The following is a 57,671-nucleotide window of genomic DNA, read 5'->3' as shown; positions in this document are numbered from 1 at the left end:
TGCGGATTGCTGAAAATCTCTTTCAGACTGACTTGACCGATAACCGCGACGGGTATCCAGGGTTCATCAATCAAGTTAAAGCGGTTTTCCATCGTTTATTCCTTATTGGAAATGGCCCGCAAGCCAAGGTCTTCTCGGTATTCAAGAATATATTTATCACCAGCCGGGTGCCCGTCCAGCGTCAGTAATTCCCCAACATGGCTGACGATAGCAACACGCAGTAGTGCTTCGTCGTCTTCTGGTCGGCCAAGATAAAACACCTCGTTAAGATGCAGTTTTTCCAGTTCATGTTTAGCGGTTTTAGGCGGACAATAGGCTGGGTTGACTCGCACCAGTTGCTGGTTAAGCGCGACAGCCAGCTTGCGCCACTCCGCTTTGGTCAGGCGATGGCGGCTATGAGGTAGGGTTAATTCAGTGCCATCCAGTAAACGGATAATGGTCGTGCCATCCTGTGAGCGCAGGCTGCGCAGCAGCAGCAGATCGTGAGTGTCTTGATCTCTATAGCGGGTTTCCGCTTTGTGCTCAGGCAAGGTTTTGCCACCTTTAGACAACGTCAGTTTGGCTAGTGCTTGTTGGGCTTGCTCGCCGGTACGGAATCGGCTGCCATTCTTCAGCTCGTGCAACAGACCGGCCCACTGCCCGGTTTCACTCCGTTCGGCATAGGTTTGGTCGATTAAAGGACGAATACCTGATGGTAGCCGAATTGCGTTTATGTCTTTCCAGACTTCAAGGCTGCGGCACAACACATAGGGCGAGTACACCATGGCACTTTTGCCAAAGGCAGAGTGGGGGAGTGTCAGAGCGTGCTCAAGTGCTGGGGCCAATAACCAGCATTCCGGTCTGGCGCTCGCATGGCGTGGCGTGTCTGTATGTCGCCAGAGGCGACCAAGACGCTGTAGCAACATATCTGTGGGGGCAAAGCGGGTGACAAGAAAATCAGCGTCAATGTCGAGCGACTGTTCCAAAACCTGCGTACCCACCAGAATGCGCCCACAGTTTGCACGTTGCTGCCACCCAGCCCGACCATAGAGCGTTACCCAACGATCTTCGTTGATAGTTCGGTGTTGGGGGGTAAAACGCGAATGTAGCAGGCCGGTTTTACATCCGGCTTCTGTCGCACGGCTGGCGATATCAAGATACCGTTGTTGGGCTTCAGCAACGGTATTCTCTATCCATAAGACCTGCTGGCCCTGAGCTGCCCGTCTAAGGGCTTCTTCTAATGCTGGTTCACTCTCATGGCATAATTGAAGTGTCACAGGAGCACTATCTACAGTCGGTACACCCACTTCAAGCGGCGTATTTTTTTCCATGGCGGAGGGTACGGCGGTGATCAGTGGGTAGGCTGTACTGGTTGCTGTTTGCTGTAATAGTGCTGCACGCCGGGACTGACTCAGCGTCGCGCTGAGAATAATCACGGTACAGTCTATCTGACGCAGAAACGCCACGAGTTCGTTAAGAATTGTGCCGGTGTAGAGATCGTAGCTGTGTACCTCATCCAGAATAACGACCTTGCCTGCCAGACCAAAAGCCCGAACAAAACCGTGTTTGACGTTCATGACAGCCATTAACGCCTGATCAATAGTACCAACGGCAAACGGAGCCAATAATCCGCGCTTATTCTGGTTGAACCATGAACCCCCTGGGCTGCCTTCCTCGCCGAGTTCGGTATTCTGAAGCAACCAGGCATTGGAATGGAGCAACAAACCGCGTTTAGGTGTTTGGTCGCTAACGATTTGCTCTAGAAAGGCATTGAAACGCTCGTATATCTTGTTGGAGGTTAACTGCGTCGGCAGAGCAAAATAAATGCCTGTCGCTTTTTCCTGTACCAGCAACTGATAAGCCGCATATAACGCTGCCTCGGTTTTCCCCATCCCCATCTGGGCTTCGAGAATATAGACTCCTGGCCCCGATACCTGTTCAATAAACAAAGACTGAGGTTCACGCAGTTGCATCGAGCGATTGAAGGGATCAAATACCTCAGTAAAAGATAACCCCTTGCGTATGACGGGTGTAATAAAACCCGCATTATTCAAGGCAGCGATGATGTTGGGCTGCCAGTCTTCGTTGGGGTTTTCAAAAAACTCGCCTGAACCAATCCAGTCGGCGACGGATGTTAAGCCTGCAACGATGCGGGCCTGGGCTGCTGAATCAAATGTCGGCCAGTCAGTTTGCAAACATTCTTTCAGCGCAGCTACCAACTTTTTACGTTCGTCAAACCAGTGAGGTCCGCCAAAGATGTCTGCATTGCCGCGTTTATCATCAACCATCGGGTTAAAACCATGGTGTTGACCAAGGATTTCGGCGACATATTTCGGAACACCAATCTCTTCTGCGGTGGCTTGGCTGACACCAGCATGGCCGCCCCACTGTTTCTCAAGCTCAGGATTGACTTCGGCCAACTCTGGTATTGTCTTGTAGTCGATACCACAGGCAGACAAGATTTTCGCCACGAATGTCGGGCTGACCTTACCAATATCATGGCTGCCTGCTGTCATTTCACTCCCAGGCGGGAACAAATGATTTCGCATTGATTCAGGGAAGCGAGATATCAGATAGCGAGCTATTTCCCCGACTATCTGGCAGTGGTTTAGTACGGAACGGCCTTGAACTACAGTTCCATCATTCTGTTTCCACGATTTAGCCGGACAATTCTCGAAGTGAATAGCTGGGGCTGTATTATCAGTTTGCGGAGGTCTTTTTGTCAGGCGTATCACTATAATTATCCTTGTTCAAAGCCGTTTACCCACTGACGTTAAATAGATTCCATAGGGCACAGCCAGATAAAACCTATCTCTGGAGGGAGAGGTTGCGACTAATAAAAATGCCTCACAATACTGTATGAATTTTCAGGTTAACTGGGATTACCCACTCAGTATTTACGCGCCCATCAACTGTTAAAAAGCCATTGTTTTATGTCATCTCTGTTTACCAGCACCAGTTGTTGTGCCTCTGGCTTTCCGTCGAGATATTTGGTGTTGACTTGCATTTCCTTCAGTAGGTAATCAGCAAGCGCTGCACGGGTTTTAATGCGGAGCTGGTTATTTTCCATCTGGTAATCATTAGCCAGAACGTCTTGCTGGGCTGGGCTTAACCGTGGATCGGGCGATAAAACTAACGTGACATAGGTCTGCCAGGCTTCATCCTGAACAATGGAGTGGGGCGATACGCCTTCGATTTCTGCATTATCTCGGAATCGACTCAGAACAAAGTCTCGGAACCCTTGCGATTTCTCACAATACCCACGGACATGGAAGCGACTCCCCGCTTTGACGATGCTGTGTGGACTAAAGATTCGCCCTTCATTTTCCGGGTTAGACAGCGAGACATAGTTCACTTCTACCCGCAATTGTTGACGAATAGCTTTTACTAATGTGGCGATTACCTGGCGAGATATTCTACGCTCAGGTAATTCCAGTCGGGTTGCACAGGCATTGGGTAAGAGATGAGCCAGTACAAAATAGCCGGTTTCCAGCCAGGAAAGAAAATCATCTAACCCACCATGGAAATATTGTGGCTGTTTTCCATCAGCAAAAACGTAACATGCCTTATCCAACTTGATGAGATAATTAGGGTGCAAATCTTGATACTGAACGAAGTCTTTATACGCCTGTTGCCGGGTTATGTTGAACTGGTTTTCAAGGTCTTTATTACGGACTTCCCCCATCCAAAAAGCCAGCATTTCCAGAAATGCCAATCGTTCATGAGGTGGTTTTGGGGTACTACTCATTCGCCCTCCATGGAGTATTGGTGCTTTATACGGAACCATCTGCAACAGAATTGATTATCACTCTAAATATATATTAATAATATTGATGTGAGAATCGTCATGGGTAGCGAATGCTATGTATTTGGAAATGGCAAGCCTGCCTCATTTAATCCAACTCATAACATATTCGGCTACGGGCAATAGTGTGGTTATAGGTAATCATGCCATCGAATAACGGGCTGAATCACTTGACCAAACTTGACTACCTTACGGTTATAAGTCGTTTGACTATCAATGGATTATCTCGATATTCCTCCAGTAGCTTGAGCCTGGAAGGAATGTTGTTAAGTGCACAGGTGCGGCCAGCGTCAGACGTCAGAAAAGTGGCCTGTTAAATAATGACCTGCGGGATTGGTATTTTTTGCCTGTTTTTTAAGTGTACTGCTGGGTGTTCATTATAACGTGCATTAAGATGTTCACTATAACAGGCATTTTCAGGTGTTCTATGGAACGTATCCTCGCAGAGAAATCTATCGACATTATCGAGTTAAGGAAGAACCCAGCGAAGTATTGTATTGATGAACCTGTCGCTGTGCTGTCGAATAATCGTCCGGCTGGCTATATGATCAGGGCTAGGGTGCATACCGCTGCGCGTTTTCGCCCAACGGCTGAACGGTTAAGCGAGATTGCACAGAATGGGCAGACACTGCTGCAAAATGCTTCTGACAAGGATCTGTCCGAGTTCTCTGAATAAGCATAAGGATTTTTCCAGTCAGTACGTATTCATAGATCGTGCTGATGGTCGAAGCATTCAGAATGAAATATAAAATAAGCACCGAGTGACTTCACACTATCCAAATAATGGTGATGAGCGAAGAGTGTGTAAAGCAAAGCGCCATTTCTTCCCCATCCCAAAACGCACAGCCTACGCAGGCATAGCACCTCGCCGAACACATCATCCAGCACAACCACAATCATAGCCTCCACCTAATGTTACCGTTGTGTATCATACAACTGACTTGAAAGCCGATTACTTTCATTTTTCGAGGGTGGTGAGTGATGCCTGTTCTCCGTATCCAGCGGGGCTTACCCCACTGACAGGTGGGTGGTGCGTTTTCGGCTATGGCACAGGCCGCCCATCTCAGGCAGGCTGAACCATGATGGTTAGCAACGTAAAAAGGGTTCCGATGCCTTTACGATCACTTCAGGCGCTGTGTTTAGTGAATTTTTTCATGGCCGATGTCAGAGATGGCCTCGGCCCTTTTTTGGGGATTTTTCTCACCGAGCATCACTGGAAAGCCGATGACATCGGCTGGATCATGACCGTCGGTGGTTTGGCGGGCCTGGTTGCCACCATGCCTTGCGGGCTGGCCGCGGATGCGTCGCGCAACAAACGGGCGGTGCTCGTTGCCTGCTGTGTGCTCATCACCGCCGCGACCTTGTTGCTTTGGTTTTTCCCGAATCGGTATGTTGTGGGGTTCTCTCAGGTGATAACCGGGGTGTCCGCCACCTTTATTGCGCCGTTGTTGACCGGGATTACGCTGGGGTTGACGGGCCCGTCTGGCTTTAACCATCAGATGGGAAGGAACGAGGCGTTTAATCATGGCGGGAACATGAGCGCAGCGATGTTAGCGGGCGCGCTGGTGATTTACTGGGGAACCGATGTCGTCTTTATCCTGATGACCGGTATGGCGATATGCGCCACGATAGCGGTTTTGGCTATCCGACATGGTGATATCGATAACCGTGTGGCCCGTGGGTTAAGCGGCGCTGACGATGCTGCCTCCGCCCCCAGGCTTTCTGTCATTATCACGCACCCGGCGGTGGTGACGACCGGGGCAACACTGATGCTCTTTCACCTCGCCAACGCCGCCTTGCTGCCGATGCTCAGTATGCGGGTGGCCGCGATGCCTGATGGCGAAATGAGTGCGGGCGTGTATGCGGCGGCGACCGTCATTATTTCCCAACTGGTGATGATCCCGGTGGCGTTATTTGCCGCCGCCAGAGCCGGTAAATACGGTTACGCGGCGCTGATTACGCTGGCATTAATCGTGTTGCCGCTGCGTGCCGCGCTGGCATCGGTATCCGCCGGGCCATTTTTTATGATACCGGTTCAGGTATTAGATGGTGTGGCGGCGGGGCTTCTGGGGGTGGCGGTTCCCGGTTATATCGTCAGGTTGCTGGAAGGCAGCGGGCATACCAATGCCGGGCTGAGCGTTGTCATGTTACTGCAAGGCATCGGGGCGTCATTCAGCCCCGCGCTTGCAGGGAATATTGCCGCGACCTACTCCTACCGCACGGCGTTTGCGGTACTTGGCGGCATCGCCTTACTGGCACTGCTCCTCTGGTGGCTTCGGCATCTGCTGGCCTGGGACCGACAACGGCAGTACGATTAACGCCGCTGCGCTGGCTACTCATACCTTTCATACCTTGCGGATTCCCAGGCGTGTATCGCGTGTTTTCGGGTTTCTCCCCAGTGGTAGCCGCCGATTTTTCCACTTTGTTGGATGACGCGGTGGCAGGGGATCAAGAAGGCGACCGGATTGGCGCCGACTGCCAGTCCCACCGCTCTTGCCGCGTTGTGATGGCCGATGGCATCGGCCACCTGAGAATAGCTGACGACAGTGGCCGGGGGGATCTGTAACAGCGCTTTCCAGACGCTAATCTGAAAGTTGGTGCCGGTCACATGCAATGAAATCGGGCGATCCGGTGGCGTTTTCATGGCAAACAGTGTGTCTATCACCGTTTGTGTCCGTTGCGGATTTTCATGCATCACGGCATGTGGCCAGGTGTGATGCAATGCTGCCAGTGGTTCTCCGGCATCCTTGCTGTCCAGAAAGGAAAGGCTGCAAATGCCTCGGGGTGTCACGGCAATAAAGGCGTTACCGAACGGCGTAGGGTGAACGGCGTGTTCGATGATAAGGCCCGCACCTTGTTGTTTGTATTCCCCCGGCGTTACCGCTTCGAGATGAACGAAATGGTCGTACAACCGCGAGCTACTGCTTAACCCCACGGCGTCGGCCACATCAAGTAGCGGTCTTGACTCGCGCAGTAGCGCTTTGGCCCGTTCGAGGGTCAGCACCTGTAAGAAGCGCTTCGGCGTAACGCCAGCCCACCGGCTAAACAGCCGCTGAAAGTGGAAAGGGCTCAGGTGAACGTGCGCGGCAATCTCATCGAGAGTGGGCTGGCTGTTCACACTGTTGGCGATGAACGTGATGGCATCAGCGATGCGCGCATAGTCTGAATGTTCATCGTTTGAATGTGCCGCGTCTGAGTGTGTGTAGTCTGGCATCGTCATCTTCCATCCCTTTCGTGGTCGTTATTCAGGTACGGCAGATGGAGGCGCCGCCGTCAGCCAGAAGAGCAATGCCGGTGGTGAAACTGGCGGCATCAGACGCAAGATAAAGGGCTGATGCGGCAATCTCTTCCGGCTGCGCCAGACGTTTTAGGGCATGAAGGCCCTGAACAAACGCCAGTGACTCCGGGTCACGGGTGAAGGCCTGTCCCATCGGTGTGTCCGTCCCGCCCGGTAGCAGTGCGTTTACCCGAATCCCCTGAGCGCCAAACTCCGCTGCAAGCACCCGTGTCAGGCCGATTAACCCAGACTTGCTCGCGGCATAAGCCGCCATCCCCGGCAAACCGAGGGTATAGCCTACGAAGGTTGACGTAAAAATGACCGACCCGCCACCCCGGCGGAGCATGGCCGGAATTTGGTGTTTAGCGCCAACAAAGGCGCTCGTCAAATTCGTGTGCAAGGTGTTTTCCCACTCGGCAAGACTCATGCCCAGTAGGCTGCCGGTTTCTCCAGTGGTTCCGGCATTGTTAACGGCGATATCCAGCCCGCCATAGCAATCCATCGCCAGCTCAACCAGCGCTTTTGCAAAAGCCTCGCTTTTGACATCACCGGCTAAGGCTACCGCGTGACCGCCAGCACAAGTTATCTCCTCAACCAGCGTGTTGAGCGCTTGCTGACGTCGGGCGCCCACGATAACGCGAGCGCCTTCCTGAGCAAACCGTTTGGCTGTTGCATACCCGATGCCAGAACTGGCACCGGTGATAATGGCTATTTTGTCAGACAAGTCAGGCATGATGAAAACCTCCGGTGTGTCATGTTCACGTTGATGATGTGTGGCGGGTGTAGGCGAAGTATGGGGAGTGCAGCGCTTCCCGGCGACCCGGATCTTGCTGTCTTTACATCAGACCGAATTTGGGGATGTCTTAACGTCGACATGGTCGGATTTCGTGCGTTTGTTGATGCAGGATAATTCTGTCAGAGAAGGTGTGCACTTATCATAGGCGCGCAAATTCATCGGCGTGGTGAGGCGGCAGGTACTGCAATGAATGTGCGGTGACGTCAGTTCCCGAATGCTGTTGTCGATGCTTTTTTTGCGAAAATGAAAGAGTCGGGATTATAAGGTTTTGGTGGTTATTTTCTGAGATGGTGGGTATGACGCGTTTATTTTGCTTGAAGTTCCTTTTTTATCATGATGTTAGCTAATATTTTTCTGCGGTTTGACAACGATTCGGTTTATTCAACAATGCCCTTCAGGCCCTGATACTACCGTGCTGAATCAAAACAAGGTCGTGCAAGTGCGAATGATAATGGTGCCTCTTCCTTCGCGTTTTAGCGTTCATTTCTGTGTGATATCAGTCTTGCCCGCTCAACCGTCTACACACTGTACATACCGTTACACAGCAACACTCATCATCGAAGATTAGCCTGGTATATAGTGTCGTAAAAAAACAGTAATCGACGTCGTGTGAAGATAAAAAATTAACAAATTTCAAACAAATTGAAGTCATATAGTTTTACTTTTATGAAGAAACTTAAAAATACTATCTGCCTACATCTCCTGATGGCGACGCTCGCCATTCTGGTTCTTAGCGTTCCCCCGTTGGTGACGAGCTTCGATCCGCCGCTTAATTTCCAGCCATTGATTACAAGCCTGGACGGTACGCCTAAAGAACTCAAAGAGAAAATGGCGACTATTTCTCATGCATTACAAGGGAATGCGATTTTCTTTATCGGCGCGTCGGAAGTCTCTACATCCGACGATGAGCATTACGCCGTCTATAATTATTTCAATAATCAGTTGCGCCGACCGGTAGTCGCCTATGGCGATGCGTATATCGATAATGTTGCGCACTTTTTACTGCTCTCGCGTTTTAAAAATGACCTGAATGCGAACAGTAAGGTCGTGTTGCAATTAGCACCCGATAGTTTTTACGGTGATGGGGTTCCGGGGGCTGTGTTTGCCGATAATTTCCCGCCCTCGATGTTTAATCCTCTGATGGACGATCCTGAACCGCGCCGCTTTTTGGTGAGTTATTTACAGAATCTCAACATCGACGAGGTCAGCCATTTAACCTTCGAGCAAATGCGTATTTATGGCTGGCACCCGCAAATTATTTGGCAGGAGGTGAGCTATCAGTTTGCCATTTTCTGCGAAATGATAAAAAAAGACTGGCTGGCAAGACTGGGTATTGAGCCTCAACCGGTACGACCGTGGCCTGTTAAGCCCTCGCCTGACATTGTACCCAACTGGGATAATGAATTGGCTAACGCCCATGAACTGAATAAATCTCGCCAGCAAAGTGCGGCGACATTCTGGATGGATAAATCTGTCTATGATGACGATCCGACACAGGATGTATGGGACGACGCGCCGCTATTTCCCGCACAAATGGATGCGTTCCAGGCAACCATTAAGCTGCTCAAAGAGCGCCACGTTCAGGTGGTGGTGATTGTGGATGCGATTAATCCGTGGGCGATTAAAAATTCCGAGAAATTCCAGTCCATTGATAAACAAATCAGGTCGATGCTGGATGAGAATCAGGTTCCGTATCTGGATATGTACGCCATGCCTTATCAGAACGGCTGGAACTGGGACCGCCTGCATCCAACAGAGCCAGCATGGGTGGTGATGGACCGTTTTATTGCTGAGAGTTTTAAATGATGAAATACGCGATTCGCCTTTTTTTTATTTATCTCTTGCTGGCGGTGACCGTCATTGCGTGGACCTCTGTTGATGACAGCATGAGTTTACAAGTGCATTTTGAATATCAAAAGTTCTGAAGGATGAATGATGTATAGCTCCGGAACATTTTTTTTCTGCCTGTTTGGATTAGCACTGTTGTTTGTGCTGATTAATCGGCTATGGCATTACCGGCTGACCTATTTATCCGCCATTTCCGCGCTGGTGTTGTTAGGCTGGGGATATATTTTCCAGGGTGATTATATTGTCCCTGTGGCAGTTTTCCTGAGCTTTTATATTATTGTCACGTTGAAAGAAAAAGGCTGGTTAAAAACCTGGCAGGCGGTAACGTTGACGCTGCTGCCGTTGTTTTTGGTGAAATTACACCTGAACAACCACTGGGGGATGATCGGCTTGTCGTTTATGACATTTCGCGCCGTTGACGTATTACTGTATCGCACTAAAAAAGACGGCCAGAATTTCCTGCATTATTTCGGCTATCTCTTTATGCCGCTGGTTATTTCTGCCGGGCCGATGTATCGCTGGCGCACCTGGGTAACGGATATAAATAAGCCGTCCTTCGTTATCACTCGCGAACAGTTTTTACCTGCCATGGAGCAGATTTTCATCGGTATTATCCAGAAATTCCTGTTCGCTACGCTGATTGATAGCCTGGTCATTCAGTCGTGGAGTCATCGCCCGTTTACCTTAAGCGTCGGTGTTGTGATGTCGGTGGCTTACAGCGCGTACCTTTACTTTGATTTTGCCGGTTACAGCAATATGGCGATTGGGGCGGGGCGCTTATTTGGCCTTAACATCCCGGCGAACTTCAATATGCCGATCCTGGCTAAAAATCCGCAAGATTTCTGGCGCCGCTTCCACATTAGTTTGTCCGAATGGCTAAGGGATGTGGTTTTTATGCCGATTTATATGAATCTGATGAAGATCGATTTTTTCCGACAGAATAAAACGCTGGCACAAAATATTGGTATTTTTTGCACCCTGTTTTGTATGGGGGCATGGAACGGGCTTGAACGACACTATATTATCAGCGGCGCGCTGTTTGGCGCCATTTCTGTTGCACACAACATGTTGCAGTGGTCAGCCAAACGTAGTCCAACGCTCAGCAACTGGTTACAACGTCCAGTCATTGCGTTCCTGGGGCGAATTCTGACGCTGGCAAGCGCCGCTGTCTCTCTTTACATCTTTAGCGGAATGTCACCTCTATGAACTATCACTCCGAGCTTAAGGAACTGCAAGATTTCTTGCATGCGGTACTACTCAAGCCCGCGAACCCACACCAGTTGGCGATTAGCGGTAGCGATGAGGCAATGACCTGGCAACAGCTCTCGGTCGCCGTTAGCGATTGGCAGCAGCGTTATCAGGATTGCCAGCAGCCTGCTGGTACACCGGTCGTGTTATACGGGCACCAACAGGCAGAATTTGCCGTGGCAATTTATAGTTGCCTGCTGCATAACATTCCCTACGTGCCGGTGGATTGCATCTACCCGCAGGAACGTCTGCGTGAAATCTGTCAGCAGGCGAAAGCCCCTTACTATTACGATGTAGCCACGAAGCAGTTCATCGCCACCGGCGAGGAAGGGCAGGTGCTGGCCGAGCCGGACCTCGCCTACATCATGTTCACGTCAGGCAGCACCGGCAAACCGAAAGGTGTGCAGATTGGGCGTGAGAGCCTGTGGCACTTCATGCAATGGGTGCGTCAGGACTTTTCCCTGCCTGATGTGCCGGTATTGATGAACCATGCGGTATTCAGCTTTGATCTCTCGTTGATTCCGTTGCTGGCGAACCTGGTGACCGGCGGGCACATCGTCTTGAATGCGAAAGAGGATATCGCGGCGGAAAACTGGCTGGAGCGACTGAAAAACAACGGGGTGTCCGTGTGGGTTTCCACGCCGTCTTTTGCCTATCAACGCTTGCTCTCCCCACAGTTCAACGGCGACTATTTGCCTGAACTGAGCGTCTTTGTGTTTATTGGCGAAGTGTTGAATAAAGCGCTGGTAAAACAGCTACGCCGTCGTTTCCCGCATGCCAAAATTCTCAACTCCTATGGCCCCACCGAAGCGACCATCGCTACCACGGTTATCGAAATTACCGATGAGATCCTGTGCAGTGAAAACGATGTCCTGCCGGTTGGGGCGATGATGCCGGATTCCCACATGGAAATTACCGCCGAAGGTGAGCTGATTATCTGGGGTAAAAACGTGATGCGTGGCTACCTTGGCTTACCGCAGGAGAACGCGGCGAAATTGTTACATCGGGAGAGCGAGCAGTTCCGCGGCTATCGCACCGGCGATCTGGGCTACGAAGAAAACGGTATCCTGTATTGCCAGGGCCGCAACGACAGCCAGATCAAGCTGAACGGCTACCGTATCGAAATCAACGAGATTGAAAATCGCCTGCTGGCGATGCCTGATATTAGTGAAGCGGTGGTGCTGCCGCTAATGAAGTCGGGCGGTGGTGTGTTGCGTATTGCTGCGTTCTGCGTCACGAAACTGGCACCTGATGCGATCAAAACCTCGCTTTCGAAGGTGATTCCACCCTATATGGTGCCTTCTCAGATTATTATTAAAGATGCGTTGCCGCTGAATCCTAACGGCAAAATAGATCGTAAACTGCTGGATACTCATGCCCGCACTAATTGATTACACCAGGAAATGATGATGGAACAAGAGATACTAGCCCTGTTTGAAAAGGTCTTATCCCGCAAAGTGGGGTTTAATGATGAACTGATTGAGTCTGATATCCTCGACTCGATTCTGGCCGTCGATTTGGTGCTGGAAGTGCAGGACGTTTACGGCTGCATGATCCCGCCAACCGAAGTCGCCACCGTTCTGAAGACCCCGGCTGATTTGGCTCGTTACATTGAAGAGCATCGCGGTTAAGAAGTTCATCGCGGTTAAGCCTGGATAAACGGCGAATACTCGTTTCGTTTCAAGACCCGGATGCTGTCATCCGGGGTCTTTTTTTTCAGCCTCTGGCATCGCTGTTTTATCGTTTCTTACCATCGCCCACTTGCGATATTGCACGGGCGTCATCCCCATCTGTTGCGAAAATGCGCGTCTGAATGCCGTGTCTTCACTGTAACCACAGGCCTGAGCCACCCGCTTGATGTTGGCTGCCGGGTTTTCGAGCAGCAGGCAGGCCATCTCGATCCGCACGCGCGTAATAAAGTTTTTAGGGCTTTCGTTGGTCAGCTCCTTAATCTTCCGGTGTAGCGTCCGGTCGCTGAAATTCAGCGCTCGCGCCAGTTCTTCTGCTGTCATGGCCGGGTTTTCGTATCGAACCAGATGTTCAGCACGCAGCAATAACGGGTCGACCGTATTCATAAATCCCTGTGGTGCATAAATACGCTGTGACAGCGGCTGACTATCGGCAACGGCAATGTCTGCTGCCATCCTGGCGATGTCAGGACCTGCCTGATGCCGAATAATATGCAGGGCAAGTTCAACCCAGGATAAGGGGCCACCGGTTGTAATGATGCCATCCTGCTCTTCCAGTGCCTTGCCCCATACCGGTTTTGCCTTCGGGTATTTTTGCTTGAAGGTGTGATAGAGCCACCAGGTGGTGCTGCAAAAGCGCCCATCCAGCAGTCCTGCTTCACCTAAAATAAAGCTGCCTGCACAAGCACCACCTATCAGGGAACCGTGCAGGTATTGCTGTTTTAGCCAGGCCGCTGATTCTCCAACGGATGTCGCGGCCAGTGGCAGTTTATCCGGGCCGAGCATCATGCCTGTGGCCAGCACAATGTCTGATTGACCGACCGCCTCAAACGAACTGTCGACATAGATGAGTCGGCCCTGAGCATCGCGCACCGGGTTGCCATCGGCACTGACAATCGCGGTTTCAAACGTCACGCCAGGGGGGCTGGCGGCGGCATTTCCTTGCGGGCGCGAGATCAGCGCCTGATTGACCATCCAGAACATATCGGCCAGCCCGGCGATGGCCGACGACATACTGCCCGGTAACGCCAGAATCGAGATACGCATGGTGATGTTTTCCTGTCGGAGAAGATTGGCGAATTTTGCATGAACTATGTCAACTTTGCCATCTTACTGCAAGCGTCCATGCTGGTTACACTTCACTCATCCCGTATCGCAAGGGGAGCAACACCAGGGAAAACCCAGCGATCATCATTCATTCATCTGCCAAAGGAACATCTATGACGAATTCCCGCACCGCCTGGCTACGCACACTGGCTATTGGGTTGGGGCTGCTTCTCTTTGCCGGTGTTCACTCTATTGCGGAGGCCGCGAAAATTAAAAATATTGTGTTGGTTCATGGCGCGTTCGCCGATGGTTCCAGTTGGTCGGCGGTGACGACCCGGTTGCAAGGCATGGGCTACCATGTCACTGCCGTGCAAAACCCCCTGACCTCGTTGGCGGATGATGTCAGTGCCACCGAGCGCGTGTTGCAAAGGCAGCAAGGTGATGTGCTGCTGGTGGGGCACTCGTGGGCTGGTGCTGTCGTTACCCAGGCGGGTAACGCGCCAAATGTGCGAGGGCTGGTCTATTTATCGGCGCTGGTGCCAGACAGTGGGGAATCCGTTGCTGATTTATTGCAGCGTCTGCATGCACCGATGGAAGGGATGACAGCGGATGCCAACGGGTTAATCTGGCTGGATAATCCTAAGCAGTATCAGGAAGTCATGGCCGGGGATGTACCGTTAAAAAAAGTACAGGAATTAACCGCGGTTCAACAGCCGATGGCAGCAAAAGCATTTGGCGATAACGTGCAGCACGCTGCATGGAAAGATAAACCGTCGTGGTATTTATTAACTGAAAATGACAACGCGTTACCGCATGCCGTTCAGGAAAAAATAGCCGGGCAGATTGGTGCCAAAGTAATGTCGATCGCATCCAGCCATATGTCTCTTATTTCACACCCTGATGCTGTCGCACATTTTATTGATGAGGCAGCCAAGGCCATTAAATGATGATGTCCGTCCTGTATTCAGGTTGATGGCGGCGAGTTGTTCTGATTCGTCTGTGGTGATGTGTTGATACATATAACAGCGCGTAATTCGGTTGCTGATGTTCTGATACCTGAATGATTTAACGTATGAATGATTTTTGCGCTTAAATATAAAGAGAGGTTGTCGTGAATATATTACATATAGATTCCAGTATTCTTGCTGATGGTTCAGTAACACGGCAGCTTTCCGCTGAGGTTATTGAACAATTGACCCACCGTTATCCGGATGCGGACTTGTCTTACCGCGATGTGGTGGCACAGGAAATACACCACCTTACCGGCCCGATTGTGGCGGGTTTTCGCCAGGTAGATAACGCGGCAGTGGACAACGCAACGTTGCAGGAGCACCAACTGTCAGAACAACTCGTGTCAGAGTTTCTGGCGAGTGATGTCATTGCTATTGGCGCGCCGATGTATAACTTTTCCGTTTCCAGTCAATTGAAAGCCTGGTTGGATAGAATTGCGCAGGCAGGGAGGACGTTTAAATATACTGAAACCGGACCCGTCGGATTATCCGCAGGAAGAAAAGTGATTATCGTTTCTGCCCGTGGCGGTTTTTATGGCAAGCCCCCTTTTGCCGGTCTGGATTTTCAGGAACGCTATCTTCAGGCCTTTTTCGGGTTTCTCGGTATTCATGATGTGTATTTTATTCGTGCGGAAGGAGCATCAAAAGGCGATGAAATAAAAAATCGTGAAATTGAGAATGCCAGGTCATCCATCCAGTTAGTGATTAACTCTCTCGCCGTTTAATTTATTATGAAGGTAACTGCTATGTTATATGCCATTACTCTTGAGTACTCCAGTCCGAAAGACGAACTTGAACAGCATATTGATGCGCACAAAAAATGGCTTGCCGATAATATCAAACTCGGGAATATCATTTTTGCCGGTCCATTAGAGAACGGACTGGGTGGATTTATTCTGGCCTACGGAACGGACTCATCGGCGGTCAATGTCGCGTTGTCAGATGATCCCTTCGTTAAGCTGGGCCTGGTCCGGGTAAATATCAGCGCTATTGAACCGGCGATTTGCTCCGGCCATTTCCACGCTGGCTGGGCCGGGAGCGCGAAAGTGTTGTAATACCCGTGTCGATTGAGGACGGACTTCCCATCCTTCTCTTGATGCAACTGTGTATTAATCCCCACCGTTTAATGGAGTAAAGGGTGGGGATAGTGTTTTGATGGGGGCTATCTCTTGTCACCTCCGTGCCCGCTGGCAAGACGACATGATGACTCGCCAGCGAGCGACGCAGGCGAGGTTATGACAGCGCCTCCTCCGGCTGGCAGATTTCCAGTATCGCCAGCAGATAGATGCGTACCGCATCGAGAAAATCGCTGATGTGAACGCGTTCATCCGGCATGGTGTTGAACTTGCCGCCGGGACCACACACGATACCCTCCATCCCCGCTAACTGATAAAAATGGGCGGCGTCGGTGCCGTAAAACGCGGGCGGCGTGATAGCACCGCTGGGCTGTGGTTCACCGCGCACCTGTTGATAGGCGCGGTTAACCGCCTGCACGATCGCTGACTCGCGGGACACTTCGAACGGCAGCATGGTGGGCTTATCCCGTTCGCCGTCGTCGAACAGTTCCGCCTTCAGGCCGGGGTGGCGGGCGCAGAGCGCATCCAGCGATGCCTGAATATCTGCCAGCACGCTGGCGACGCTCTGCCCCGGTGCGAAGCGGGCGGAACCTTTGAGGCGGGCGAAGTCTGCCACCTGCGGCGGCCGCCACTCTTCAAGATCGCGCCCCAGCGCACCGTGTACGGTGCCGACATGGCAACGGTTGATGCTGCGGTGTTCGTCGCTCTGTGCGCCGCTGAACGTCATGGCGTTCAACTGCGGGATCAGCTCCACGGCGGCGGCGATGGCATCCACCGCTTGCTCACGTTTGGATAGATGGCGGGTATCACCGGTCAGTTCGATGGTGAACATCAGCGAACCGGCGTGCATGGTCAGCGCCTGGATGTCGGTCGGTTCGGCGTTGATGAAATAGTCGGCGCGGATACCTTGCTCAATCGCGGCGATGGAGCCGATGCCGCCCTGTAATTCCCCGACCACGTAAGTCAGCACCACGTCGCCTTTCAGTTTGACGCCCGCGTCGATCAGCGTTTTCAGCGCGCAGAAATAGGCGGCATCGCCGGATTTCATATTGGACACACCGATGCCGTAGATGAATTCGTCGTCGATTTTTCCTTCCCACGGATCCACCGTCCAGCCTTCCGTCACCGGGTTGGTGTCCAGATGGCCGTTGAACAGCAAACTGTGGCCACCGCCGACGCCGCGCAGCGTGCCGATGGCATTGAGCCGCCCGCCGGGCACCGGCGTGAGCTGGGTTTCCAGCCCGAGTTCGCGCATCCGCCCGGCCATGAATTCCGCCAGTTGACGTTCGCCGTCAGTGGCGCTGTAGCTTTTGTGTTGCACCATGTTTGCCAGAAAACGCAGACAAAATTCGGTATCGATACGCTGTAGTAACTGTTCTTTCGTCATGATGGTTTCATTCTGTGTATGAGTGTGGGGCAGGCGATAACTCACCGGGTGTCGGGATGGCGGACAGCAGCGCCCGCGTGTAAGGATGCTGTGCCTGAGACGCCATCGCATGGCCCGGCAGGATCTCCAGCACGTCGCCGCGATACATCACCGCGATACGATGAGCCACCTGCTGAATCAGGTTAAGATCGTGGGTAATGAACAGGTAGGCGGTGCCATAGCGTCGCCGCAGTTCCAGCAGCAATTCAATCACGGTCGCTTGCACCGAGACGTCCAATGCAGCGGTAATTTCGTCGCAAATCACCAGTTCTGGCGGGTGGGCGAAGGCGCGGGCGATCGCCACCCGCTGCTTTTGTCCACCTGACAGTTCATGAGGGTAGCGCGACGCCATCGACGCTGGCAGGCGCACTTCTTCCAGCAGTCGGGCGACGGCCTGTGTTTCGGTTTCGCCGTTGGGCAGACCATACAGCCGCAGCGGGCGGGCGATAATATCGCCGATACGCATACGCGGATTGAGCGACGCGTCCGGGTGCTGGAAGATCATTTGCACCCGGCGGCGATAGTCCTTATCCATCTGCGCGCGGCCGAGCAGGGTGTAGCCGCGAAAATCCAGCTCGCCACTAAATGGCACCAGACCGGTGATGGCTTTGGCCAGTGTCGACTTGCCGGAGCCGGACTCACCGACAATCCCCAGAATCTCACCTTCATGCACGGTGAGCGATACCGCGTTAGCGGCGCGGGTTTGATGGGGTTGGCGCTTGAGCAGCTTGTCCAGCAACCGGTGGTGGCCGTACTGGATAGTGATGTCACTCAGGGTCAGTAACGGTTGGGAAGACGGCGTGGCTTCATCCAGCAAGCGTACGGTTGGATTCGGCACGGCGGCGATCAACCGACGGGTGTAGGCGTGTTGCGGTGCGCTGAACAACGCCCCGGCGTCCGCCTGTTCAACGATACGGCCTTTTTCCAACACACAGACGCGATCGGTAACACGGGAGACCAGTGCCAGATCGTGAGAGATATACAAGGCTGCTACGCCGGTTTCTTCCCGTAGTCGTTCAAACAACGCCAGGATCTGTGCTGAGCTTATTACGTCCAGCGCGGTGGTGGGTTCGTCGAAAATCAGGCAGTCGGGCTGACAAGCGAAGGCGGTAGCGATCAGGATGCGCTGTTTTTCACCGCCGGAAACCTGATGCGGGTAGCGCCGCATCATCAGCGCCGGATGTTTCAGGTCAACGTCGCGCAGCAGGGTTTCGCCGTATTCCTGCGCTTCCCGGGCATTGAGGTGACGGTGACGGCGCAGCACCTCCGTCACCTGTTCCCCCAGCGTCAGGGTGGGGTTGAGCGAGGCGCTGGGGTCCTGAAAAATCATCCCCAGTTTTCCGCCGCGCAGCGCGTGCAATTTGTCCGTCGCCAACGTGCGCAGATTTAAACCGCTGAGGTGAATCTCGCCAGCGCGCTCCCGTGCGTTACTGGCGAGCCAGCGCATAATGGCCCAGCCGAGGGTGGTTTTGCCGGAGCCGGATTCCCCTACCAGCCCCACCACGTCGCCGCGGTTCACGTGCAGGGTAATGTCCCGCAGCACCGGCAGGTGTGAACCGTCTGGCAGTGCGTAGTCCAGGCTGTAATCGTTAACCGCCAGTACCGGGGTGGATGTCGTCAGGGTGGCGTTGTGCTTGTCCATCAGTGGCTCCTCGGATTCAGAACGTCGCGTAGCCCATCGCCAAGCAGGTTGAAACCGATAGCGACGATGGCGATCGCAAGCCCGGGGATCAGCATCATCCAGGGAGCGTTAAAGAAGTAGGCGCGGGCTTCGGATACCATCAACCCCCATTCCGGTTGTGGCGGTTGCGCCCCCAGCCCAAGGAAGCTCAGGGTGGCAAACAGCATAATGGCGAACGACACGCGAATAGTGGATTCCACGATGATGGGTGCCACGATGTTAGGCAGCATCTCCCGCAGGATGATATAGCCGGGGGATTCGCCGCGGGCGATGGCGGCATAGACGTAATCCTGCTGGCGCGCGGCCAGCGCCACGCTACGGGCGATGCGTACCATGCCCGGTATAAAGGCGATGGTGATAGCCAGCACCGCATTCAGGCTACTCTGTCCTAGTGTGCTGACAATCAATAAAGCGAACAGCAGGCTGGGGATCGACATCACCGCGTCCATGGTGCGCATAATGCCTTCATCCATCCGGCCACCCAGATACGCGCTGGCGGTGCCGATAACCGAGCCTGCCACCATCGCCAGTGAGGTCGCCAGTAGCGAATAAAGAATGGTGGTGCGGGCACCCACCAGCACCCGGCTGAGGATGTCGCGCCCTAGCTGATCGGTGCCGAACCAGTGCATGGCGCTCGGCGCTTTATAGCGCGCCAGAATCGAAATAGCCTCTGGGTCGGCGGGGGCCAGATGAACACCCGCGCACACGGTAATCAGCGCCAGCAGCAGGATGCCAAGCCCGGCAGCCCCTTGCGGAGTACGCAGTAGTTTTTTGAGTACGTCAAACATAGTGAATCCGCTTGTCTAGCGTGGCGTAGGCGAGGTCGGCCAGAAAATTGACGACCGCATAGGTGGAGGCCAGGATCATCACACCGCCCTGAATGGTGGGGAGATCGCGCGCCTGCACCGCGACGATAAGCTCCCGGCCGATGCCGGGAATAGCGAAAATCTCTTCCACTACCACGATGCCGCCGAGCAGATAACCCACGTCCAATGCCACGATAGTGATGGTCGGCAACAGGCCGTTGCGCAGCGCGTGGCGCCACAGAATACGGCGGCGCGGCAGCCCTTTCAGCCAGGCTGCCCGGATGTAGTCGGTATGCAGCACATCCACCATCTCCGAGCGCACCATACGTGAGACATGCGCGACCAGAATCATTGCCACCGTCGCCGACGGCAGCACCAGATGGCGCACGCCGTCAATCAGGTTCTCGCTGAGCGGCACATAACCGGTCGCTGGCAGCAACTGCCAGATATCGGCGAACAGCAGCAACATCAGCGTGGCGGTGACGAACTCGGGAAAGGAAATGCCGATGTAAGACAGCACGCTGACCAGCACATCCGCCAGTTTGCCTTTTCTGACCGCCGCCCACACGCCGAGCGGCAGCGCCACCAGCAGCATCAGCGACAGGGCGCATGCTGCCAGCAACAGTGAGCGGGATAGGGCGGTGAGCAGCGTGGGCGCGACCGGCAGGTTGGTCCGCATGGAGACGCCGAAATCACCGTGCAACGCTGCCGCCAGCCAGTGCCAGTATTGCACCCAGGCAGGCGCGTCCAGCCCGAGTCGGGCCCTGACCGCCGCCAGCGCCTCCGGGGTGGCATGCTGGCCGAGCAGGGTGACCGCGGCGTCGGCAGGCAGCAACTGGGTAATGCTGAATACCAGTACGGACACCACCAGCAGGGTGTAGATCACCAACAGCAGACGTTTTAACAGATAGCTTGCGCTCACGGCCGCTCCTTAGTTCAGCTTCGGCGTGTCGACGCTTGCGCCGTCAGCCAGACGTGATCGAGACGGAACACGGCGGCACGTGGATGCAGCGCGTAGCCGCGCACGGAATCCCGGCTGGCGGAGAGCAGGTTGAAGAAGGCAGGGATGACCGACGGCACCTGTTCATGCATCAACTGCTGCGCTTTACCGTAGAACTCCCGGCGCTTGGCGTCGTCGGTGGTGCCGCGTGCGCCAGCGACGGCGGCGTCAAAATCGGCATTGTTCCAGCGGGTTTCGTTCCACGCTGCATCGGAGGTGTAGAGCAGCGAGAACACGGCGTCCGGTGAAGGCTGCATATTGTAGAAGCCGACATAAAAATTGCCTTTCTTCCACACCTGATCGAGGTAGGTGCTGTGGGCCATGGTCTGCACGTTGATACGAAAACCGGCGGGCTTGGCCATCTCGCGTACCGCGATCCCCAACTGGGTACGGGAGGCCGGTTTATCTGACGCGATCAAGGTTAAATCGAGTCCGTCCGGGTAACCGGCTTCTGCCAGCAACGCCTTGGCTTTGGCGTAGTCGGGCTGGCGCAGCGGCAGGTTGCGATACCACGGATACGAGGCGTTGATCGGCGTGTCGTTACCCGGGGTGCCGTAACTGTCGGCGACGAAATCAACCATCGCTTTGCGATCGATACACAGCGCCAGCGCCTGGCGTACCCGTACGTCGTTAAAGGGTTTCTGGTCGCACCCCATGTTGATGTTGAGGAACTGGCCCGATGGGACGCGCAGCGGCTGGATGCCGGCGGCGGCAGACAAGCGTTTGAACTCGCTGGGCTGTGCCGCCAGCATCAGGTCGGTATCACCGGCGATCAGCGCGGAGCTTTCGGCGATAGCGTCGGGATAAACCACGATCTCCACGGCGTCCAGATACGGGCGGTTCGGGTCGTAGTAATACGGGTTGCGCTTCACCACGATTTTGCGTTCTGGCTCATACGACGCCAGCATGAAAGGGCCCGCACCCAGCGCTTCTTTGGACAGCCGCGCCAGTTGCCCCTGCGCGATGGCGGCGGGGACGATTCTGGCGTCCGGGTACGCCAGCATCACGGGCAGGTCGGCGTAAGGTACCTGGGTGATGATCACCACGTTGTCGTTGCCATCGGCATGCAACTCTTTGATTGGACCAATGTTACGCATCCCCGGCGAGGCGTTTTTGGGGTCCAGAATGGCAGAGAGGCTGGCGACGACATCCGCGGCGGTCAACGGTGTACCGTCGCTGAACTTCAGGTTGGGGCGCAGGGTAAAGGTCCACTGCGTCAGGTCAGCATTCGGCTGCCAGCTGATAGCCAAATCCGGTTCGGCTTTCATCTCCTGTGTCAGACGGGTCAGGCCGCTGTAGAGCAGTTCAGCCAGCAGGTACTCGGGGTTGACGCGTGCCTGCTGGGGGTTGAGCATGTTGATAGCCTGATCGACGCTGATGCGCAGGGTGCCGCCTTTTTGTGGCGTACCGCCCGCCGTCATGACGCTAGCCTCGGCCGCGTTAGCATGGAATGACCACGGTAGCATGGCTGCGCCAGTCATCAGCGTGGTGTGAGTAATAAACTGCCGTCTGTTTATTCCTTTCATTGCACACATCGTGGTTTCCTCTTCTGCTGTTTGCTCATTGTTGTTTGCTAATTGTTATTTGCTACTTATTGTTTGTTATTGGTTTTTTATTGCTTAATGACCCTGGGTTGGCGAAAAGTCCTCGGCCAGATAGGCCAAAATAGACTGGGATAAAGCGACGATGTCCGACATCGTGGTGTATTCATTGGCGGCGTGAATGTGGTTATCCGGCCGTACCAGACCCCCTAACAGAATTTCCTGAATGCCTGCCTGTTGTACCCATCCCATGTCGGAACTGCTGGAGGAACCCCAGGCGGCGAATTCGTCGGCGCGGAAACCAAATCCCATGCCCAGCGCGTGTTGCCAGCGCGGCCAGTGCGGCCCGGTAGGGTCGCTGACCGGTGCCAGATGGCCGATCAGGTGGTATTCCGTACTCAGCGCGGCGGAGGAGGCCATGGATTGCGTGATACAGTCGGTTAATTCTTGCCAGACCGCGTCGAACGACTCTTCGGGGGCGTAGCGACGGTTGACCAGCAGCTCAAAACGTTCCGGCAAGGTGGAGCCTTTGCTGCCACCTTGCGCCACCGCCAGTGTCAGGCGGGAGGTCAGCGGCTTGCCTTCAAAATGTGGCGGCGGCGGCATGGCGGAGGTGCGTTGTTCAACTTGCCGCTTCAGCGCCATCAGGGCGTTCATCAACGGCAGGCTCTCCTCAATGGCGTTGATGCCGTCTACCGAGTCGCCGGAATGCCCCGAGCGCCCCGTCACGCGGATCACCACATCCAGACTGCCGAAACAACCGGCCCAGATGCGCGGTGCGGCACCGCCGTTGAAACTCAGCATATGACCTTGAAAAAGCCGTTGTTCCGCCAGATAGCGAATGCCGGGGTACAACCCGCCTTCTTCGTCGGTACACAGCAACAGCACCGGGTTGAAACACAGTTTGAGGCGGTATTTTTGCGCTGCACGCAGCGCGGCCAGCGTGGCGACGATCGTTCCTTTCATGTCGGCGCTACCGCGGCCGATCAGCCGTTCACCGTCCTGACTTAGCGCTAACGGCGGGTAATGCCAGCCGTCGCCGGGGGGAACGGTATCAACGTGAAAATAGAGGTTGCAGTTCTCTGGCGCGTCGCCGGGCAGCGTTGCCAGCAGGTTGACGCGCTCTCCGCGTGCGCTACCATCCGGTGAACGCCAGAGGGATTCGGGCACTGACACCCGCTGGAAGCGGAATCCCATCGGCGTTAGCAGTGACTCCATCAGATCAGCGAACGCACCATAACCCAGGCCGGGCGGGAAACTGGTATCCACCGCCAGCATGCTGCTCATATCCTGTACAATGGCGTCTGAATCATTCGCAATGCTGGCCAGCGCTTGCTGAAAAAGGGATGTCACACTCATGTCGTGCTCACTGGGTTGTATTTCTATATAGTTTATAGATAATTCAGGTGAGCGAGTTGGTCAATAGGTAATCATTCATGATAATGAAAAGATCTGACGAGCAGGATGCTGTGAGTTTTGGGCGTCTTGATGAATTTGAAGGCGCCCCGCGTTACGAGGTGGTGAAACGCTATATCAGCGAGTCGATTCTGGTCGGTGAACTGGCTGCCGGTACGGTTCTGCCCAGTGAGAACGCACTGGCAGCCGATTTTGGCGTTTCGGTGGGGACGGTGCGTAAAGCGCTGGCGGCGCTGACCGCCGAAGGGATGCTGATGCGTCGCCGTAAAACCGGCACGGTGGTCACCGGGTGGGCTCCGTTGCACAACCTGAGTCATTTCTTCCGCTATTTTCGCCTGCACGGCAAAGATGGCCGCTTGCTCAATTCGCAAACGATCTTGCTGGATTATCATCGGGCGCTGGCAACCGAGCAGGAAGTAGAAAAGCTGCAGTTGCAGCCGGGCGACAGCGTTATCTATCTCAAACGGTTACGAAAGATAGACGGTGTGCCCGCGATGCATGAAACCATGGTGCTGCCAGAAGCCCGTCTGCCCGATTTTCCGGCGCGGGAGTCGGTGCCATCACTGCTGTATCGGTTTCTCATTGATGGCTATGACATTCGGGTGGCGGCAGTGCGGGAGCAAATTACCGCTGAACTGGCCAACGAGGAAGACTTGCGTTTGCTGGAGTTGCAGGCACCGCAGGCGATTATGGTGATTGACGAAGTCTCGTTTGACCAGAGCGCAAGGCCGGTGATCCTGGCTCATCACCGTTTCACCACCGGGAACTTCATGTACGTCAATGAAATCCGCTGAGCAATGCCGGTTGGCGGTGTTGGCGACATTGGCGTAGGCGGAAAAGCCCGAAGCCATGATGGCGGCGGGAATTTCACACCTCTTGCTGACAACCGACTGCGCCAGTATGCAAATCAGTGAAACGCGTCAAGGTAACGCCGCGAGTTTGTGTTAGGGTATGCTCCTCGGGGGATCGTCCGATTCCCGGTTTTTTGCCCGTCTGAGTTTCTATCATGTATGAGTTCAAACTGGTTTTACTGTTGCTCCAGCAGATGTGCGTCTATCTGGTGATTGCCTATCTGCTCAGTAAAACGCCGCTGTTTATCCCGTTGATGCAGGTCACGGTCCGTTTACCGCATAAGCTGCTGTGTTACGCCATGTTTTCCATGTTCTGCATTATGGGCACCTATTTCGGGCTACATGTACAGGACTCGATTGCCAATACGCGTGCGATTGGCGCGGTGCTCGGCGGGCTGCTGGGTGGCCCCGGCGTCGGCATTCTGGTGGGGATGACCGGTGGGTTGCACCGTTATTCGCTGGGGGGGATGACGGCATTCAGTTGTATGGTGTCGACCATTGTCGAGGGGCTGTTGGGGGGCATGGCACACCGGTTGCTGATGCGCCGTGGCCGGGTTGATCGGTTGTTTAACCCTTTTACTGTGGCAGGGGTGACGTTTATTGCTGAACTGCTGCAAATGGCGATTATTTTGTTGCTGGCGCGGCCGTTTGATGATGCGCTGAAACTGGTGAAAGACATTGCGGCACCGATGATCGTCACCAACAGTATTGGCGCGGCGATGTTCATGCGTATCCTGCTGGACCGGCGCGCCATGTTTGAACGATATACCTCGGCGTTTTCCGCCCGGGCGTTAAAAATCGCCGCCTGCACCGAAGGTATCCTGCATCAGGGGTTTAATGAAGAAAACAGTATGCGGGTGGCGCAGGTCATCTATCAGGAGATGGATATTGGTGCGGTGGCGATCACCGACCGCGAGAAGCTGTTGGCTTTTATCGGCATCGGCGATGACCACCACCTTCCGGGGACGCCTATTGCCTCGGGTCATACCCGGCGCGCTATCGAGCATAACGAGGTGGTGTACGCCGACGGCAACGAGACGCCGTACCAATGCTCGCTGCAATCTACCTGTCGGCTGGGGTCGACGCTGGTGATCCCGCTGTGCGGTGAAAATCAGCAGGTGATCGGTACCATCAAATTGTATGAAGCTAAAAACCGTCTGTTCAGTTCCATCAATCGCACGTTTGGCGAGGGGATCGCCAGCCTGCTGGCGGCTCAGATCCTGGCGGGACAGTATGAGCGCAGCAAGCAGTTGCTGACACAATCGGAAATCAAACTGCTGCATGCGCAGGTTAATCCACATTTTCTGTTTAACGCTCTCAACACCTTACTGGCGGTGATCCGCCGTGATAGTGAACAGGCTGGCCAACTGGTGCAGTCGTTGTCGACGTTTTTTCGCAAAAATCTCAAACGCTCAGAGGAAGTTGTTACACTGGCCGACGAGATAGAGCATGTGAATGCCTATCTGCAAATTGAAAAAGCGCGCTTTCAGGAGCGTTTGCAGATCCGTTTTGACCTGCCATCAGCGTTGATGTCGATGCGGTTGCCTGCGTTTTCGTTGCAACCGCTGGTGGAAAACGCGATTAAACACGGTACGGCGCATCTGCTGGGAACCGGGATTGTCACCATCAGCGCCAGTCGGCAGGGGGAGCGACTGTTGCTGAGTATTGAGGATAATGCCGGTCTGTACCAGCCACGAACGAACTGCACCGGGCTTGGCATGAATCTGGTGGATAAGCGTATCCGCAGTCGCTACGGCAATGAGTATGGCCTGAGTGTGGAATGCGAGCCGGACCGTTACACCCATATCCATCTGACGCTGCCCTGTGAGGAAAGCCAGTCATGCTGAGCGTGCTGATTGTTGATGATGAACCGTTGGCGCGGGATAACCTGCGCTGCTTGCTGGAACAGGATGACGGCCTTGAGCTGGTCGGAGAGTGTGCGAACGCGGTGGAAGCGATTAGCGCGATTCACCGCTTACGCCCCGACGTGGTGTTTCTGGATATTCAGATGCCACGCATCAGCGGGCTGGAAATGATCGGCATGATCGATCCGGATAACATGCCTTACATCGTGTTCATTACCGCTTACGATGAGTATGCGATTAAAGCGTTTGAAGAGCAGGCGTTTGATTACCTGCTCAAGCCGATAGACCCACAGCGGCTGGCGAAGACTTTGCGCAATCTGCACCGGGAACGCCCGGCGCAGAATATCGACAAACTGTCCGACCATCAGTCGGGCCTGGACTACATTCCCTGTACCGGGCACAGCCGTATCTACCTGATGAAAAGCGCCGACGTGCAGTTTGCCAGTTCGCGCCAGAGCGGTGTGTATGTCACCGGGCCGCAAGGGGAAGAGTGCTTTACCGAATTGACCCTGAAAACGCTGGAAAGCCGTACCCCGTTGGTGCGCTGTCACCGACAGTATCTGGTCAATATGGCGCATCTGCGCGAAATCCGGCTGGAAGAGAGTGGGCACGCGGAGATCCTGCTGAAAAGCGGTCAGGCGTTGCCGGTCAGCCGCCGCTACCTGAAAACCCTCAAGCAACTGCTTGGTCTTAAGGGCTAATGCCGACCCGCATGCGTGCGGGCAGCGTGTTTCCCGTTCCTTTCATTCTGTCTGTCTCTTGCGTTGTTCATGACACGGCAACGGCATCGTTACTGCGGTTGCCTCGTTGGCCGCAGGGCGCATTTTCGTCAATTTAAGTAAAAATCTGTCACCGCTTATTCCGGTATGCGACCGGTCATCCGCTTATCCGACCGCTGACCCAAATTCAACTATCACCTGACGAATAGCCTGACTACAGTCACCATACGTGACTACATCATTAGTAATGATACCCGTCATACTTCAGGTTGCAGGTGTGTTGGCTGCGCGCGTTCATCCGACTGAGTAAGCTCACCGGGGTTCACTCGCTTGCCGCTGTCCTGCCACTCGAATGATTGAGGGTATACACAAATAAGAAGAGTGAACGCTATGAAAGATAAACTTCTCAGGCATCTTCCCTGGGCGTTACTGGGGTTCATCGGGGCATGCTGCCTTGGCGTGGTCGCACTGCGTCGCGGCGAGCACGTCAGCGCCATGTGGATCGTGGTAGCGTCGGTGGCGGTCTATCTGGTCGCTTACCGTTACTACAGCTTGTACATCGCCCGCCAGGTGATGCAGCTTGACGCCAATCGTGCGACACCCGCGGTGGTTAACAACGACGGGCTCAATTACGTGCCGACCAACCGCAATGTGCTGTTCGGCCACCATTTTGCCGCTATCGCAGGCGCGGGCCCGCTGGTCGGGCCGGTACTGGCCGCCCAAATGGGCTATCTGCCCGGTACCCTGTGGCTGCTTGCCGGTGTTGTGCTGGCGGGCGCGGTACAGGACTTTATGGTGCTGTTCATGTCGACCCGCCGCAATGGGGTGTCGCTGGGTGAAATGATCAAAGAGGAAATGGGGCCGGTACCCGGCACTATCGCGCTGTTCGGCTGCTTCCTGATTATGATCATTATCCTGGCGGTACTGGCGTTGATCGTGGTGAAAGCACTGGCGGAAAGCCCGTGGGGTGTATTTACCGTGTGCTCTACCGTGCCGATCGCGCTGTTCATGGGCATCTATATGCGCTTCCTGCGCCCCGGTCGGGTGGGGGAAGTATCGGTCATCGGTATCGTACTGTTGCTGCTGGCTATCTGGTTTGGCGGTGTTATCGCTCATGACCCGTACTGGGGCCCGGCGTTGACGTTCAAAGACACCACCATCACCTTTGCGTTGATCGGTTATGCGTTCATCTCGGCGCTGTTGCCGGTGTGGCTGATTCTGGCTCCGCGCGACTATCTGGCGACGTTCCTGAAAATCGGGGTGATCGTCGGTCTGGCGATCGGTATCGTCATCATCAACCCTGAGCTGAAAATGCCGTCCATGACACAGTTTATCGACGGTACTGGCCCCGTGTGGAAAGGCGCATTGTTCCCGTTCCTGTTTATTACCATCGCCTGTGGCGCGGTATCCGGCTTCCATGCGCTGATTGCTTCCGGCACCACGCCGAAGCTGCTGGCGAACGAAACCGATGCCCGCTTTATCGGTTACGGTGCGATGTTGATGGAATCGTTTGTCGCCATCATGGCACTGGTTGCGGCGTCGATTATCGAACCGGGTTTGTATTTCGCCATGAACACCCCGCCGGTCGGTCTGGGTGTTACCATGCCGAATCTGCATGAGCTTGGCGGTGCCAATGCACCGGCGATCATGGCGCAGTTGCAGGGTGTTACCGCACAGGCGGCGGCAACGGTCAGTTCCTGGGGCTTTGTGATTTCGCCGGAGCAGATCCTGCAAACCGCGAAAGACATCGGCGAACCGTCGGTACTGAACCGCGCAGGCGGTGCACCGACGCTGGCGGTAGGTATTGCGCATGTGTTCCATCAGATTATCCCAAGCGCCAACATGGGCTTCTGGTACCACTTCGGTATTCTGTTTGAAGCGCTGTTTATTCTGACTGCGTTGGATGCTGGCACGCGTTCTGGCCGCTTTATGCTGCAAGACCTGCTGGGTAACTTCGTCCCGTTCCTGAAGAAAACCGATTCGTTGATTGCTGGTATGGTCGGCACCGCAGGTTGCGTTGGCTTGTGGGGCTACCTGTTGTATCAGGGCGTGGTGGATCCGCTGGGTGGCGTCAAGAGCTTGTGGCCACTGTTCGGTATCTCCAACCAGATGCTGGCGGCGGTTGCGCTGGTGCTGGGGACGGTCGTGCTGATCAAGATGAAACGCACCCGTTATATTTGGGTCACGATGCTGCCAGCGATTTGGCTGCTTATCTGCACCACCTGGGCATTGGGGCTGAAGCTGTTTAGTAATAATCCGCAGATGGAAGGTTTTCTGTATCTGGCACGGGTTTACAAACAGCGCATTGCTGAAAGCACGAATCTGAGTGAACAGCAGATTGCCAACATGCATCACATCGTGGTGAATAACTACACCAATGCCGTATTGAGCGTTTTGTTCCTGGTGGTGGTGTACAGCATAATCTTCTATGGTATTCGTACAGCTTTGCGGGAACGTAACCAGTCAGAACGCTCTGACCGTGAAACCCCGTATGTGCCGGTACCAGAAGGCGGCGTGAAGCTCTCCTCCCATCACTAACCGACGGTGAGGACGATACCGCCGACAGGTGCCTGAATGGGCCTGTCGGCGTTCATATCTGTCGGCTCATGCGCCATCAGCGCTGATATCAAGAGAGGGCGATATGTTCGGAAACCTTGGGAAAGCAGGAAAATATCTGGGGCAGGCCGCCAGAATGCTGGTCGGCATCCCGGATTATGATAACTACGTGCAGCACATGCAGACCAACCACCCAGACCAGGACGTGATGAGCTACGAGGAGTTTTTCCGCGAACGCCAGCAGGCACGTTATGGCGGTAGTGGTAAAGGGGGTTTTCGGTGCTGTTGAGTCGTCAGCGCGACAAGGAGTTTTTTCGAGTATGACTCATTCATTACCTGCAGAGGTATCACCCGCAGACGTATTACCTGCAACAATCCTCACCGGTTTTCTGGGGGCGGGTAAAACCACGTTACTGCGCCATCTGCTGTATGCCGATCACGGCGAGAAAATTGCCGTCATTGAAAATGAATTTGGCGCGGTGGCGATTGATGACTCGTTACTGGGCGATCGTGCGACGCGCATCACCACACTGAGTAACGGTTGCATTTGCTGTAGCAGCGCCAATGAATTGTCGGATGCGCTGCATGACTTGCTGGACGGTATTGACCGCGGTGAACTGGCGTTTGACCGGCTGGTGATCGAGTGCACCGGTATGGCCGATCCGGGGCCGGTGATTCAGACATTTTTTTCTGACGAGCGCCTGAGCCAACGCTTTCTGTTGGATGGCGTGATTGCGCTGGTCGACGCGGTACATGCCGATGAGCAACTGAGCCGACATACCGTGGCGCAGGCGCAGGTCGGTTATGCCGACCGCATTCTGCTGACCAAAACCGATCTGGCTGGCGAGACGCAGGCACTGGAAGAGAGACTGGCGCGTATCAACGCCCGTGCCAGCCTGTATCGGGTGGTGAATGGTCAGATCGATCACCGCCAGATCTTCGGTGTCGATGGTTTTATGTTAGACGATCGGCTACAGGTGTCGTTACCACGTTTTCGACCGCTGATCGAACAGGATAACGCCATCACCTCGCTGGTGGTGCAACTGGCAAGGCCGGTAGACATGGCCGCGGTATCGGCAGTTATGGAGCAACTGTTGGTAGACTGTGCCGATAACCTGCTGCGCTACAAAGGGGTCCTTGCAATCGAGGGGGATGATCGTCGGCTGCTATTTCAGGGGGTACAACGGCTCTACAGTGCCGACTGGGATCGCCCATGGAACGACGATGAACCACGCGAGAGTGTTATGGTGTTTATCGGTATTCGTCTGCCAGAAGACGATATCCGCCGCGCGTTTGATGCCCTGAATGCGTGATCCAGGCTTGCCGGGTGAAAATCCGGCAATACCTGCCTTTCTTGTTTCAGCTTACTGCTGTTTACGACTCTCCCTGCCAGCGTAGCGATATGCGGGAAAAAGCGCTCGTTGCCATCAGGGACGATGGCTCTTGTGAACCTTGGCGCTAATCGCTAATCACCAGTATTGCTTACCAATGATGTTTGGTTAAAACGAATCGTTATATCCAATAATTTGATTTTAAATGGTATTTATATAATTATCTGACAGCTGTTTAATCTTATTCATAAGGATATTGAATCGTGAAGAACGTGACAAAAATTCTAGTGGCTACGGCCTCGTTATTAGCCTCTTACTCAGCATTGGCGGGCTGGCAGCCGTATAAAACGGTGACACTGGATGGATATAACAATACTGTCCCTGGGGGAAGTGCTTACAACGAAACAACGATTGCATCGGGCGTTTACCGTTTTCGCATTGATCCGACTTCCGATGGTGTTGACTATGCAACAGGGCAGGGCGGTAATACCCGTTCAAAATCTGCGGCACTGATGGTGTATGATCGCACGAGTACTGCTGATAAGACGGCTGCTGTCAGCTACTACGGTCTGAATGATGATGGTATGCATGCCGCCGCGATCATTCACGCGTTTCCTCAAACTGGTGGTTTCGATCTGTATCTTCAGGACTGGCAACGCTCTGACAATTCGGGCACGGTGAAAGTCATCATTGAGAAATGGAAAGACTAATTAAGTGAAATAGCGGGCCGACGCATGTCGGCCCTGTGTACTGAGCCTGATATTCATCACCTCTGCGCGTCTGCTTCTCTTTTTTATCCTGCTAATCGAGCCTTGAGCGTCACTGATGGCTTTTCATTGAACAGCCGCTGGTAATCCGTGGCGAACTGGCTCAGGTGCCAGAAGCCCCATTGCATGGCGGCATCCTGTACGGTGTGATGATGGGAGTAGGGGCTGACTAATTCGCGGCGTACTGCGTTGAGGCGGATCATCTTCAGCCAGGCGTTGGGGCCGCATCCCATGACATCACAAAAGGCATTTTGCAGCGTGCGGCGGCTGACATGCAGGCGACGGCACAGGTCAAGCACCGTGACCGGTTCCGACTGCTGGCTGAGCACATATTCTCTGGCGCGACCAATCAGGCTGCGATAACCGATGCGTTTGTTGGTATGGGATGGGCTGACATCAGCGGGCTGGGCGCTTTCCAGAAACGAAATCACGGTGGTCAGCAGGTTGTGTTTCAGTACTTTAGCCGCGTTGCTGTGCTGCAAACGTTGCGGTTCGTTGCAGCCATACCACAGCGCTTCACGTACAAACGACCAGAGGATTTCCCGTCTGTGAGGTTCTACCAGCAACGTGGTGCTTTGTGCCAGCAACCGGGTCAGCTGTTCCGGCTCTTCCAGCACATCGGTGTACTGCAATAGTTCGTCACGTGAGATAGCGACACCCAGAATGGCGTAGTCATCTGGCGTATTCAGTTCGAACTCCTTCCCCCCTGGGCTGACCGCGATGGCGTTGTCGCTGATGGGGTGGGAGCCGATAAAGCCGGTCCCGGCATGGCGGGTCGGAATACCAAACCAGAAGGCGTCGGGCCATATCATGCAGGACTGGCGCAGTGCCAGATTGGTGTATTCGTGGCAAATCTGGATGCCGTCGAGCAGGATCTCGCGTAATTCCCCTTTGAAATGTCCCGGTGATACCTGATCGTAAATCTGCTGCCAGTCTGTAATGGTGCGGGATTGGGCGTAAACGTCCTGTGTCTGGCGCTGGTGCACACTGTCATCCAGCGGTATCAGCGTTGTAGCTGGAAGCCGGTGCTCTGTATCCAGATGATGCAGGTTAACTGGATTGTGTTTCATCGTCAGCTCACCTCCTTGACAATGTCGGGCGGGGTCTGCCAGAGCGTATGGTCACACCGTATCATGTCACACCATATCGATGGATGAAGCCTGGACAGACCAAAGCATTCCCCGTTATACGGTATTCAGCCGGCGAGGAACAGGCGCTAAAGCACACTTTCCCTGTTCTCTGGTACGACCTAATTTTCGGCGTCTCCCACTTCGGTACGGCTTATGCCCTCATCGCCTGACCCCTGTTTATCTCCTTAATCGGCTGTTGCGCTGTGGTATTGCCGCTGGTCATGGACCAACGGCAACCGCGCGGCAAACCTGTTTGGGTAATACACCATCGTCAGGCGATACGGAACATATCCACCAGCACACAGCGTCGCAGGCGCACAAAGGTGCGAGCAGAGGTGACACCTTCACCGGTCGGCGTCGAGATGGTCATCGATGTCCAGCCTTCACCACCCAGCCCCAACCCGGCGATACAAGGGCCATTTTTGACGAAAATACTGGTGTTGATGGCGTTAGCCATGCGATTTAAGTTCCTGATATTGGTGGAGTGCATCGCAGCAGTGTGGCGGCAGCCATTTTCCAGTTTGAGTGCCAGCGCAATGGCCTCATCCACGTTTTTCACCCGCACCACCGGCAGTACCGGCATCATCAGTTCGGTGACAGCAAACGGATGGCTGGCATCGGTTTCAGCCAGCAGTAAACGGGTATATTCGTTGACCTCAAGCCCGATGGCTTCAGCCAGTTTCGTGGCATCACGGCCGACATAGTCGCGGTTGACGCGACCTTTACCCTGCTCGTCGATGTCGCTCAGCAGTGCTGGTAGCAACTGCTCAGTTTGTGCTGGCGTGAGCAGCACGGCATGATTGCGTTGCATTTCTTCCAGTAGGGCATCAGCCACACTGTCCACCACGATCAGCACCTTCTCATCGGCACAGATAATGTTGTTGTCGAATGAGGCACCTTTAACAATCGCGCGAGCCGCTTTCGGAATATCCGCCGTTTCATCTACCACCACCGGTGGGTTACCCGCCCCGGCGGCGATCAGCCGTTTGTCGGTATGTTTGCGCGCCGCTTCCACCACCGCTTCGCCGCCGGTGACCACCAACAGGCCGATACCGGGGTAGCGAAACAGGCGTTGCGCGGTTTCGATGTTAGGGTCGGAAACGCTAACCAGCAGGTTCTCCGGGCCGCCGGTGGCGACGATGGCTTTATTGAGCAGGCTGATGGTGCGCAGCGATACGTTTTTCGCTGACGGATGCGGGGCGAACACCACGCTGTTACCGGCGGCTATCATACTGATGGCGTTATTGATAACGGTTGCGGCCGGGTTGGTTGACGGGGTGACCGACGCAACCACACCCCAGGGGGCATTTTCAATCAGCGTCAGCCCATTATCACCGGTCAGTACTTCCGCCGACAGGCATTCGATCCCTGGTGTATGGCGCGCCTGTGACACGTTTTTGATGTATTTATCGACCACACGGCCCATGCCGGTTTCGGCCACGGCCATTTCCGCCAGCACCTGGGCATAACGCTCGCCAGCGACCCGAATGGCTTTAATCACCTGTTGACGCAGCTCGACGCTGTTCAACTGTTGTTGCGCATACGCGGCGGCCTGAACGGCGTCATCAAGCGAGTCGAAAATGCCGCTCGGTGCGTCAAACATTGCAGGCATGGGCATCGGTACAGTCGGTTCGATCACGGAGTGTTCCATAGGGTTTATCCTCTAGTTATGTCACCTGTTTAAACCACGTTGATCACCGTCTTTATCGGGGTGAGCAGGCAGGTTGTGGTAAAAAGCCATGTTGTGGTTAAAAGTACGGATGCGGATTCGGTGTCTTATGCAGGTCGGGCTGGGGTCGGTACGCGCGAAGACGACTATCCCAGCATGAGGCGACAGACGGATTGCCTGTATTGCGCCTGGGGGAAATCTCATCCTTGAGAGAACCCTTCCATTCTTTCATGTCGCGCCTATTCTGACGGCGGCGGCCCGGTGCTTCCTGTGTTGACTTGTGGTCATTGTGGCAATGGCAGGTCAAAGCGAATAACAAAATTCGGCAAGTCGGCGTAAAGGTTGAAAGCGATCACGAAAAAAGAACCGTCGATTAACAGAAAAGATATCGTCGAGGAGGGGGCGGCCCCAACGGAGAAACTGGCCCCGACCGCAGCCGGAGCCCGGTGTGAGCGCTGATTAGCCTTTGTTGTGCAGCGCGGTGGCGATCACGCTGCCCAGCGGGATGGGATTTTTATCGTTGCGGTGACTGACGGCATCGATAGCCCATTTTTCCAACGCGACCCGATCTTTTTGGAAGATCATCATGTGAGTCGAACCGCCGAACTCGAAGTGACCGATTTCGACGCCGCGGGTGATACTGACCGGTTCGGCACTCTCTTCAACGATAAAGGTGCTGGGTTCGATCACGCAGCTGGACACTTCCACCATGCCGATGCAGATGAGCGCCACGTAGCCGCAGGTCTTGTGCCGGAAGATAAACACCGCGCGCGCGGCCACATGGCCGAGGTAGGGTTGCGACTCGGTGCCTTCCCAGGTGCCCTGATTTTCGCCCTGTCCGGGACGCTGAGCAAAGTAAGTCCCCGGTTCAACCCAGGAGCGTACCAGAAAACCGTCCAGCGGCGCGTTCCAGCGATGATAGTGCGTCGCAGAAAGGAACCCTTGATAGAGTTGCCCGCCCTCGAACAGCCTGGCCCATTGCCGCTGGCCGCCGAACAGATCGAGCAGCGAATAAGGGATGTCTTTGACCCAAAACCGGCTCTCCAGTTGCAACTGGTCGGCATAGCGCCACGGCGTGGTTTCACAGCCGATGTCTATCTGGGTGTTGGGATCGCCTTTAAAGGGGCGTGCGCCGGGTACGAACTGACGGATAAAGAAATCGTTCCAACTGGCGAAGCCGTAACCTTGCAAGTTGGGGTCGTGCTGCATCTGGTTCCAGACACCGGCCTGATAGGCGGCTTTGGAGATCCAGGAACCGGGTTTTTCCGGTTGTGCGATATCGAGTTTATCGAGTGAGGCGCTGCTTTTCAGGAAACTGTTCCAGGCATCCAGCACTTGACGAAACTGCTGATTGAACGTCGCGTCGTGGAACAGCGCCACGCCCGCTTCTGTTCCCATCGCCACGGCCAGAAACGCATTCATCGGTGTCCCGACTTGTGCGGTGGTGTTGAATGACGGCGAGGTAGTAATGATTTCGTTGAGGATCTCAAAGAAGCTGTCGTAGCTGTCTATCCAGGTGGCGTCGCCATCGTCGCTGATCTCCTTGCGGGTGGATTCAGGCAGCGAAGCCACATAGGCGTTGGATTGTTCGATCATGCTATTGAGCCACATGCGGTAGACACTGTGGTTGGTCACCCAGTTTTTAAAATTCTGAAGCACCGGCTGCATGGGGGCCAGGGTATTGGTTTGCTTCTTGTTGGCGATATGCTCGCGCAGTGGCATCAAGAATTTGGCGGTGGCCCATACCCGGTTGGGCACCCAAAATCCCATCTGGATTGGCCCGGCGTTATCCAGCGTCAGCAGGCTGTGCCCGCTGCTTTCGTAGTGTGGCGACTGTTCTGCTTCAGGCGTGCTTGCTGTATGGCTTTTGGTGTGAGTCATGGCATTTCCTCTCGATAGAACGTGTCAATTCAATAGACGTGTCAATGTCGAACAATCAATGTGTCACCACCCGGAAAAACCGTTGCACAGGCTAACTGCCGTGCTGACGGTAGCTTCATCTCGTTATGTGCGAACAACGTACAACCTGGTGGTGTGGGGAAAGGAAAGCGAAGGGTGGCAAGGGGGAAAGCGCTATGGGTATGAATGTCGGGTCATTGCCCGATGACAACTATGCGCGGCCCCTGTATTCAAACATAGGCGTATTCTGGCCGATGGCAAGTTTGCTGCTGACAACATACAGCGTAGGGTTCAACGGTACGAGAGGTGGTGTCAGACGAGTACAAACGTAGGGTGAGATCGGGGAGGCGTCTCACACCTACGTTTGGGAGGCGTTGTAGTGTCGTTATCCGTGCGGAGCGACACGTTTGACCGGGGCGTTCTGGCGGTTTTCCCACAGTGCGGTCAGGCCGCGTTGCAAGGCGATGAACACAAACAGCAATATGCCGATGGCTATCTTGGTCCACCAGGAACTTAGCGTGCCGTCAAAGTTGATGTAGGTCTGGATCAAGCCTTGGATCGCCACGCCGAACAGGGTCCCGAGTACGGTGCCGACACCGCCGCTCAGTAGCGTACCGCCGATCACCACCGAGGCAATGGCATCCAGCTCGACGCCGACCCCTGCCAGCGCATAACCCGCTGAGGTGTAAATGGAAAATACGATCCCGGCGAGGGTCGCCAGCCCGGTCGACAACATATAAATACGAAGGGTAGTACTGCGGGTAGAGATACCCATCAGGTTAGCGGAGGTACTGTTGCCACCGATGGCATAGACCTGGTTACCGAAACGGGTATAGCGTGCCAGCACGATGCCGACGACAACCACCATCAGCATCAGTAGTCCCATGGCGCTAAGCCGACCGCCGCCGGGAATCGTCCACGCCAGACTGGAGAGTGTTTCATAGATAGGGTGGTTGATAGGCAGCGATTCTTTCGACACCAGATAACTGGCACCACGCAGGAAGAACATCCCCGCCAGTGTGATGATAAACGCCGGGATTTTTAGCGCGTCGATGAGCAAGCCCATAAACGCGCCAAAGGCGCATCCCATCACTAAAATCAGCGGGAACGCCACCAGGGGGGACAGCCCCCACACGCCGATAGCTTTGGCGAGAAACACACCGGTAAATGCAATCACCGAGCCGACGGACAGGTCGATACCGCCGGAGAGAATCACAAAAGTCATGCCGACGGCGACAATACCCAGAAAAGCGTTATCGGTAAGAATGTTGCAGATAACGCGTGTGGAGGCGAAACCTGGAAATTGCGCCAGGCAGTACAGATACCCGAGCACGAATACCGCCAGGGTGATCATCAGCGGCAAGTTACGCTTTATCATGGCGGCGAGCTCCTTTCAGCAAGGTCACAAAACGTGGCGACTGGACGATCAGTACGCACAATACCACGACGGCTTTCACCACCTGATTGAGCTCCGGTGGAAAGCCGGACAGCAGAATCCCGGTGTTCATGCCCTGAATAATCAGCGCGCCTAACACGGAAAGCACCATGTTGAAGCGGCCGCCCATCAGCGAACCACCACCGATCACCACGGCGAGAATGGCATCCATCTCCAGCCACAGACCGGCGTTGTTGGCATCAGCCCCCCGAATATCGGCGGTGACGATGACCCCGGCGATGGCGGCACATAACCCGCTCAGGATATACGTCATGGTCACCATCGCGCGGGTACTGACCCCGGCGTTTTTCGCTGCCCGGATGTTGATCCCCACTGATTCAATAAACAACCCCAATGCGGTACGCCGCACCAGCAGCCAGAACAGAATCAAGGTGACCAACGCGATGATGATAGGCGTTGGGAAGTAGAACAGCGCACCGCTACCGAGCCAGGCCAGCGGCGGCGAGTTGAAGGTGACAATTTGCCCGGCGGTAATCAACTGCGCGATACCGCGACCAGCCACCATAAGGATGAGGGTGGCGACAAACGGCTGGATCTTCAAAATCGCTACCAGAATCCCGTTCCACAGGCCTGCCAGCATGCCGACACCGAGTGCGGCCAGCAGTACCACCGTCAGGCTGTAGCCCTGAACGGTCAGCGAGGCGGCCACTGCACCGGCAATCGCCATAATGGCCCCGACGGACAGATCGATGCCGCCGGTGGCAATGACCAGCGTCATGCCGATCGCCAGCAAGGCTACCGGTGCAGCACGGTTAAGGATATCGATGGGACTACCGAACAGGCGACCATCCTGCACCACTATCTGGAAAAAGTGGCTGGATACCAGGCTGTCTACCAGCAACACCAGCACCAGCGCGGCTATCTGCGGCATGCCTTGTGAAAACCGCATCGATGGCCAACGGAACGGGCGCTTATCGGAGCCCGGTTTGATCAGTGATCGAGGCATCACCATGCCCTCCTTATGCCGCGATGGCATTCATGATGGCGGAAACGGATAGCTGGTCGAGCGGGATTTCCGCCACCTGCTGCCGGTCACGCATAATCAACACCCGGTCGGCGTACCCCACCAACTCCTCCAGTTCGGACGAGATGACCAGCAGCGCCAGCCCGTTGGCACACAGGCTTTCGATCAACCGGATGATCTCGGCGTGAGCGCCGACGTCGATGCCGCGTGTGGGTTCATCCAGGATCAGGAATTGCGGTTTGGTCAGTAGCCAGCGAGACAGCAGCACTTTCTGTTGATTCCCGCCGGATAGAAATTCGATAGGTTGCTCGGTACTGGGGGTGCGGATACCCAACTGACGGATGAATCGCTCGGCAATCGCCATCTGCTCCTTGCGGGGGATCGGGCGCAGCCAGCCGCGTTGGGCCTGCAACGCCAGAATAATATTTTCCCGCACCGAGGCGGCAGCGATGATACCGTCGGTTTTACGGTCTTCCGGGCAAAAGCCGATGCCAAGGCAGGAGGCCTGATGTGGCGAGCGCAGCGTCTGGGATTTACCTTTGATCACCGCTTCGCCCCGGTCGGCTGGTTTGATACCAAAAATCACCTCGGCGGTTTCTGTCCGCCCGGAGCCTAACAATCCGGCGAGACCGACGATTTCACCCGGCCGAACCGCCAGTTCGAATGGCTCAATCACACCTTTTTTAGCGTACCCTTTGAATTCCACCACCGGCTTGTCGCTCAGTAGCGTACGTCCGGCACGTTGCAGCGCATTCTGCTCCAGCTCGCGGCCCAGCATCATTTTTACCAGTTCTATTTGTGGCAGCGAGGCGGTTTCACAGGTACCGACGAAAGCACCGTTGCGCAGAACCGTGATGCGATCGGTCACCTGATAAACCTGCTCGAGAAAGTGGGTCACGAAGATCAGGCTGACGCCCTGATCGCGCAGCTGGCGCATCAGGGTAAAGAGCATTTCCACTTCCTGAGTATCAAGACTGGCGGTCGGCTCATCAAGGATCAACACCTTGGCAGACAAGTCGATGGCGCGACAAATGGCGACGATTTGCTGCATCGCGACAGAAAAGCGGTTCAGTGGTTCGCGCACATCCAGCTCAAAACCGTAGGAGGACATCAACGCCGCCGCACGTTTTTCCATCTCGGTACGTTGTAATAATCCGAAGCGCCTGGGTTCGCGACCGATAAACAGATTATCCGCCACCGATAAATTGGGTAGCAGGTTGACTTCCTGATACACCGTACCGATGCCCAGTTGTTGGGCATGAGCCGTATTTTTAGGCGAGATAGACTGCCCTTCGAGATAAATAGCGCCCGCGTCACGTTGATACACCCCAGTGAGTGTTTTAATCAGCGTGGATTTTCCGGCACCATTTTCTCCCAGCAGCGCCATGATTTCCCCGCGCCTCAGGCTGAAATCGACTTTATCCAGCGCTTTAACCCCGGGAAAAATTTTGCTCAGCCCTTCCGTACGCAAGATTTCCTGGTTGTCGAAATCGTTCATGCGATTTTTCCTTACAAAACAGGTGATGTCCTGCCATGGCAGTGGTAGTGCCATGGCAGGACGTGGGCTGACGACATACCCGTTATACTTCAAGTTGCAGGTGCGTTGGCTGCCCTCACTCACCCCAGTCACTTACTTATGTAAGCTCTTGGGGATTCACTCGGTTGCCGTCTTCCTGCAACTCGAATTATTTAGGGTATAAACGATCAATATCCCATGTTCTTTTTCTTATCGAGCTCGGCCTGTGCGCTGTCTGGTTTAAATAAGGTGGACGGTGTCAGAATCAGTTTGGCAGGCAGCGTGCCATCCTTTTTATATTTCTCCAGTGCGTCAAACGCCGGTCCGGCCATATTTGGCGTCAGTTCAACCGAGACATTTGCCTCGCCTGCCAGCATGGCACGGAAAATATCCGGTACACCGTCAATAGACCCGGTCAGAATATCTTTGCCCGGTTTTAACCCTGCTTCTTTAATGGCCTGAATGGCACCGATCACCATGTCATCGTTATGGGCGAAAACCATGCAGATATTTTTGCCGTTATTTTCTGACTTGATAAAACTTTCCATAACCTGTTTGCCGCCGCTACGGGTAAAGTCGCCGGACTGGGAACGGATAATTTTAATAGTCGGTGTTTTGGCGATAGCGTCTTCAAACCCTTTTTTACGGTCAATAGCAACGCTTGCGCCGACGGTGCCTTCTAACTGAACAACATTACAGTTTTTGCCGTTTTCAGTTTTAATCAGCCACTCGCCAATTAATGCCCCTTCCTTAATATTATCGGCGCGTACCGTGGTGAGATACAGTGAGTCATCTTTGACGTCAATGCCGCGGTCCAGCAGAATAACCGGGATCTTGGCTTCTTTGGCTTCCTTCAATACCGGCTCCCAGCCAGTCGCCACAACAGGGGCGATGAAAATAGCGTCCACTCCCTGCGCGATGAAAGAACGCACGGCTTTGATTTGGTTTTCCTGTTTTTGTTGGGCGTCGGCAATTTTCAGGTTAATTCCGCGCGCTTTGGCCTGTTCTTTGGCTACGGTCGTTTCAGCTGCGCGCCAGCCTGATTCCGAGCCGACTTGAGAAAACCCCACCGTTAATGGTGCGGCCAGCGCGACCGATGACAGGGACGCACACACAGCTGAAGCTAAAATGACGCGTTTCCACATAAAAGTGTCCTCTCTGGTAATCATTGGCTATCGGTTTTTCATTTTCAGGGACAATGGTGTTATTCGGTATTCAGGATTGCCCCCGTCTTGGGGTACGGCAGGCGTGATTATTTTTCCTCTTCCAGCGACTCATGACAAAACAGTAGTTTTTGCCGAGGGAAGAGGGTCAGGCCGTATTCGCTGATCTTATGGATAAAATCGCCATCAGCGGGGAATCTGTGACCCCACGCAAATATTGTTTTAGGTCATTTTTTCGCTATGGGGTAGATGAGTGCTGTATTCTGCTAGCGGCGTCATGTTTTTTTTAAATCGTGATATTTATCGGTTCTGGTGAAAAGTAGCGAGTTTTGGTGCCCTGACCGGGGGCTCATTTTCTGCTTCTGGTATGCGGCTGCGATATGGATATTTAAGGTGCCGTTTAGCTATGTTACACCACGCTTAATAAAGGGGGTAATTATGGATTAACGCTGTAAGAATTATTGGGGGGTAAATGTCATTCAGTATTAATCGATTTTAATTCTTGTTATCAGATCAGTGAATTAATGGCGTGAATAGTGAGCGCTGACCATTTGAAAAGTATTGTCAGTCATATCACCGAAAAAATGACATTCTTTTCCTTCAGCGGGTATTGCTGACAATAAATATAGGTTTTTATTATTATCAATAAGATTCATTACACCAATAATATATGCTCATGCGTATAATTCTGGATATGATGAAATCTGTACTGCATACCGATAACACATTAAAAAATAATGTTTTTTTGTTGATTTGGTATACCCGATTGGCTACCAGTGGTTTTATCAGGTGTTGGAATAAGCGAACGAGGTTGCTCTGTGTGAGTGCTTTCGTCCTGATCCGATTTCTTATCTATTAAAGAGACGTTAATGTTTGCTTAACGTTCGGCCGATAGAATCACTGTGTAGTGAGTGAAGTTGTCGTCGAATGGTCGTTGAATGCATCTGTAGTGGAACCATGAGGTCGTTTTACATGCTGACGTAGGAGGTTGTTATGTTCGAACAAGTGACGGTTTATTTGGCGATACTGGCCGTTATCGTTGTACCGGGATTTTTGGCCGCGTTTCTGAGCCCCAAATGGGATGACTGAATAATGCTAACCCAGTCTGATATCACACGCCCCGCCTGAAGGTAGTTCGTTCATGCGGGGCGTGTCATTTTCGTTGATACGTGTCGATTATTGCCCTTTCACTTCACCCTTGCCTAATGCCTGCACACTGTTGCCCATAGCATCGGTAGCATTCATATCCGCCCCTTTTTCCTGTAATGCCTTAAGAATTTCTGTGCGCTGAAACAGCGAAGCATACATCGCTGCAGTCTGTCCGGCGTTATTACGGGTATCCGGGCTACATTTTGCGTTCAGCAACAAGTTGGCAATCTTCAGCTCGCCTTTAAATACAGCGCCCATCAGTGCGGTATTGCCACGACTATCCTGCAAGCAGGGGTCAGCACCATGATTGAGCAACAATGAAACCGTGTCGTAGTGGCCGTGGTAAGCCGCCAGAATGACTGCCGTATAGCCTTTTTCATCACGGGTATTAAGGTTATAACCCGCGTTGATGAACTCCTGGAGTACGGCATCATTACCGGTACGGGCCGCATCCCACAGGTACTGATTAAGCTGGTTCTGCACTTGCCTTTCATCAGTTGCGTGTGCAGCCGGTGCTGCGACGGCTGAATTCGATGGCTCTGTAATAGACACGGGCGGTTGTGCCTGTGCGGTTGTCTGAATGAGTGCCAGCAGGCAAACAAAGAGGCGAAATGATTTCATGATGACGATTCCCTGGTCGTTGGCGTCGCCCGCCGCGCAGCCGGGCGACGGCGTTCCGTTAATCAGCCAGTTTGCTGGCCAGTGACTGAACTTTGCTCAGATCGCCTTTGGCGACACTGGTCAGGCGGGTACCGTAGGTAGCATCAGCTTTATAGAAGTAGGAAAGCATGATGGTTTTACTGTCGGTATCCGCCATCGCCAGCGCAGACCCCAAGCTCTGAACCAGATCATCCTGATCTTTCTTACTGTAAGAGCGATACAGCTCGCCAGTCTGTTTGAAGTTCTGCTCTTTCTGAATTTTACGTTGCTGGGTAGTGCCGCTTAGCGGTGTCTGGCTGTAGCGAGCAGACACCAACTCTTCGCGTGGATACAACCGGCTTGGCTGGTAGTTCACCCCGTTGTCTTGCGTGTGGCCACTATTCAAACTGCCATCCTGATTGATGTTGTTGACCTTTTTCAGCGGAGCATTGATTGGCAGGCTCAGGCCGTTCGCGCCCAACCGGTACATCTGGGTATCGGCGTACGAGAACAGTCGGCCTTGTAACAGACGGTCTTCAGACGGCTCGATACCCGGAACCAGATTCGCCGGTGCCATGGCAACCTGCTCGGTTTCCTGGAAGTAGTTATCCGGGTTTTTGTTCAGTACCATCTGGCCGATTTTACGTTCGGGAACGCCAGGCCAGATTTTGGTGGCATCCAGTGGGTCGAAATCAAACTTAGCCAGGTCGCCCGGGGTCAGTACCTGAATGTAAAGATCCCATTTCGGATAGTCGCCACGGCTTATAGCGGCGACCAGATCGTTAGTCAGGTGGCTGTAATCCTTAGCCTGAACGTCCTCAACCTGTTTGGGGTCGAGATTTTTTATGCCCTGCAGTGTCTTCCAGTGAAATTTGACGTAATGCACCTCGCCTTTGGCATTGACCAGCTTATAAGCATGAACGCTGTTACCGTCCATATTACGGTAACTGGCCGGTGTGCCTTCGTTGGAGTAGAGCAGGGTCAGGGTACGGATCGATTCCGGAACGTGAGAAAAGAAATCAAACCGGCGTCCATCGTTATCCTGATTGGTCCGCGGATCCGGTTTGAACGCATGTACCATGTCCGGGAACTTAATCGCATCGCGGATAAAGAAGGTAGGGAAGTTGTTGCCTACCAGATCCCAGTTGCCTTGCGTGGTATAGAACTTGGTAGCGAAACCACGCGGATCTCGTAAGGTTTCTGGGGAGTGGTTACCGTGTACAACACTTGAAAAGCGTACAAATACCGGCGTTTGACTGCCTTTTTTGAATACCTCGGCGATGGTCAGGTCCGAAATATCTTCGGTGGCAGTAAAGGTGCCGTGTGCACCGGTACCGCGGGCGTGCACAACGCGTTCTGGAATGCGTTCACGGTCAAAGCGCTGTAGCTTTTGCAGTAACTGAACATCCTGCAGTACAACCGGGCCATTGGGGCCGGCAGTTTGCGAGTTTTGGTTATCACCCACCGGTGCGCCGTTATCACGCGTCAGCGTGGCTGACAGAGCCGGGTAGGCTATCAACAGTGAAGAGATGATGGCCAGTGGTGTTTTCCAGCCGGGAATACGATGTATGGCGGCATGATTGCTCATAACTTTCCTCATTTTCCGTATGATTATTATCAACAATAGGGTTTGGTTATTGCTGTGATTCCATTGCACTGCTCTAAGCTATCAGCAGAGAAAGTCCCCCATCAGAGGCACTGATAAGACGGATGCCCTGTTGGTGATTGTGGCTTATCTGTTTTCCCTGTTCCTGACCTGTCGTCATGACGGGTAAGAAATAGGGTTGTACTCATGGCCGACGGTATGAATAACCGCCGTTGTTGCCGGGCATGTCAATAACCTGCGGCTACCTGGCTACTTTACCTTTTTTGACAAAACGGATAATGGCAGTTGTTTCTATCGAATTAATAGGTGTGCCCTGAGTAGGGAATGGTTAAAAGAGTGAAAGAGACCACAGACAAGAGCACGAATACAGATAGCGTCAGGAAATAGCAGGAGACGTGCGCTGTGTTTTTGGGGGTTGTCTCTGTGGGAGACGCGCGGATAGTGGTGATGAGAAGAACACGCCTCGCCGTGTGACGAGGCGCAGTAGCGCTAAGTCAATCAGTTGAAGACCATACCACCATCAATCAACAGCGCCTGACCTGTCATATAGTCAGAATCAGGGCCGGCGAGATAGGAAACACAGGCTGCCACGTCTTCCGGTTCGGACAAACGACCCAGCGTGATGCGTTTGGCGAACTCAGCCGTACCATAACCGAGAGGTTTACCTGCGGCTTCGGAAATTTGGCGGTCAATCTCTGCCCACATCGGCGTTTTGACGATACCTGGGCAATACGCGTTAACGGTAATGCCGAGTGGCGCTAAATCGCGGGCGGCGGTTTGGGTCAGGCCGCGCACGGCGAATTTACTGGAACTGTAAACCGCTAATTCTGGATTACCGACATGACCAGCCTGAGAGGCGGCATTGATGATTTTGCCTCCCTGTCCCTGGGCTTTGAAGGCTTCTACCGCAGCCTGTATTCCCCAGATAACGCCTTTCACATTGATGTTGTAAACCTTATCAACGATTTCCGGCGTGATGTCTTCAATCAGCGTGGTAGGCGCGATACCGGCGTTATTGACGATAACGTGAAAACCACCCCATTGTTTGTGTGCGGTACGAACCGCATTAAATACCTGGTCACGGTCTGAGACATCCGCGGTGATTGCGATAGCGTTGCCACCGTGCTGCTTGATTTCATGCGCTACCTGGCCTGCGGTATCACCGTTGTAATCCACGACCGCTACGGCAAAACCATCTTTTGCCAGACGGATAGCGATGGCCCGGCCGATTCCCTGGCCCGCGCCAGTGACCAATGCGACTTTCTGTTTCATGGGTCTCTTCCTGTGTTGTGAATAAAGATACAGCCATGACAGGCAGGCTAGCGCGTGGTAATTGGAATGAAAACTTATAGTAAATATCGATAACTATCATTTTAATGGATTAACTTTTTTTCTTTTAATCTAACCATATTGGTTTGCATCCTGATTTTTGCTTTTTTTCGATTTTTTATTCTGCTGTTTCTGTGTGGGGTTATCGGCGCAGGTCACCTTTTGGGTGATAAAGATTGGTGTGGAGAAGGCGATAAACACAGTGTACTCTGCGAAGAGCATCACCCGGGCCGTGCCCGCTGATATCTGTCTTGATGACTGTTTAAAAGCCGGTAACCATGAGCTACATCGATACCATCAAACACGAACTGGTTGGTTTCCTGAACGGGCTGCCAATCTATCATCCGCTGGAAGAAGTGGCGGATTCGCCTTGGGGTGAGGATGATTTTTCATGTACACCCGACAATTTGATTATTGGCGGCGGGGCGGGGGAGCATCCGGCGCTGGTTATCCATGAGCTGGGGGCGCTGGTGGCGTCCTACCTATTGTTATGCCTGCAAAAGCACAATGAATTTTTCCCTGAGCAGCCAGATCCGCTACCGATAGTCTCGGTCGACCGCCTGTACGAAATGGCGGAGCGACCCCGCGCGTTGGAGTTTTGTGGCTGGTCGATGAATCACGTCAGAGAGTTTGTCGATTTGGCTCACTCGCCATTGCACCCTAACCCGTTATCGGAAATGGGGAGTGCTGAAGAATGGATTGAGCACTCTATTGGCGAGTTTGTTTACTACTCGTTGCCGGAATTGAATCCGTTCGACACGGAGATGGCGCGACTGCCCGGTATGGAGGCGTGGTTTCCGGGATATTGGATGTGCAATGTCACCTGTCCACCGCCAAATTATGTCAAAACACGAAAGCAGTCGTTACTGTCTGGTTCATTTCAGGATCACGGCTTTTTCCGGTGGGATTACCGTTATCCACCGGAGGAGTGATCGTGGCGGCGGTGTACTGGCAGAGCGGATCGGACGTTAGTCTGCACTGAACGTGGGTTCAGGCAGGTTTGGGACGTAAATAATCGTTTTACCTGACAGGCTGTGTGATTGAGGTGAGTAATGGTGAGTGTGTCTCAATGGTTACCGTTTGCTGCTATTGCGCTGGGGTTGGTGTTAACACCAGGCCCTAATATGATTTATCTGCTTTCTCGCACCGTGTGTCAGGGGCGTCGGGCTGGTCTGGTATCGTTATCTGGGGTGGCATTGGGGTTTTTGTTCTATATGACCGCCGCTGCACTCGGTATTACGGCGATAGTCATGGCGGTGCCATTAGCTTACGATGCGCTGCGAATTGCTGGCGCACTCTATTTGCTATGGCTGGCCTGGCAGGCTGTACGGGGTGGCGCATCGCCTTTCCAGTTGAGACAACTTAAGCCTGACAGTAATCGTCGCTTGTTCGTGATGGGGCTGGTCACCAACCTGCTTAATCCGAAAGCTGCTGTGCTTTATCTGTCCCTTCTGCCGCAGTTCATCCGCCCGGAGCAGGGTAATGTCCTGGGGCAGTCATTAACGCTTGGTGTCACCCAGATACTCATCAGCATGACGGTTAATGCCTCGCTTGTCATGGTCGCGGGGTATATCGCTGCGTTTCTGGCTGAACGCCCGTTGTGGCAACGAGTGCAACGCTGGCTGATGGGAACGGTACTGGCGGCGCTGGCGGTGAGAATGTTGGTAGACAGTCGGCGCTAATCAATACCCGTTAGTCAGACGTGCGGCCGGCAAGCGTCGGCCGTTTTTCATCTATCCCCTACACGATGTCTGCGTCCTTCTCCGATATACCCGGTAAAATGATGATATCCACGCCAAATTCGACTTACATCCTACCAATCAACCTTACTGACTGATGACAGTTCTATACACTGCAACTGGTAATGTTTGTCTCAACCCTTGTTGATGTTGTGTTATTCATCCCTGTCAGAGAGTAGTAGTTTTTTTCCCGCCTTCCATCAAGGCGGGATTTTTTTGCCCATAAGATTTTTGGGTTTATCAAAAAGTCTTGCTATTGTGAGCGAAAAACTAATGTTGGCTTAATAGAGTGAAGCTAGGCTGTATACGTCCTATGTACACACACTGATTGTATGCTCAATACAGAGAAGGAATTCCATGAAGACCAAGTATCATTCATCTCAGATTCTGTTGCACTGGCTGGCGTTTCTGCTGGTGGTGGCGACCTATGCGGCGATGGAACTGCGGGGTTTTGCTCCGCACGGAAGTAGCGCAAGGGCGCTAATGTCGACAATCCATTACAGTTGCGGTGTATCCGTTTGGGTGTTGATGATCCTGCGTGTAGTGCAGCGTTTCCTTCATGCTACACCACCTATCACGCCGCAACCTGATCGCCTGATGGTGATTGCTTCCCATGCGGTGCATGGCTTTTTATATCTGATGTTTCTGGCGTTGCCGATATTAGGCGTACTGGGGATGTACTATCGCGGTGATGCCTGGTCGGTATTCGGTATTGCGATGCCGTTTGCGGCCGATCCAAATGATGATATCAAGCACACATTGCTGAGCATTCATGAACTGATTGCTAATGCAGGGTATTTCCTGGTGGGGCTCCATGCCATTGCTGCCCTGTATCATCACTATGTGGTGCGTGACAATACGCTTTTGAGAATGATGCCCAACAAGAAATAATGTTGTGGGTGTAAAAGACGACGGGCGGCTGAGGATTCCTCGCCGCCCGTTTTTTATGCATTCTGGTTAGAGGAGGTCGAGGTGCCAGGGTGCTCTGCCATCTGCTTAAAGCGTAGTAAGGTTTTGTGCAGCATCTCTTTAGGCAAAAGCTGGAATACCTGACTGAGTGCCCTTCCCAGAAAGCCGCCAGGTGGGTCAAACCGGATGCTGAGGGTAACTTCAGTATTCTCGCTGTTTGGGATAGGGCGAAAGACAAGGCATCCTTCATTAGGGATTTTGGCTCCGGGGAGTGAACGCCAGTAGATAAACTGACCGGGCTGTTCATCCTCAATACGAGCCCGCCATTCAATATACTGGCCAAGGGGGGCTTTCATTCGCCACAGTGAGTCGGTGTGATTAATGATGTCGATGTGAGCGACATGGTTCATCAACACCGGAAGTGTTTCGGGGTTGCGCCACAAAGCAAACAGCACATCAGCCGATTGGCGAATAATCAGCGAACTGCTGAGCTGATCGGCATGGCTGTCCAGCATGCCGGGTCTGCGTGAGAATGTTGATGGCATAGTATCTTCTCCCTTCAATGCCGCCCGAAACAGGCAATGTCCCGCAATGATTATGTCGACACGGTGGTGACATGGCGGCCAACGCGGGCTGTAGAATACGGTGCATTATTTCTTTTGGCGAGTGTACGTGATGGCTGGGTGAACCTGCAAATTCGGTAAAATAAAAGCCTGCTTTTGCGATGTGGCTGTCTCGGTACTTGAGCGTGACTGTGTTCGGTTGCTTAGCCGCGTAGTTCTGATACTGGGTGATGTCTTGCAGAGAGCCAAAGAGAATGCGTGCACTCACAAAACATGAAGAATAGTGGTCGATTTTTGGGCAGATTTGCCGGTATCTGTTACACTTCAATTAGTGTTAATTGACTGCTGTGCCATGTTAGTAAAGTAAGAATTTTATTTTCGATGTTCATTCTTATTTAGCCCATCATCTGATGGGCTTTTTGTTTTTTTGATAATAACGGTAATGATTATTAGTCGCGTGTTTTTATTTTTATATTTACGCCCGTTATAATTCAGGGGGGACGTGTTTTCTGCAACTCGAATTATTTGTAATGTAGATGTTTTTAGCATCACAGAAAAAATGGTTTTTATTTTTATTGTTAAGGTTGATTTAATCTCCCCGGTGTAATGTTGTTTTCAGTTAAAAACTTCTCCGCGCCAAAACACCAGGGTTTTACTCATAATAATATAGCCTCTTTGCCCACCGTCAGGTGGGCTTTCCTTTTTGTTCTCGCCATACGTTAACATGCGGGTGTGTAGGCTGAATTCATTCTTTTTCTTCCTTGTTATACCTAAGTGGTTTGGGGGGGCGCTTGTTGTATTGGTTGTCTGAAAATAAGAAGGATTTTCATTGTGTACATTCTCCTGATTGTTGAGAGATGAAGGGGGAATAATGGAGCTGAAAAATAATATCTAAAAAATTCTGTTTTTTTGTTTTCCTAATGTTGGCTTAATCTTAATCTCATAGGATAGCTTTCAGGCGGAGGAAAACCGCCAACCTGTGTCTTCAGGATGCTTCATGCCAGAGAATAGTGTCATTTGCCCACCCTCGCGGTGGGCTTTTTTTTGCTTCAACAACAGCGAGTCGTATTTTCGTTTTTTATTAATTTTTGCTGATTTCGAGGTAAAACTAAGGTTATTTTAAGAATGGTCAGGTAAATTTATAAACAGACAGTGGATGGATAACTGTCGTGCCAGTACTACGAAATCCTTGCTGTTGAAAAACCCAATAGCTTTGCCCACCTTTATGGTGGGCTTTTTTTTATCTGTTATCAATGCTTCTTTGCTAAAATATAATTTAGATGGGAACAATCATGATGGAAATTAAAAATATTTTTTTGCCAGTATCATGTTGGCGTTTTCCCTTCCGATAAATAAAATTGAGTGAGAGAGTAAGTCAGTTTTTTAATACGCACTGCATGTAAAAAAGTGCGAAAAGGGAAAGTGAAAATGGGAGAGTGAATGTATCGCGCTAACTACCCGCCAGGGATGAAAAAACAAGAATGAATAAGGTGTCTATTATTGATTGCCAACCGCGTTGTCGCCCTGTCGTAAGCCCTATTTCTGGTATCAAGACCATCAGAAATGAACGAGAGCCAGCGTGTTCCTGCAACCGGCAAGGCTGCAGTAATAGCAAACGTAGTCTGCTCGCTTGATGCGTTAATCCACCATGTAGCTCACGGTATTGCGTAGCAAGAGTGTTTATACCTTCCGGGATGCCATTCCCACCAGGCCTGTCAGCTGACAGGCCTGCATTATTTTAAGGCCAGATATCGGTGTTGCTAATGCGCTTATCCGTGCAGTTCGACACGGCCACTGCGGCACCGTTTTCGAATACCTTCGGTTATGCCCTGCCACACCAATAAAAAAGCCCCGAGGCGGGGCATGCATGTCATAAAACGCTATCGACGTTATTATTGTATGTGGAGCATATACCGAGACAGTGACAATACTACGACAGTCTGCCGTACGATGTTGCGCGCGGCTTCGCATTCCTGTTACGTAAAAAGGTTTTCAAAGGAAAAATGTTACCCTGAAGAAGAAAGGGCCCCTTACTATTGGGCCGCGATGGATAAAACGGGATACCGTGATGACAGAAAAAGACGTATTGCGGCTGAGCGCGCAGCTCGGAGAGCGACTGAAAGCGCGTCAGGCGAAGATAACCTGTGCTGAATCCTGTACCGGCGGGTGGCTGGCGAAAGCAATCACGGACGTGGCCGGCAGTTCTGCATGGTTTGACTATGGCTTTGTGACTTATAGCAATCAGGCCAAGCAGTCGCTCATCGGTGTACAGGAAAATACGCTGGCACAATGTGGCGCAGTAAGCCGTGAGGTGGTGACGGAAATGGCTCGTGGGGCGCAGAGCCGTTCCGGAGCCGATTTTGCGGTATCCGTCAGCGGCATAGCAGGCCCTGACGGCGGGACGCCAGATAAACCGGTAGGAACGGTATGGTTCGGTTTTAGCGATAAAGCCGGCAATATCATCACTCAGAGGATGCAGTTTGACGGTGATCGTCACGAGGTTCGGTTGCAGGCCGTGGCTTTTGCTCTGCAAACGCTGCTGGAGAGATTTTTATAAAATAGGCTTGATGCTGTATGAGTATACAGTATAATGCATCCATCAGTTCGGTGAATCATGAATAAGCAACAGCGTAGAAGCAGCGGCAGAGGCTGCGCGACAGGAGTAAAAATGGCTATTGATGAGAACAAACAAAAGGCACTGGCGGCAGCGCTGGGTCAGATCGAAAAACAATTCGGTAAAGGTTCTATCATGCGTTTGGGCGAGGATCGCTCAATGGATGTTGAAACGATCTCCACAGGTTCCTTGTCGCTTGATATCGCACTGGGTGTTGGTGGTTTGCCAATGGGCCGTATTGTTGAGATTTACGGTCCGGAGTCCTCTGGTAAAACGACCCTGACACTGCAGGTGATTGCCGCCGCGCAGCGTGAAGGTAAAACTTGTGCGTTCATCGATGCCGAACATGCGCTGGATCCGATCTACGCTAAAAAGTTGGGTGTTGATATCGATAATCTGCTGTGTTCCCAGCCGGATACCGGCGAGCAGGCATTGGAGATTTGTGATGCGCTGGCGCGTTCTGGTGCCGTTGATGTCATTATCGTGGACTCCGTTGCTGCGCTGACGCCGAAAGCAGAAATTGAAGGGGAAATCGGTGATTCCCACATGGGGCTGGCGGCTCGTATGATGAGTCAGGCTATGCGTAAGCTGGCCGGTAACCTGAAACAATCCAATACACTGCTGATCTTTATCAACCAGATCCGTATGAAAATTGGTGTGATGTTCGGTAACCCAGAAACCACGACTGGTGGTAACGCGCTGAAATTCTATGCTTCTGTCCGTCTGGATATTCGCCGTATCGGCTCTATCAAAGAAGGTGAAGAAGTTGTCGGGAGTGAAACCCGCGTTAAAGTTGTGAAGAACAAGGTTGCTGCACCCTTCAAGCAGGCTGAATTCCAGATTCTGTATGGAGAAGGGATTAACACCTTCGGAGAGTTGGTTGATCTTGGCGTGAAGTTCAAGCTGATTGAAAAAGCCGGTGCCTGGTACAGCTACAATGGTGACAAAATTGGCCAGGGTAAGGCTAACGCCTGTAATTTCCTGAAAGAGAATCCGGCTATCTCTGCCGAACTCGACAAGAAGCTGCGCGAATTGTTGCTGCATAAAGATAACGAAGTGGTATCGGGTGGCGTCAGCAGTAGTGAAAGTGCCGAGTACAATGAGGAAGCGGCTGGCGAACTGAACGACGACTTTTAATGAGCGTCGTTACGCAGGCAGTATGTTCTCAGGATAATCGGTAATGCCTAACGTACTCCGCTATGCAATGAATGTGCTGGCTGTGCGAGATCACAGTGAAATGGAATTACGCCGCAAGATTGCGGCGTATTTACAATCCAGTCTCGAATGCGAGAATCTTGAACGCGAGGATCTTGAAGGCGAGAGTACAGAACGTTGCGCTGTACTTTCTGAATTTGATACCCAAGTCGAACAGGCTGTCTTTAGCTGTCGGCAACAAGGCTGGTTGGATGATGAGCGCTATGCACAGCGTTATATCAGCAGCCGCAGCCGTAAGGGATACGGTCGCCAGCGTATCTGCTCCGAGCTCAGTCAACGGGGCATCGACAAATCCATCCAGCGTGTAGCGCTGCAGTCCTGCGATATTGACTGGTATTTACAAGCTCAAGCAGTCGCTAACCGTAAATTTGGCTCACCATTGCCAACGAGCTGGAAGGAACGAGCTAAAGTTCAACGTTATTTGCTGTATCGCGGCTTTTCCCACGATGAAATTCAGTCGATATATATGAATTTTTCCGATTGAACGCATACGGGATTTTACTTCCCTCCTAAGAAAATTTATCTTATTCCCACTTTTTGTTCGCGTTTGGCTCGGTCACGTCAGTATGTTGCACCCACCTTGCCCGCGACTGTTCTTTTAGCTTGATTTCAGGACAATTATGAGCAAGAGCACCGCTGAGATCCGTCAAGCGTTTCTCGACTTTTTCCATAGTAAAGGACATCAGATTGTCGCCAGCAGTTCGCTGGTGCCGAACAATGATCCCACACTGTTGTTTACCAATGCCGGGATGAACCAGTTTAAGGATGTTTTCCTTGGGTTGGATAAACGCAACTATGTACGAGCCACGACGTCTCAGCGTTGTGTCCGTGCCGGTGGTAAACATAACGATTTAGAGAACGTGGGCTATACGGCGCGTCATCACACGTTCTTCGAAATGCTGGGTAACTTTAGCTTCGGTGATTATTTCAAACGTGACGCCATTACTTATGCCTGGGAGCTGTTGACCAGTTCTCAATGGTTTGGCTTACCCAAGGAAAAACTGTGGGTTACGGTCTATGCCTCCGATGATGAAGCCTATGACATTTGGGCCAACGAGGTAGGTGTCCCGCGTGAGCGTATTATCCGTATCGGTGATAATAAAGGCGCACCGTACGCATCAGATAACTTCTGGCAAATGGGTGATACCGGCCCTTGCGGCCCATGCTCTGAAATTTTCTACGATCATGGCGATCACATCTGGGGGGGACCGCCGGGAAGTCCTGAAGAAGATGGCGATCGTTACATCGAAATCTGGAACCTGGTATTCATGCAGTTCAACCGACAGGCGGATGGTACGATGTTGCCGTTGCCGAAACCATCGGTAGATACCGGCATGGGGCTGGAGCGTATTTCCGCTGTTCTGCAACATGTGAACTCCAACTACGATATCGATTTATTCAAAACGTTGATCGCCGAAGCAGCCCGGGTAGTCGGAACCGATGATCTGAACAATAAATCGCTGCGCGTGATTGCCGACCATATCCGTTCCTGTGCATTTTTGATTGCTGATGGCGTGATGCCATCGAATGAAAACCGCGGTTATGTGCTGCGCCGCATTATTCGCCGTGCGATCCGCCACGGGAATATGCTGGGAGCAAAAGACACATTCTTCTACAAGCTGGTCGGTACTCTGATTGAAGTGATGGGGGCGGCAGGTGAAGAGCTGAAACGTCAGCAAAGCCTGGTTGAACAAGCACTGAAGAATGAAGAAGAACAGTTTGCCCGCACACTGGAACGTGGTCTGCTGTTGCTGGATGAAGAAATCAAGCAGCTTAAAGGCGATACGCTGAGCGGTGAAGCGGCGTTCCGTCTTTATGATACCTACGGTTTCCCGGTTGATTTGACGGCAGATGTATGCCGCGAGCGCAATCTGAAAGTAGACGAAGCTGGGTTTGAACGTGCCATGGAGGCGCAACGCCAACGGGCGCGTGATGCCAGCGGCTTTGGTGCTGACTATAACAGCCTGATCCGCGTGGATGCGTCTACCGCGTTTTGTGGTTATGAGCGTACCGAGCAGCAGTCGACAGTCGTTGCTATCTACCGTCAGGGTGAATCCGTGCAGGAAATTCAGGCGGGCGACGATGCGGTTGTGATTCTGAGCGAAACGCCATTCTACGGCGAGTCTGGCGGTCAGGTGGGTGATCAGGGTGAGCTGGTATCTGCTGCTGCCCGTTTCTCCGTCGCCGACGCACAGAAGTACGGCCAGGCAATCGGTCACATTGGTTCGTTGGCTCGGGGTGTCTTGCGGGTCAACGATAAGGTGAATGCGGTAGTGGATCATGTCCGCCGTGACCGCATTCGTCTGAACCATTCCGCGACTCACTTACTGCATGCAGCTTTGCGCCAGGTCTTGGGTGAGCATGTTGCGCAGAAAGGTTCGCTGGTCAATGACAGCTACCTGCGATTCGACTTCTCTCATCCAGAAGCGATGAAACCTGAGCAGATTCGTCAGGTAGAAGATATCGTCAATACCCAGATTCGTCGTAATCTGTCGATTGATACGGATGTGATGGCGTTGGATGCTGCCAGAGCGAAAGGTGCGATGGCGCTGTTTGGCGAGAAATATGATGAGCATGTCCGCGTACTGTCGATGGGTGATTTTTCCATTGAATTGTGCGGTGGTACACATGCTCGTCGTACTGGCGATATCGGTTTGTTCCGGATTGTCTCTGAATCTGGTACCGCAGCAGGTATCCGCCGCATTGAAGCCGTTACCGGTGAAAATGCAATAGTTGCCCTACATGAGCAGAGTGATGTATTGCATGAAGTCACGCAGCTGGTGAAGGGGGATAGCAACACTCTGGCTGACAAAGTGCGTTCGTTGCTGGAGCGTAACCGCGGGCTGGAAAAAGAGTTGCAGCAGTTGAAGGAACAGCAGGCCGCTCAGGAGAGTTCTTCACTGTCCAGTAAGGCGAAAGAGATCAACGGTGTGAAGTTGCTGGTCACACAATTGAACAACGTTGAGCCTAAGTTGCTACGGACTATGGTAGATGATCTGAAGAATCAGCTAGGTTCTGCAGTGATCGTGCTGTCGACAGTTGCGGATGGTAAAGTCAGCCTGATTGCGGGTGTGACCAAAGAATTGACTGACCGTGTTAAAGCGGGTGAGTTGATTGGCTTTGTGGCAAACCAGGTCGGCGGTAAGGGCGGTGGTCGTCCGGATATGGCCCAGGCAGGTGGTAGTGATGTGGATGCGTTGCCATCAGCGTTGACCAGCGTTGAAGCCTGGGTGGTTGATAAGCTATAAATACTAAATACGTGTTATCCCGGCAAAAACGCCATGACTTTAAGTGGTTTTGGCGTTTTTGGCTTGCGGTAAGGATGGCCGTAAACAAGATCTGATGAACAGGCCTTCTGTGGAGCTCCAGAGATGGCCTGTGAGACCAGTTCTGGTTGTGATAACAAAAAGCGCAAGCTGTCTTATATCGACTAAACTGAACACTAGTAACAAACAATGAGTGCGATGATGAGACATTTTCGTCATCCAGGTTTACGTCTTCCCCAACCATGATGGATAATGACGGGAGAACGGAGAGACCTGACTCTTTATAATCTTTCAAGGAGCAAAGAATGCTTATTTTAACTCGTCGAGTTGGCGAAACCCTCATGATCGGCGATGAGGTTACGGTTACCGTACTAGGAGTAAAGGGCAATCAGGTTCGTATCGGTGTTAATGCGCCGAAAGAAGTGTCTGTACATCGTGAAGAGATCTACCAGCGTATTCAGGCAGAGAAATCTCAGCCTACCTCCTACTGATTGAATAGCGTCTCGTGTTGACGAGGCGCTGTTGTTGTTCGAATGTTTTTCGTTCTGCTCCCTGTGTTTCCTTATTTCCGTCAATAAATGGCTATTCGGTATTTGCTTTTGTGAATAGGAATAACTGGTTGTTTTATTGGCGATAAAGCATGCTTTTTGTTGTTAATCTGTTCTTGTTGGGTGCGAAGTGTTCAAACGGAACTGATATCGGAAAAATTGTTTGACTTATAAGACCGGGAAAGTAATATGTGCGCCACGCAGACAGGTGAGCGCTGAATGAAAACGAAATTCAGTGATTATGTGTCGGTACGGTGAGGTGGCCGAGAGGCTGAAGGCGCTCCCCTGCTAAGGGAGTATGCGGTCAAAAGCTGCATCGAGGGTTCGAATCCCTCCCTCACCGCCATTAAATTGCATCCGTAGCTCAGCTGGATAGAGTACTCGGCTACGAACCGAGCGGTCGGAGGTTCGAATCCTCCCGGATGCACCATTTAATGGATGCGTTATGACAATAGCGTTGTCAGCAATACAATTTAAGAGAAGTTTTCAGTAAATCTTGAAATGCATCCGTAGCTCAGCTGGATAGAGTACTCGGCTACGAACCGAGCGGTCGGAGGTTCGAAT

Annotated in this window: 48 protein-coding genes and 3 tRNA genes (2 of these 51 running past the window's edge); 28 read left to right on the top strand and 23 right to left on the bottom strand. The window is 53.0% G+C overall.

What is annotated here, in order from left to right; translation table 11 throughout:
- The 3 genes from casA to DZE2538_RS15115 all read right to left on the bottom strand — a co-directional run.
- Nucleotides 1-92, bottom strand: the 5' end (the start) of a protein-coding gene (gene casA, locus DZE2538_RS15125; RefSeq protein ID WP_038916699.1) for a type I-E CRISPR-associated protein Cse1/CasA. It extends 1,450 nt beyond the left edge of the window; only the first 92 of its 1,542 coding nucleotides appear in the window; it begins with the start codon at nucleotides 90-92; the stop codon falls past the left edge of the window.
- A 3-nt stretch (nucleotides 93-95) separates the two neighbouring features.
- Nucleotides 96-2,714, bottom strand: a complete 2,619-nt coding sequence (gene cas3 / locus DZE2538_RS15120) for a CRISPR-associated helicase Cas3' (protein ID WP_050568703.1) — start codon at nucleotides 2,712-2,714, stop codon at nucleotides 96-98.
- A gap of 173 nt (nucleotides 2,715-2,887) precedes the next feature.
- Entirely contained in the window at nucleotides 2,888-3,727 is an 840-nt protein-coding gene (locus DZE2538_RS15115; RefSeq protein WP_080638991.1) for a WYL domain-containing protein, read from the bottom strand.
- Nucleotides 3,728-4,211: 484 nt separating this feature from the next.
- Between DZE2538_RS15115 and DZE2538_RS15110 the strand changes: the two genes are divergently transcribed.
- Together DZE2538_RS15110 and DZE2538_RS15105 are read left to right on the top strand one after the other, a co-directional pair.
- Entirely contained in the window at nucleotides 4,212-4,460 is a 249-nt protein-coding gene (locus DZE2538_RS15110) for a type II toxin-antitoxin system Phd/YefM family antitoxin (protein WP_038916697.1), read from the top strand.
- 433 nt (nucleotides 4,461-4,893) lie between these two features.
- Nucleotides 4,894-6,102 (top strand): MFS transporter, encoded by a 1,209-nt coding sequence (locus DZE2538_RS15105; RefSeq protein WP_038916696.1) that lies wholly within the window; start codon nucleotides 4,894-4,896, stop codon nucleotides 6,100-6,102.
- Nucleotides 6,103-6,116: 14 nt separating this feature from the next.
- On the opposite strand, the gene DZE2538_RS15100 is transcribed toward DZE2538_RS15105, so the two are convergent.
- Complete coding sequence (locus tag DZE2538_RS15100; protein ID WP_050568702.1) at nucleotides 6,117-6,998, bottom strand: bifunctional transcriptional activator/DNA repair enzyme AdaA; 882 nt, start codon at nucleotides 6,996-6,998, stop codon at nucleotides 6,117-6,119.
- A gap of 31 nt (nucleotides 6,999-7,029) precedes the next feature.
- Complete coding sequence (locus DZE2538_RS15095) at nucleotides 7,030-7,794, bottom strand: SDR family oxidoreductase (RefSeq protein ID WP_038916695.1); 765 nt, start codon at nucleotides 7,792-7,794, stop codon at nucleotides 7,030-7,032.
- A 729-nt stretch (nucleotides 7,795-8,523) separates the two neighbouring features.
- Between DZE2538_RS15095 and DZE2538_RS15090 the strand changes: the two genes are divergently transcribed.
- The 4 genes from DZE2538_RS15090 to DZE2538_RS15075 all read left to right on the top strand — a co-directional run bounded on the left by DZE2538_RS15090 (nucleotide 8,524) and on the right by DZE2538_RS15075 (nucleotide 12,584).
- Nucleotides 8,524-9,663, top strand: a complete 1,140-nt coding sequence (locus DZE2538_RS15090; protein ID WP_019845262.1) for a D-alanyl-lipoteichoic acid biosynthesis protein DltD — start codon at nucleotides 8,524-8,526, stop codon at nucleotides 9,661-9,663.
- A 129-nt stretch (nucleotides 9,664-9,792) separates the two neighbouring features.
- Nucleotides 9,793-10,911 (top strand): membrane-bound O-acyltransferase family protein, encoded by a 1,119-nt coding sequence (locus DZE2538_RS15085; protein WP_038916694.1) that lies wholly within the window; start codon nucleotides 9,793-9,795, stop codon nucleotides 10,909-10,911.
- On the top strand, nucleotides 10,908-12,344 hold the full coding sequence (locus DZE2538_RS15080; protein ID WP_038916693.1) for an AMP-binding protein: 1,437 nt from the start codon (nucleotides 10,908-10,910) through the stop codon (nucleotides 12,342-12,344). Before DZE2538_RS15085 ends, DZE2538_RS15080 begins: the two co-directional genes overlap by 4 nt.
- Before the next feature lie 18 nt (nucleotides 12,345-12,362).
- On the top strand, nucleotides 12,363-12,584 hold the full coding sequence (locus DZE2538_RS15075) for an acyl carrier protein (RefSeq protein ID WP_012885859.1): 222 nt from the start codon (nucleotides 12,363-12,365) through the stop codon (nucleotides 12,582-12,584).
- 66 nt (nucleotides 12,585-12,650) lie between these two features.
- On the opposite strand, the gene DZE2538_RS15070 is transcribed toward DZE2538_RS15075, so the two are convergent.
- Entirely contained in the window at nucleotides 12,651-13,688 is a 1,038-nt protein-coding gene (locus DZE2538_RS15070; RefSeq protein WP_012885858.1) for a GlxA family transcriptional regulator, read from the bottom strand.
- Nucleotides 13,689-13,861: 173 nt separating this feature from the next.
- Here DZE2538_RS15070 and DZE2538_RS15065 point away from each other — a divergent pair, with 173 nt between their 5' ends.
- The 3 genes from DZE2538_RS15065 to DZE2538_RS15055 all read left to right on the top strand — a co-directional run bounded on the left by DZE2538_RS15065 (nucleotide 13,862) and on the right by DZE2538_RS15055 (nucleotide 15,753).
- Nucleotides 13,862-14,635 carry an alpha/beta hydrolase gene (locus DZE2538_RS15065; RefSeq protein ID WP_012885857.1) on the top strand — a complete coding sequence of 258 codons (774 nt, stop codon included), beginning with the start codon at nucleotides 13,862-13,864 and terminating at the stop codon, nucleotides 14,633-14,635.
- Between the two features lie 164 nt (nucleotides 14,636-14,799).
- Nucleotides 14,800-15,423 carry an FMN-dependent NADH-azoreductase gene (locus DZE2538_RS15060; protein ID WP_038916692.1) on the top strand — a complete coding sequence of 208 codons (624 nt, stop codon included), beginning with the start codon at nucleotides 14,800-14,802 and terminating at the stop codon, nucleotides 15,421-15,423.
- Between the two features lie 21 nt (nucleotides 15,424-15,444).
- The gene (locus DZE2538_RS15055; RefSeq protein ID WP_038916691.1) at nucleotides 15,445-15,753 is read left to right on the top strand and encodes a YciI family protein; all 309 of its coding nucleotides are present in this window, start codon (nucleotides 15,445-15,447) and stop codon (nucleotides 15,751-15,753) included.
- A gap of 178 nt (nucleotides 15,754-15,931) precedes the next feature.
- On the opposite strand, the gene DZE2538_RS15050 is transcribed toward DZE2538_RS15055, so the two are convergent.
- The 6 genes from DZE2538_RS15050 to DZE2538_RS15025 form a co-directional block, all read right to left on the bottom strand.
- Entirely contained in the window at nucleotides 15,932-17,161 is a 1,230-nt protein-coding gene (locus tag DZE2538_RS15050) for a M20 family metallopeptidase (RefSeq protein WP_038916690.1), read from the bottom strand.
- Between the two features lie 7 nt (nucleotides 17,162-17,168).
- Nucleotides 17,169-18,842: a dipeptide ABC transporter ATP-binding protein gene (locus DZE2538_RS15045; protein ID WP_050568701.1), complete on the bottom strand. Its 1,674-nt coding sequence runs from the start codon at nucleotides 18,840-18,842 to the stop codon at nucleotides 17,169-17,171.
- Nucleotides 18,842-19,669, bottom strand: a complete 828-nt coding sequence (locus DZE2538_RS15040) for an ABC transporter permease (protein ID WP_038916689.1) — start codon at nucleotides 19,667-19,669, stop codon at nucleotides 18,842-18,844. The genes DZE2538_RS15045 and DZE2538_RS15040 overlap by 1 nt, the downstream gene beginning before the upstream one ends.
- Entirely contained in the window at nucleotides 19,662-20,609 is a 948-nt protein-coding gene (locus tag DZE2538_RS15035) for an ABC transporter permease (protein ID WP_012885851.1), read from the bottom strand. The genes DZE2538_RS15040 and DZE2538_RS15035 overlap by 8 nt, the downstream gene beginning before the upstream one ends.
- Nucleotides 20,610-20,623: 14 nt before the next feature.
- The gene (locus DZE2538_RS15030) at nucleotides 20,624-22,222 is read right to left on the bottom strand and encodes an ABC transporter substrate-binding protein (RefSeq protein WP_019845271.1); all 1,599 of its coding nucleotides are present in this window, start codon (nucleotides 22,220-22,222) and stop codon (nucleotides 20,624-20,626) included.
- Nucleotides 22,223-22,306: 84 nt separating this feature from the next.
- A complete protein-coding gene (locus tag DZE2538_RS15025; protein ID WP_038916688.1) occupies nucleotides 22,307-23,587 on the bottom strand; it encodes a M20 family metallopeptidase in 1,281 nt (426 codons plus the stop codon).
- 77 nt (nucleotides 23,588-23,664) lie between these two features.
- Between DZE2538_RS15025 and DZE2538_RS15020 the strand changes: the two genes are divergently transcribed.
- The 7 genes from DZE2538_RS15020 (at nucleotide 23,665) to DZE2538_RS14990 (ending at nucleotide 31,676) form a co-directional block, all read left to right on the top strand.
- Nucleotides 23,665-24,438 carry a GntR family transcriptional regulator gene (locus DZE2538_RS15020; RefSeq protein WP_023640550.1) on the top strand — a complete coding sequence of 258 codons (774 nt, stop codon included), beginning with the start codon at nucleotides 23,665-23,667 and terminating at the stop codon, nucleotides 24,436-24,438.
- A 212-nt stretch (nucleotides 24,439-24,650) separates the two neighbouring features.
- Nucleotides 24,651-26,342: a sensor histidine kinase gene (locus DZE2538_RS15015; protein ID WP_019845273.1), complete on the top strand. Its 1,692-nt coding sequence runs from the start codon at nucleotides 24,651-24,653 to the stop codon at nucleotides 26,340-26,342.
- Nucleotides 26,336-27,061: a two-component system response regulator BtsR gene (btsR, locus tag DZE2538_RS15010; protein WP_012885846.1), complete on the top strand. Its 726-nt coding sequence runs from the start codon at nucleotides 26,336-26,338 to the stop codon at nucleotides 27,059-27,061. Before DZE2538_RS15015 ends, btsR begins: the two co-directional genes overlap by 7 nt.
- A 408-nt stretch (nucleotides 27,062-27,469) precedes the next feature.
- Nucleotides 27,470-29,617, top strand: coding sequence for a carbon starvation CstA family protein (locus DZE2538_RS15005; RefSeq protein WP_038916687.1), 2,148 nt, complete (start codon nucleotides 27,470-27,472; stop codon nucleotides 29,615-29,617).
- 103 nt (nucleotides 29,618-29,720) lie between these two features.
- The gene (locus tag DZE2538_RS15000; RefSeq protein WP_012768713.1) at nucleotides 29,721-29,924 is read left to right on the top strand and encodes a YbdD/YjiX family protein; all 204 of its coding nucleotides are present in this window, start codon (nucleotides 29,721-29,723) and stop codon (nucleotides 29,922-29,924) included.
- A gap of 31 nt (nucleotides 29,925-29,955) precedes the next feature.
- Entirely contained in the window at nucleotides 29,956-30,948 is a 993-nt protein-coding gene (gene yjiA, locus DZE2538_RS14995; RefSeq protein ID WP_023640548.1) for a GTPase, read from the top strand.
- A gap of 281 nt (nucleotides 30,949-31,229) precedes the next feature.
- Complete coding sequence (locus tag DZE2538_RS14990) at nucleotides 31,230-31,676, top strand: hypothetical protein (RefSeq protein WP_038916686.1); 447 nt, start codon at nucleotides 31,230-31,232, stop codon at nucleotides 31,674-31,676.
- A gap of 83 nt (nucleotides 31,677-31,759) precedes the next feature.
- On the opposite strand, the gene eutR is transcribed toward DZE2538_RS14990, so the two are convergent.
- The 7 genes from eutR to ytfQ all read right to left on the bottom strand — a co-directional run bounded on the left by eutR (nucleotide 31,760) and on the right by ytfQ (nucleotide 41,512).
- Nucleotides 31,760-32,803: an HTH-type transcriptional regulator EutR gene (gene eutR / locus DZE2538_RS14985; protein WP_026357967.1), complete on the bottom strand. Its 1,044-nt coding sequence runs from the start codon at nucleotides 32,801-32,803 to the stop codon at nucleotides 31,760-31,762.
- Nucleotides 32,804-33,134: 331 nt separating this feature from the next.
- Nucleotides 33,135-34,481, bottom strand: coding sequence for an aldehyde dehydrogenase family protein (locus DZE2538_RS14980; protein ID WP_050568736.1), 1,347 nt, complete (start codon nucleotides 34,479-34,481; stop codon nucleotides 33,135-33,137).
- A gap of 510 nt (nucleotides 34,482-34,991) precedes the next feature.
- On the bottom strand, nucleotides 34,992-36,413 hold the full coding sequence (locus DZE2538_RS14975; protein WP_019845278.1) for a phosphatidylserine decarboxylase family protein: 1,422 nt from the start codon (nucleotides 36,411-36,413) through the stop codon (nucleotides 34,992-34,994).
- A gap of 403 nt (nucleotides 36,414-36,816) precedes the next feature.
- Nucleotides 36,817-37,809 carry a galactofuranose ABC transporter, permease protein YjfF gene (yjfF, locus tag DZE2538_RS14970; RefSeq protein WP_019845279.1) on the bottom strand — a complete coding sequence of 331 codons (993 nt, stop codon included), beginning with the start codon at nucleotides 37,807-37,809 and terminating at the stop codon, nucleotides 36,817-36,819.
- Nucleotides 37,796-38,833 (bottom strand): galactofuranose ABC transporter, ATP-binding protein YtfT, encoded by a 1,038-nt coding sequence (gene ytfT / locus DZE2538_RS14965; RefSeq protein ID WP_012885838.1) that lies wholly within the window; start codon nucleotides 38,831-38,833, stop codon nucleotides 37,796-37,798. The genes yjfF and ytfT overlap by 14 nt, the downstream gene beginning before the upstream one ends.
- Nucleotides 38,834-38,846: 13 nt before the next feature.
- The gene (gene ytfR / locus DZE2538_RS14960) at nucleotides 38,847-40,349 is read right to left on the bottom strand and encodes a galactofuranose ABC transporter, ATP-binding protein YtfR (RefSeq protein WP_038916685.1); all 1,503 of its coding nucleotides are present in this window, start codon (nucleotides 40,347-40,349) and stop codon (nucleotides 38,847-38,849) included.
- A 206-nt stretch (nucleotides 40,350-40,555) separates the two neighbouring features.
- Nucleotides 40,556-41,512, bottom strand: coding sequence for a galactofuranose ABC transporter, galactofuranose-binding protein YtfQ (ytfQ, locus tag DZE2538_RS14955; RefSeq protein WP_012885836.1), 957 nt, complete (start codon nucleotides 41,510-41,512; stop codon nucleotides 40,556-40,558).
- A gap of 1,011 nt (nucleotides 41,513-42,523) precedes the next feature.
- Here ytfQ and mgtS point away from each other — a divergent pair.
- Nucleotides 42,524-42,619 (top strand): protein MgtS, encoded by a 96-nt coding sequence (gene mgtS / locus DZE2538_RS20925; RefSeq protein ID WP_012885835.1) that lies wholly within the window; start codon nucleotides 42,524-42,526, stop codon nucleotides 42,617-42,619.
- An 87-nt stretch (nucleotides 42,620-42,706) separates the two neighbouring features.
- On the opposite strand, the gene DZE2538_RS14950 is transcribed toward mgtS, so the two are convergent.
- From DZE2538_RS14950 to DZE2538_RS14940, 3 genes are all read right to left on the bottom strand, one after another.
- The gene (locus DZE2538_RS14950) at nucleotides 42,707-43,300 is read right to left on the bottom strand and encodes an ankyrin repeat domain-containing protein (RefSeq protein ID WP_038916684.1); all 594 of its coding nucleotides are present in this window, start codon (nucleotides 43,298-43,300) and stop codon (nucleotides 42,707-42,709) included.
- A gap of 58 nt (nucleotides 43,301-43,358) precedes the next feature.
- Entirely contained in the window at nucleotides 43,359-44,906 is a 1,548-nt protein-coding gene (gene katB / locus DZE2538_RS14945; protein WP_038914473.1) for a catalase KatB, read from the bottom strand.
- 516 nt (nucleotides 44,907-45,422) lie between these two features.
- The gene (locus DZE2538_RS14940) at nucleotides 45,423-46,196 is read right to left on the bottom strand and encodes a (S)-acetoin forming diacetyl reductase (RefSeq protein ID WP_038916683.1); all 774 of its coding nucleotides are present in this window, start codon (nucleotides 46,194-46,196) and stop codon (nucleotides 45,423-45,425) included.
- 335 nt (nucleotides 46,197-46,531) lie between these two features.
- Between DZE2538_RS14940 and DZE2538_RS14935 the strand changes: the two genes are divergently transcribed.
- The 3 genes from DZE2538_RS14935 (at nucleotide 46,532) to cybB (ending at nucleotide 48,883) form a co-directional block, all read left to right on the top strand.
- Entirely contained in the window at nucleotides 46,532-47,185 is a 654-nt protein-coding gene (locus tag DZE2538_RS14935; RefSeq protein WP_012885831.1) for a hypothetical protein, read from the top strand.
- A gap of 120 nt (nucleotides 47,186-47,305) precedes the next feature.
- On the top strand, nucleotides 47,306-47,935 hold the full coding sequence (locus DZE2538_RS14930) for a LysE family translocator (RefSeq protein ID WP_026357969.1): 630 nt from the start codon (nucleotides 47,306-47,308) through the stop codon (nucleotides 47,933-47,935).
- Nucleotides 47,936-48,349: 414 nt separating this feature from the next.
- On the top strand, nucleotides 48,350-48,883 hold the full coding sequence (cybB, locus tag DZE2538_RS14925; RefSeq protein ID WP_038916682.1) for a cytochrome b561: 534 nt from the start codon (nucleotides 48,350-48,352) through the stop codon (nucleotides 48,881-48,883).
- A 53-nt stretch (nucleotides 48,884-48,936) separates the two neighbouring features.
- Here the strand turns inward: cybB and DZE2538_RS14920 are convergent, their stop codons facing one another.
- Nucleotides 48,937-49,446, bottom strand: coding sequence for an SRPBCC family protein (locus DZE2538_RS14920; RefSeq protein ID WP_019845291.1), 510 nt, complete (start codon nucleotides 49,444-49,446; stop codon nucleotides 48,937-48,939).
- Between the two features lie 2,086 nt (nucleotides 49,447-51,532).
- Between DZE2538_RS14920 and pncC the strand changes: the two genes are divergently transcribed.
- The 8 genes from pncC to DZE2538_RS21145 form a co-directional block, all read left to right on the top strand.
- Nucleotides 51,533-52,021, top strand: a complete 489-nt coding sequence (gene pncC / locus DZE2538_RS14915; protein ID WP_038916681.1) for a nicotinamide-nucleotide amidase — start codon at nucleotides 51,533-51,535, stop codon at nucleotides 52,019-52,021.
- A 111-nt stretch (nucleotides 52,022-52,132) separates the two neighbouring features.
- Complete coding sequence (gene recA / locus DZE2538_RS14910) at nucleotides 52,133-53,215, top strand: recombinase RecA (protein ID WP_038916680.1); 1,083 nt, start codon at nucleotides 52,133-52,135, stop codon at nucleotides 53,213-53,215.
- Nucleotides 53,216-53,258: 43 nt separating this feature from the next.
- A complete protein-coding gene (recX, locus tag DZE2538_RS14905) occupies nucleotides 53,259-53,777 on the top strand; it encodes a recombination regulator RecX (RefSeq protein ID WP_038916679.1) in 519 nt (172 codons plus the stop codon).
- A gap of 136 nt (nucleotides 53,778-53,913) precedes the next feature.
- Nucleotides 53,914-56,541, top strand: coding sequence for an alanine--tRNA ligase (alaS, locus tag DZE2538_RS14900; RefSeq protein ID WP_038916678.1), 2,628 nt, complete (start codon nucleotides 53,914-53,916; stop codon nucleotides 56,539-56,541).
- A gap of 323 nt (nucleotides 56,542-56,864) precedes the next feature.
- Nucleotides 56,865-57,050: a carbon storage regulator CsrA gene (gene csrA, locus DZE2538_RS14895; RefSeq protein ID WP_005972168.1), complete on the top strand. Its 186-nt coding sequence runs from the start codon at nucleotides 56,865-56,867 to the stop codon at nucleotides 57,048-57,050.
- A gap of 310 nt (nucleotides 57,051-57,360) precedes the next feature.
- Nucleotides 57,361-57,453: transfer RNA gene (locus DZE2538_RS14890), tRNA-Ser, on the top strand.
- 7 nt (nucleotides 57,454-57,460) lie between these two features.
- Nucleotides 57,461-57,537: transfer RNA gene (locus DZE2538_RS14885), tRNA-Arg, on the top strand.
- A 73-nt stretch (nucleotides 57,538-57,610) separates the two neighbouring features.
- A tRNA-Arg gene (locus tag DZE2538_RS21145) sits at nucleotides 57,611-57,671 on the top strand (it continues 118 nt past the right edge of the window).

The sequence above is a fragment of the Dickeya zeae NCPPB 2538 genome, from assembly GCF_000406165.1.
GTDB classification, from domain to species: Bacteria; Pseudomonadota; Gammaproteobacteria; order Enterobacterales; family Enterobacteriaceae; genus Dickeya; species Dickeya zeae.
The sequence above is the reverse complement of the archived record's forward strand: the minus strand, read 5'-3'. Positions and strand labels throughout refer to the sequence as shown.

Excerpts from the sequence above, each read along its gene's own strand:
- ytfR (WP_038916685.1), bottom strand. The coding sequence starts at position 40,349 with ATGAACGATTTCGACAACCAGGAAATCTTGCGTACGGAAGGGCTGAGC.
- DZE2538_RS15040 (WP_038916689.1), bottom strand. The coding sequence starts at position 19,669 with ATGTTTGACGTACTCAAAAAACTACTGCGTACTCCGCAAGGGGCTGCC.
- DZE2538_RS15020 (WP_023640550.1), top strand. The coding sequence starts at position 23,665 with ATGATAATGAAAAGATCTGACGAGCAGGATGCTGTGAGTTTTGGGCGT.
- DZE2538_RS15115 (WP_080638991.1), bottom strand. The coding sequence starts at position 3,727 with ATGAGTAGTACCCCAAAACCACCTCATGAACGATTGGCATTTCTGGAA.
- DZE2538_RS15070 (WP_012885858.1), bottom strand. The coding sequence starts at position 13,688 with ATGCGTATCTCGATTCTGGCGTTACCGGGCAGTATGTCGTCGGCCATC.
- yjiA (WP_023640548.1), top strand. The coding sequence starts at position 29,956 with ATGACTCATTCATTACCTGCAGAGGTATCACCCGCAGACGTATTACCT.
- ytfT (WP_012885838.1), bottom strand. The coding sequence starts at position 38,833 with ATGCCTCGATCACTGATCAAACCGGGCTCCGATAAGCGCCCGTTCCGT.
- eutR (WP_026357967.1), bottom strand. The coding sequence starts at position 32,803 with ATGAAACACAATCCAGTTAACCTGCATCATCTGGATACAGAGCACCGG.
- DZE2538_RS14950 (WP_038916684.1), bottom strand. The coding sequence starts at position 43,300 with ATGAAATCATTTCGCCTCTTTGTTTGCCTGCTGGCACTCATTCAGACA.
- DZE2538_RS15030 (WP_019845271.1), bottom strand. The coding sequence starts at position 22,222 with ATGTGTGCAATGAAAGGAATAAACAGACGGCAGTTTATTACTCACACC.
- DZE2538_RS15090 (WP_019845262.1), top strand. The coding sequence starts at position 8,524 with ATGAAGAAACTTAAAAATACTATCTGCCTACATCTCCTGATGGCGACG.
- DZE2538_RS14935 (WP_012885831.1), top strand. The coding sequence starts at position 46,532 with ATGAGCTACATCGATACCATCAAACACGAACTGGTTGGTTTCCTGAAC.
- DZE2538_RS15110 (WP_038916697.1), top strand. The coding sequence starts at position 4,212 with ATGGAACGTATCCTCGCAGAGAAATCTATCGACATTATCGAGTTAAGG.
- alaS (WP_038916678.1), top strand. The coding sequence starts at position 53,914 with ATGAGCAAGAGCACCGCTGAGATCCGTCAAGCGTTTCTCGACTTTTTC.
- DZE2538_RS15005 (WP_038916687.1), top strand. The coding sequence starts at position 27,470 with ATGAAAGATAAACTTCTCAGGCATCTTCCCTGGGCGTTACTGGGGTTC.
- DZE2538_RS15100 (WP_050568702.1), bottom strand. The coding sequence starts at position 6,998 with ATGCCAGACTACACACACTCAGACGCGGCACATTCAAACGATGAACAT.
- DZE2538_RS15045 (WP_050568701.1), bottom strand. The coding sequence starts at position 18,842 with ATGGACAAGCACAACGCCACCCTGACGACATCCACCCCGGTACTGGCG.
- cybB (WP_038916682.1), top strand. The coding sequence starts at position 48,350 with ATGAAGACCAAGTATCATTCATCTCAGATTCTGTTGCACTGGCTGGCG.
- DZE2538_RS15025 (WP_038916688.1), bottom strand. The coding sequence starts at position 23,587 with ATGAGTGTGACATCCCTTTTTCAGCAAGCGCTGGCCAGCATTGCGAAT.
- DZE2538_RS15095 (WP_038916695.1), bottom strand. The coding sequence starts at position 7,794 with ATGCCTGACTTGTCTGACAAAATAGCCATTATCACCGGTGCCAGTTCT.
- btsR (WP_012885846.1), top strand. The coding sequence starts at position 26,336 with ATGCTGAGCGTGCTGATTGTTGATGATGAACCGTTGGCGCGGGATAAC.
- recX (WP_038916679.1), top strand. The coding sequence starts at position 53,259 with ATGCCTAACGTACTCCGCTATGCAATGAATGTGCTGGCTGTGCGAGAT.
- mgtS (WP_012885835.1), top strand. The coding sequence starts at position 42,524 with ATGTTCGAACAAGTGACGGTTTATTTGGCGATACTGGCCGTTATCGTT.
- katB (WP_038914473.1), bottom strand. The coding sequence starts at position 44,906 with ATGAGCAATCATGCCGCCATACATCGTATTCCCGGCTGGAAAACACCA.
- yjfF (WP_019845279.1), bottom strand. The coding sequence starts at position 37,809 with ATGATAAAGCGTAACTTGCCGCTGATGATCACCCTGGCGGTATTCGTG.
- pncC (WP_038916681.1), top strand. The coding sequence starts at position 51,533 with ATGACAGAAAAAGACGTATTGCGGCTGAGCGCGCAGCTCGGAGAGCGA.
- DZE2538_RS15000 (WP_012768713.1), top strand. The coding sequence starts at position 29,721 with ATGTTCGGAAACCTTGGGAAAGCAGGAAAATATCTGGGGCAGGCCGCC.
- DZE2538_RS14940 (WP_038916683.1), bottom strand. The coding sequence starts at position 46,196 with ATGAAACAGAAAGTCGCATTGGTCACTGGCGCGGGCCAGGGAATCGGC.
- recA (WP_038916680.1), top strand. The coding sequence starts at position 52,133 with ATGGCTATTGATGAGAACAAACAAAAGGCACTGGCGGCAGCGCTGGGT.
- DZE2538_RS15085 (WP_038916694.1), top strand. The coding sequence starts at position 9,793 with ATGTATAGCTCCGGAACATTTTTTTTCTGCCTGTTTGGATTAGCACTG.
- DZE2538_RS15080 (WP_038916693.1), top strand. The coding sequence starts at position 10,908 with ATGAACTATCACTCCGAGCTTAAGGAACTGCAAGATTTCTTGCATGCG.
- csrA (WP_005972168.1), top strand. The coding sequence starts at position 56,865 with ATGCTTATTTTAACTCGTCGAGTTGGCGAAACCCTCATGATCGGCGAT.
- DZE2538_RS14975 (WP_019845278.1), bottom strand. The coding sequence starts at position 36,413 with ATGACTCACACCAAAAGCCATACAGCAAGCACGCCTGAAGCAGAACAG.
- DZE2538_RS15075 (WP_012885859.1), top strand. The coding sequence starts at position 12,363 with ATGGAACAAGAGATACTAGCCCTGTTTGAAAAGGTCTTATCCCGCAAA.
- DZE2538_RS14930 (WP_026357969.1), top strand. The coding sequence starts at position 47,306 with ATGGTGAGTGTGTCTCAATGGTTACCGTTTGCTGCTATTGCGCTGGGG.
- DZE2538_RS15105 (WP_038916696.1), top strand. The coding sequence starts at position 4,894 with ATGCCTTTACGATCACTTCAGGCGCTGTGTTTAGTGAATTTTTTCATG.
- ytfQ (WP_012885836.1), bottom strand. The coding sequence starts at position 41,512 with ATGTGGAAACGCGTCATTTTAGCTTCAGCTGTGTGTGCGTCCCTGTCA.
- DZE2538_RS14980 (WP_050568736.1), bottom strand. The coding sequence starts at position 34,481 with ATGCCCATGCCTGCAATGTTTGACGCACCGAGCGGCATTTTCGACTCG.
- DZE2538_RS15050 (WP_038916690.1), bottom strand. The coding sequence starts at position 17,161 with ATGACGAAAGAACAGTTACTACAGCGTATCGATACCGAATTTTGTCTG.
- DZE2538_RS14920 (WP_019845291.1), bottom strand. The coding sequence starts at position 49,446 with ATGCCATCAACATTCTCACGCAGACCCGGCATGCTGGACAGCCATGCC.
- DZE2538_RS15055 (WP_038916691.1), top strand. The coding sequence starts at position 15,445 with ATGTTATATGCCATTACTCTTGAGTACTCCAGTCCGAAAGACGAACTT.
- DZE2538_RS15065 (WP_012885857.1), top strand. The coding sequence starts at position 13,862 with ATGACGAATTCCCGCACCGCCTGGCTACGCACACTGGCTATTGGGTTG.
- DZE2538_RS15015 (WP_019845273.1), top strand. The coding sequence starts at position 24,651 with ATGTATGAGTTCAAACTGGTTTTACTGTTGCTCCAGCAGATGTGCGTC.